This is a genomic window from Allosalinactinospora lopnorensis, from assembly GCF_000981225.1.
Classification (GTDB): Bacteria; Actinomycetota; Actinomycetes; order Streptosporangiales; family Streptosporangiaceae; genus Allosalinactinospora; species Allosalinactinospora lopnorensis.
The window spans coordinates 57,672-101,761 of record NZ_LAJC01000011.1; the positions used below are offsets into that span (position 1 = coordinate 57,672).

The 44,090-nt window shown below is 69.4% G+C and carries 32 protein-coding genes, 1 tRNA gene and 5 pseudogenes (1 of these 38 only partly in view); 16 read left to right on the forward strand and 22 right to left on the reverse strand.

The annotated features are described in order from the left end of the window. A protein-coding gene (locus tag VS93_RS31115; protein ID WP_236700371.1) for a helix-turn-helix domain-containing protein crosses the window boundary here: on the reverse strand, positions 1 to 94 show its start. It extends 203 nt beyond the left edge of the window; the window shows 94 of its 297 coding nt (coding positions 1–94); it begins with the start codon at positions 92 to 94; its stop codon lies off the left edge, out of view. A 477-nt stretch (positions 95 to 571) separates the two neighbouring features. Between VS93_RS31115 and VS93_RS06135 the strand changes: the two genes are divergently transcribed. Beyond that, complete coding sequence (locus VS93_RS06135) at positions 572 to 1,117, forward strand: ATP-binding protein (RefSeq protein ID WP_046469040.1); 546 nt, start codon at positions 572 to 574, stop codon at positions 1,115 to 1,117. Positions 1,118 to 1,320: 203 nt separating this feature from the next. On the opposite strand, the gene VS93_RS06140 is transcribed toward VS93_RS06135, so the two are convergent. Continuing rightward, positions 1,321 to 1,396, reverse strand: a tRNA-Asn gene (locus tag VS93_RS06140). Positions 1,397 to 1,584: 188 nt separating this feature from the next. Between VS93_RS06140 and VS93_RS06145 the strand changes: the two genes are divergently transcribed. Together VS93_RS06145 and VS93_RS06150 are read left to right on the forward strand one after the other, a co-directional pair. Beyond that, positions 1,585 to 1,896 carry a hypothetical protein gene (locus VS93_RS06145; RefSeq protein WP_046469041.1) on the forward strand — a complete coding sequence of 104 codons (312 nt, stop codon included), beginning with the start codon at positions 1,585 to 1,587 and terminating at the stop codon, positions 1,894 to 1,896. Positions 1,897 to 1,922: 26 nt separating this feature from the next. Then, positions 1,923 to 2,444 (forward strand): hypothetical protein, encoded by a 522-nt coding sequence (locus tag VS93_RS06150; protein WP_046469042.1) that lies wholly within the window; start codon positions 1,923 to 1,925, stop codon positions 2,442 to 2,444. Between the two features lies 1 nt (position 2,445). Here VS93_RS06150 and VS93_RS06155 read toward each other — a convergent pair. Next, a pseudogene (locus tag VS93_RS06155) lies at positions 2,446 to 5,339 on the reverse strand (FAD-binding and (Fe-S)-binding domain-containing protein). A gap of 124 nt (positions 5,340 to 5,463) precedes the next feature. Between VS93_RS06155 and VS93_RS06160 the strand changes: the two are divergent. Continuing rightward, complete coding sequence (locus VS93_RS06160; RefSeq protein WP_046469043.1) at positions 5,464 to 5,928, forward strand: pyridoxamine 5'-phosphate oxidase family protein; 465 nt, start codon at positions 5,464 to 5,466, stop codon at positions 5,926 to 5,928. 12 nt (positions 5,929 to 5,940) lie between these two features. Here VS93_RS06160 and VS93_RS06165 read toward each other — a convergent pair whose 3' ends face one another. The 4 genes and pseudogenes from VS93_RS06165 to VS93_RS06180 form a co-directional block, all read right to left on the reverse strand. After that, a complete protein-coding gene (locus VS93_RS06165; RefSeq protein WP_173434268.1) occupies positions 5,941 to 7,296 on the reverse strand; it encodes a glycoside hydrolase family 18 protein in 1,356 nt (451 codons plus the stop codon). 161 nt (positions 7,297 to 7,457) lie between these two features. Further along, positions 7,458 to 8,605: pseudogene (gene rpoD, locus VS93_RS06170) on the reverse strand (RNA polymerase sigma factor RpoD). A gap of 69 nt (positions 8,606 to 8,674) precedes the next feature. Then, positions 8,675 to 10,555: a DNA primase gene (gene dnaG / locus VS93_RS06175; RefSeq protein ID WP_046469044.1), complete on the reverse strand. Its 1,881-nt coding sequence runs from the start codon at positions 10,553 to 10,555 to the stop codon at positions 8,675 to 8,677. A gap of 183 nt (positions 10,556 to 10,738) precedes the next feature. Then, positions 10,739 to 11,668 (reverse strand): annotated as a pseudogene (locus tag VS93_RS06180) (LacI family DNA-binding transcriptional regulator). Between the two features lie 334 nt (positions 11,669 to 12,002). Here VS93_RS06180 and VS93_RS06185 point away from each other — a divergent pair. Beyond that, positions 12,003 to 12,542 (forward strand): hypothetical protein, encoded by a 540-nt coding sequence (locus VS93_RS06185; RefSeq protein ID WP_052745564.1) that lies wholly within the window; start codon positions 12,003 to 12,005, stop codon positions 12,540 to 12,542. A 45-nt stretch (positions 12,543 to 12,587) separates the two neighbouring features. Here the strand turns inward: VS93_RS06185 and VS93_RS06190 are convergent, their stop codons facing one another. From VS93_RS06190 to ppdK, 3 genes and pseudogenes are all read right to left on the reverse strand, one after another. After that, positions 12,588 to 13,826 (reverse strand): deoxyguanosinetriphosphate triphosphohydrolase, encoded by a 1,239-nt coding sequence (locus VS93_RS06190; protein WP_046469045.1) that lies wholly within the window; start codon positions 13,824 to 13,826, stop codon positions 12,588 to 12,590. Between the two features lie 99 nt (positions 13,827 to 13,925). Further along, a complete protein-coding gene (locus tag VS93_RS06195) occupies positions 13,926 to 14,834 on the reverse strand; it encodes a YdcF family protein (RefSeq protein ID WP_046469046.1) in 909 nt (302 codons plus the stop codon). Positions 14,835 to 15,099: 265 nt separating this feature from the next. Beyond that, a pseudogene (gene ppdK, locus VS93_RS06200) lies at positions 15,100 to 17,776 on the reverse strand (pyruvate, phosphate dikinase). 521 nt (positions 17,777 to 18,297) lie between these two features. On the opposite strand from ppdK, the gene trhA reads away from it, so the two are divergent. After that, positions 18,298 to 18,975, forward strand: a complete 678-nt coding sequence (trhA, locus tag VS93_RS06205) for a PAQR family membrane homeostasis protein TrhA (RefSeq protein WP_236700375.1) — start codon at positions 18,298 to 18,300, stop codon at positions 18,973 to 18,975. A gap of 335 nt (positions 18,976 to 19,310) precedes the next feature. Here the strand turns inward: trhA and VS93_RS06210 are convergent, their stop codons facing one another. The 3 genes from VS93_RS06210 to VS93_RS06220 all read right to left on the reverse strand — a co-directional run bounded on the left by VS93_RS06210 (position 19,311) and on the right by VS93_RS06220 (position 24,892). Continuing rightward, the gene (locus VS93_RS06210; protein ID WP_173434269.1) at positions 19,311 to 20,702 is read right to left on the reverse strand and encodes a glycine--tRNA ligase; all 1,392 of its coding nucleotides are present in this window, start codon (positions 20,700 to 20,702) and stop codon (positions 19,311 to 19,313) included. Positions 20,703 to 20,865: 163 nt separating this feature from the next. Further along, entirely contained in the window at positions 20,866 to 21,159 is a 294-nt protein-coding gene (locus VS93_RS06215; RefSeq protein WP_046469048.1) for an antibiotic biosynthesis monooxygenase family protein, read from the reverse strand. Positions 21,160 to 21,241: 82 nt separating this feature from the next. Beyond that, positions 21,242 to 24,892, reverse strand: a complete 3,651-nt coding sequence (locus VS93_RS06220) for a bifunctional glycosyltransferase/CDP-glycerol:glycerophosphate glycerophosphotransferase (protein ID WP_046469049.1) — start codon at positions 24,890 to 24,892, stop codon at positions 21,242 to 21,244. Between the two features lie 335 nt (positions 24,893 to 25,227). On the opposite strand from VS93_RS06220, the gene VS93_RS06225 reads away from it, so the two are divergent. From VS93_RS06225 to VS93_RS06240, 4 genes are read left to right on the forward strand one after another with little or no spacing between them, the layout of a single operon-like run. Beyond that, positions 25,228 to 25,623: a DUF6703 family protein gene (locus VS93_RS06225; RefSeq protein ID WP_338022680.1), complete on the forward strand. Its 396-nt coding sequence runs from the start codon at positions 25,228 to 25,230 to the stop codon at positions 25,621 to 25,623. A gap of 31 nt (positions 25,624 to 25,654) precedes the next feature. Next, a complete protein-coding gene (locus tag VS93_RS06230) occupies positions 25,655 to 26,494 on the forward strand; it encodes a metal ABC transporter ATP-binding protein (RefSeq protein WP_046469050.1) in 840 nt (279 codons plus the stop codon). Next, the gene (locus VS93_RS06235) at positions 26,487 to 27,386 is read left to right on the forward strand and encodes a metal ABC transporter permease (protein WP_046469051.1); all 900 of its coding nucleotides are present in this window, start codon (positions 26,487 to 26,489) and stop codon (positions 27,384 to 27,386) included. Before VS93_RS06230 ends, VS93_RS06235 begins: the two co-directional genes overlap by 8 nt. Next, a complete protein-coding gene (locus VS93_RS06240) occupies positions 27,383 to 27,766 on the forward strand; it encodes a Fur family transcriptional regulator (protein ID WP_046469052.1) in 384 nt (127 codons plus the stop codon). Before VS93_RS06235 ends, VS93_RS06240 begins: the two co-directional genes overlap by 4 nt. Positions 27,767 to 27,844: 78 nt before the next feature. On the opposite strand, the gene VS93_RS06245 is transcribed toward VS93_RS06240, so the two are convergent. The 3 genes from VS93_RS06245 to recO form a co-directional block, all read right to left on the reverse strand. Further along, a complete protein-coding gene (locus VS93_RS06245) occupies positions 27,845 to 28,642 on the reverse strand; it encodes an SGNH/GDSL hydrolase family protein (protein WP_046469053.1) in 798 nt (265 codons plus the stop codon). Positions 28,643 to 28,771: 129 nt separating this feature from the next. Further along, positions 28,772 to 29,611, reverse strand: coding sequence for an isoprenyl transferase (locus VS93_RS06250; RefSeq protein WP_394298794.1), 840 nt, complete (start codon positions 29,609 to 29,611; stop codon positions 28,772 to 28,774). Positions 29,612 to 29,613: 2 nt separating this feature from the next. After that, on the reverse strand, positions 29,614 to 30,345 hold the full coding sequence (gene recO / locus VS93_RS06255; RefSeq protein ID WP_046469055.1) for a DNA repair protein RecO: 732 nt from the start codon (positions 30,343 to 30,345) through the stop codon (positions 29,614 to 29,616). 177 nt (positions 30,346 to 30,522) lie between these two features. Between recO and VS93_RS06260 the strand changes: the two genes are divergently transcribed. Next, positions 30,523 to 31,350, forward strand: a complete 828-nt coding sequence (locus VS93_RS06260; RefSeq protein WP_046469056.1) for a CAP domain-containing protein — start codon at positions 30,523 to 30,525, stop codon at positions 31,348 to 31,350. 148 nt (positions 31,351 to 31,498) lie between these two features. Here the strand turns inward: VS93_RS06260 and leuA are convergent, their stop codons facing one another. From leuA to VS93_RS06285, 6 genes and pseudogenes are all read right to left on the reverse strand, one after another. Next, positions 31,499 to 33,205 (reverse strand): 2-isopropylmalate synthase, encoded by a 1,707-nt coding sequence (gene leuA, locus VS93_RS06265; RefSeq protein WP_046469057.1) that lies wholly within the window; start codon positions 33,203 to 33,205, stop codon positions 31,499 to 31,501. A gap of 353 nt (positions 33,206 to 33,558) precedes the next feature. Next, complete coding sequence (locus VS93_RS06270; protein WP_236700373.1) at positions 33,559 to 34,350, reverse strand: hypothetical protein; 792 nt, start codon at positions 34,348 to 34,350, stop codon at positions 33,559 to 33,561. Then, positions 34,266 to 34,706, reverse strand: a pseudogene (locus tag VS93_RS31120) (allantoicase); the annotation flags it as partial. The pseudogene VS93_RS31120 and the gene VS93_RS06270, both read right to left, overlap by 85 nt. Positions 34,707 to 34,776: 70 nt before the next feature. Beyond that, a complete protein-coding gene (gene gcl, locus VS93_RS06275) occupies positions 34,777 to 36,501 on the reverse strand; it encodes a glyoxylate carboligase (protein ID WP_046469058.1) in 1,725 nt (574 codons plus the stop codon). A gap of 150 nt (positions 36,502 to 36,651) precedes the next feature. Then, on the reverse strand, positions 36,652 to 37,545 hold the full coding sequence (locus tag VS93_RS06280) for a 2-hydroxy-3-oxopropionate reductase (protein ID WP_046469059.1): 894 nt from the start codon (positions 37,543 to 37,545) through the stop codon (positions 36,652 to 36,654). A gap of 54 nt (positions 37,546 to 37,599) precedes the next feature. Then, the gene (locus VS93_RS06285) at positions 37,600 to 38,400 is read right to left on the reverse strand and encodes a hydroxypyruvate isomerase family protein (protein ID WP_046469060.1); all 801 of its coding nucleotides are present in this window, start codon (positions 38,398 to 38,400) and stop codon (positions 37,600 to 37,602) included. A 486-nt stretch (positions 38,401 to 38,886) separates the two neighbouring features. On the opposite strand from VS93_RS06285, the gene uraD reads away from it, so the two are divergent. The 5 genes from uraD (at position 38,887) to VS93_RS06310 (ending at position 44,020) form a co-directional block, all read left to right on the forward strand. After that, a complete protein-coding gene (gene uraD, locus VS93_RS06290) occupies positions 38,887 to 39,423 on the forward strand; it encodes a 2-oxo-4-hydroxy-4-carboxy-5-ureidoimidazoline decarboxylase (protein ID WP_046469061.1) in 537 nt (178 codons plus the stop codon). Beyond that, complete coding sequence (gene uraH / locus VS93_RS06295) at positions 39,420 to 39,764, forward strand: hydroxyisourate hydrolase (protein ID WP_046469062.1); 345 nt, start codon at positions 39,420 to 39,422, stop codon at positions 39,762 to 39,764. Before uraD ends, uraH begins: the two co-directional genes overlap by 4 nt. 154 nt (positions 39,765 to 39,918) lie before the next feature. Further along, positions 39,919 to 40,815: a factor-independent urate hydroxylase gene (pucL, locus tag VS93_RS06300; protein WP_046469063.1), complete on the forward strand. Its 897-nt coding sequence runs from the start codon at positions 39,919 to 39,921 to the stop codon at positions 40,813 to 40,815. A gap of 144 nt (positions 40,816 to 40,959) precedes the next feature. After that, entirely contained in the window at positions 40,960 to 42,456 is a 1,497-nt protein-coding gene (locus VS93_RS06305; protein WP_082126659.1) for a nucleobase:cation symporter-2 family protein, read from the forward strand. A gap of 274 nt (positions 42,457 to 42,730) precedes the next feature. Continuing rightward, entirely contained in the window at positions 42,731 to 44,020 is a 1,290-nt protein-coding gene (locus tag VS93_RS06310) for a M14 family metallopeptidase (RefSeq protein ID WP_052745565.1), read from the forward strand. Positions 44,021 to 44,090: the final 70 nt, after the last annotated feature.

Sequence of the window (44,090 nt, forward strand, 5' to 3'; positions counted from 1 at the left end):
GGGAGATATTGAGCAGGTCAGCGGCTTCCTGCGTGGTCAGCATGGTGTTGTGCGGAGCGATCGACACCGCCATGCCCTGGGATAGGGCTGCCACGGCATCGCAGAGGACACCATAGAGCTCATCGGGAACCTCGATCTCTGAACCATCCGGACCGACCAGCCTGGCCCGCCCTGGGCGATCCGACTCACCCAGTTCACGAGCAAGCCTGGTCAGCGCCGATCGATCCTCAGGCGGCAGAACCGTACGTTCATGCAGCGTGCTCGACATACCGCCATGATAGCAATATTCGAAAAAAACGAAAACCCTGTCGTTGAGAACCCAAGTACGGCTGCAGCTTCCAGTTCAGGGCGTCTTTGAACTCGGCGCCAGTCGGGGTGCGGATGCAACAAAACCCTGAGCGCTGCCGGGGCTTGTGATGTGTGCACCCCCAAAGTGGGAGCGCCATCTCGTGTCCCTGGAGTCGCTGCTGGTGCCCGCGCCCGCCCACTTCACCCGCTTCCCGTGCTTGCGAGCCGGGACGCTACGGACACCTGGGCGACCTCGGCGTCACGGTATGAGCGGTGGGCGAGAATGCACACCGACCTTACCCTCGTCGGCCTGCCCAACGCGGTGGGCTTTGCCCACCAGTTCACCCGTACCACCCTGCGGCATTTTCCGGTGCGGGAAGTCGTCGATAACGCCGAACTGATCGTCTCCGAACTTCCTACCAACGCCGTCGAGACCACTGGTTTGGCGATGAGTGCACCCATCTCCGCGATCTCACCGCGTCACCTGGTCAACCTGACTCTGAGCATTACCGGGGACCTGCTCCACATCGAGATATGGGACGGCCAAGGCGGCCAGCCCTTCCGCCGTGGCGCCACCAGCCAGGTCGAAAACGAAGGCTGCCGAAGCTTGCTCCTGGTGGAGGCGTTGAGCAGGCAGTGGGGAACGGCGCCGAGCCCGTACGGAGGCAAGATCGTGTGGTGCACGCTCGCCCTGGAGGCTCGGACGGTGAACGGCTCCCCGAAGACCGAAGCGCCGCAGCCGGGGCGGCTTCCCCGTCGCCCGCCGGGCCGCACGCTGGAAGGGCACCACTCCCCTACCGGCCGCATCCGGGGCGGTTCGACGACCTGACCCACCTGTGACCGGACAACCTCGCCCTTCCCGAATGAGCACACTCACACGGCCGTGCTGTTGTGACCACTTTCCAGCGGCGAAAGTGGTCACAACAGCACGGCCGAGACAGAAGCCGGGGCGCCCTCCCGGCAACAGGAACAGCGCCGGGAACACCACCCACCCGGACAGCAAAAAGCCAGACCGTATTGGCCTGGCTTCTGTGGCTCCCGCGACTGGACTCGAACCAGTAACCTGCCGGTTAACAGCCGGCTGCTCTGCCGATTGAGCTACGCGGGATCGGGGTCCCGGCCGCCCGGGAGGAGGTCCCTCGGCGGCACCAGGAAACAGACTAGCGCACCTGGCAGGGTGCTCGTGACAGTTTTCGCTCCCGTGTCCCGCCGCGGCGCCCGGGTGTCTCTCCGCTTTGGGCGCTTGCAGGCGGTAGCGTCGGGATCGTCAGCACCCGTCGAGGTCGAGAGGGAACCATGCGCTACCGGATCACGTTCGCCGCTGGACTCGCCGTCGGGTATGTGCTCGGGGCCAAGGCCGGCAAGGCACGCTACGAGCAGATCGCGCGCGCGGCCCGCCGCATCGGGGAGAGCCCGGCCGTCCAGGAGACCGCGGGGCTTGTCGGTGCGCAGGTCAGTACTGCGAGCAAGGCCATCCGCGTCAAGGTCGGCGAGAAGATCCCGGTGGCCTCGGTCCGGGACTTCCTGGCCCGGCCCACCGAGGAGGAGAGGGCCGAGATGCGAGACAGCGGCCTCAACGGCGCCGGCCCCGGTGAGCCGACCCGCTGATATCCCGCGGACACTAGGGTGAGGGCATGCGATTGTTGCGCTCTCTCACCCTGCCCCGCGAGATCCGCAAACATCTGCGGCTGGCGCGCGGTGAGCGGGTCCTCGCCCACGCGTTGTCCGTGGAGGGCGCCCTCGTGGCGACCACGGACGCGCTGCACCTCCCCGACGGCCACGCCGTGCCGTGGCAGCACATCGACCGCGCCCGCTGGTCCGACGAGGGCCTGCATTTCACCGAGGAGGGCGCCGGCGAACGGTTCTTCGCCGTCGACGAGCCCGGGCGGCTGGCCGAGACCATCCACGAACGGGTGACCGCCACCATTGTGGTGAGCCGGCACGTCCCCTTCGCCGAAGGGAGCACCGCCGCCCAGGGCGCCTCCGTCGAGGGCGGAGACGCCGTCGGCTTCCGGCTGGTCGCCCGCCGCCCGCCGGGCGGAAGCGACATCACCTGGCAGGTCCACATCGACGAGGGGGTCGATCCCGGGGACCCGCGCCTTGAGGAGCAGGTCCCCACCGCCCTTGCCGCCCTCCGCGAACAGATGGGCGTCTGAGCTACCGCCGCCGGTCCAGCCCGCGCGCCAGCGCCTCTGCGAGGTGGCGGGCGGGCCTGCCCGTCTCCTGGGTGATCTGGGTGCGGCAGCTGAAGCCGTCCGCGAGGACCAGCGTCGAAGGGTCGGCACCGCGAACGGCCGGCAGCAGGACGCGCTCCCCCACCGCTTTGGCGATGTCGTAGTGGCCGTCTTCGAACCCGAAGTTGCCGGCCAGCCCGCAGCAGCCGGATTCCAGGACCGTGCCGTCGATCCCGGCGCGTTCCATCAGTTCCCGGTCGGCGTCGAAACCGATGACGGCGTGCTGGTGGCAGTGCACCTGGCTGATCGCCGAGGCGTCCACCTTAGGCGGGCGCCAGTCGGGCGCGTGCTCGGCGAGGAAGGCCGCCAGGGTGTGCACCGACGACGCGACCTGCTCACTCGGCTCCCCCGGCAGCAGCTCCACGAGGTCGGTGCGCAGCGCGGCGGTGCAGCTCGGCTCTAGGCCGACAATGGGGGTGCCCACCGCGACGTGCGGCGCGAGCGCGCGCAGCGCGTGGTGCATGACGCGCCGGGCCACGTTGAGCTGCCCGGTGGACACCCAGGTCAGCCCGCAGCACACCGGGGCATTGGGCAGGACGACGCGGAACCCCGCGTCCTCCAGGACACGCACGGCCGCGATCGGAACCTGCGGGGTGAGGTAGTTGCCGAACGTGTCCGGCCACAGCAGCACGGTTCCCCGCTCTCCCTCGGGGGACCGGTGCCGGCGGAACCAGCGGGTGAAGGTCGTACGGGCGAACCGCGGGATCGCGCGTTCCGGTGCGATCCCGCCCGCCCGCTTGAGCAGCCCGCTGAGGCCGCGGGCGGACGCCGCCCGGTTCACCTCGGCCGGGGCCAGCGCCGCCAGCCGCGCCCAGAGCGGCAGCCACCCCATGGAGTAGTGCGAGGCGGGGCGCAGCCGGCCCTGGTAGTGGTGGTGCAGGAACTCGGCCTTGTAGGTGGCCATGTCCACATTGACCGGGCAGTCGCTGCGGCAGCCCTTGCAGGACAGGCAGAGGTCGAGGCTGTCGCGGACCTCCTCGGAGCGCCAGCCGTCGGTGATGACCTCGCCGTTGACCATCTCGAACAGCATCCGGGCCCGGCCGCGCGTGGAGTGCTTCTCCTCCTGGGTGACCATGTAGCTGGGGCACATCACGCCCGGCCCCTCGTTGCGGCGGCATTTGCCCACACCCACGCAGCGGCGCATGGCCCGGGCGAACTCCCCCCGGTCCTCGGGGTAGGAGAACACGGTCGGCGCCGCGCTGGTGACGGTGGCGACACGCAGGTCGGCGTCGAGGGGCCTCGGATCGACGATGACGCCGGGGTTCATCCGGTTGCGCGGGTCCCAGACGGCCTTGAACGCGGAGAACGCTTCATCAGCTCCTCGCCGTACATCCGGGGCAGCAGCTCGGAGCGGGCCTGGCCGTCGCCGTGCTCCCCGGAGAGTGACCCGCCGTGCTCCACGACCAGGTCGGCGGCGTCCTCCATGAACGTGCGGAAGTCGCGCTGACCCGCGCGCCCGGCCAGGTCGAAGTCGATGCGGATATGGATGCAGCCCTCGCCGAAGTGCCCGTAGGCCACTCCGTTGCGACCGTGCCGCTCCATGAGCCGGTCGAAACCGCGGAGGTAGGATCCCAACCGCTCCGGCGGAACGGCGGCGTCCTCCCAGCCGGGCCAGGCCTCGGTCCCGCCCGGGCCGCGCGTGGCCAGGCCGGAGCCTTCCTCGCGGACCCGCCACAGGGCCTGTGCGCGCGCGGGGTCGGTCACCACGGCCCCGTCCTGCGGGCGCGCCGCTCCCGTCAGATCGCGCAGCAGGGCGTGCCCGGCGGCCACCGCCGCTGCGGCGTCCTCGCCGCCCATCTCCACCATCAGCCAGGCGCGGCCGTCGGGCAGCCGCACCCGGGAGCGCGCCCCCGGGCGGTCCAGCCCGACCACCAGCCGGTCGTTCAGCCCCTCGACCGTCAGCGGGGCGTGGTTGAGCAGCTCGGGAACGGCGTCGGCCGCGGAGGGGGTGTCCGGGTAGCCGAGGACCACGAGCACGCGGGCGGGCGGCGCCTCCACCAACCGCACAGTGGCGCCCAGGACGGTGACGCAGCTGCCCTCGGTCCCGGTGAGCGCGCGGGCGAGGTTCCCCCCGTTCTCCGGCAGCAAATGGTCGAGGCCGTAGCCGGAGACCCGGCGGGAGAACTGCGGCATGCCGGTGCGCAACTCACCCATGTAGGTGTCGGTGAGGTCGCGCAGCGCCGCGTGGATGCGCCCCTCGGGCGTGGGCCGGGCCGCCAGGTCGTCGCGCTGCTCGCGGGACGTGGCGCCCGCGGTCATCCGGACGCCGTCATAGGTCAGCACGTCGAGGGACTCCACGTTGTCGGCGGTGGTGCCCCACGCCACGGAGTGCGACCCGCAGGAGTTGTTCCCGATCATCCCGCCCAGCGTGCACCTGCTGTGCGTGGAGGGGTCGGGGCCGAAGGTCAGGCCGTGCGGCCGGGCGGCGCGGCGGAGGTCGTCCAGGATGACGCCGGGCTGGACCCGGGCCGTCCGGGCAGCGGGATCGAGATCCTCGATCGCGCTGAGGTGGCGGGAGGTGTCGATGACGAGCCCCGCGCCGATGGAGTTCCCGGCGATGCTGGTACCACCGCCGCGCGGGGTCAGGGGGACCCCGTAGGCGTTGCAGGCGGCCACGGCCGCGATCATGTCGTCGACGGTGCGGGGGACGACCACGCCCATCGGGACGTGGCGGTAGTTGGAGGCATCGGCGGTATAGAGGGCGCGGGCCCCTGGTCCGAACGACACCGTTCCGGAGATCTCGGCGCGCAGGGCGCGCTGGAACCCCTCGATGTCGATGTCGTCGTCCATTGCCCCGGAATGCTGCGGATCGGCCATGCCCTAAGCCTGTCGCCCCGCCACCGGGAGTGACAAGCGCCTCGCGTTCCCCACCGGCACATCTTGCGCACCCGGCCGAAAAACCTGACAGAGGATGTCAGTCGGGCGCGGGAGACTGGTTCCCATGACGACGACGTGGCGACAGTTCGCCGACGAAGCGCCCGATCTGGCGGCCGCGGTCCGCGCCCGGTTCGAAGCGGCGAAGCACCATGTTCTGGCCACTCTGCGCAAGGACGGCGCGCCCCGGGTCAGCGGCACAGAGGTCTCCTACCACGGCCCCGACCTCGCCATCGGTTCCATGCCGGGTGCGCTCAAAGCGCGCGACCTGCAGCGCGACGGCAGGTTCGGGCTGCACGCCAACCCCGGCGACGGCTCGATGGAGGGCGGGGACGCCAAGATCTCCGGTATCGCGGTGGAGGTGACGGATCCCGCGGAGCTCGCGGAGTACGCGATGGACGCCCCGCCGGGCCCCTTCCACCTGTTCCGGCTGCTGCTCACCGATGCCGTGGTCACCTCGGTGGAGGAGGACCGGCTCGTCATCCGCGCCTGGCGCCCGGGCAGGGGCGTCACCGAGTTCCGGCGGACATGAGACACCGCGGAGCTACTCCCCGTCCTCCAGCGACTCGTCCATCGCCTCGACCAGCTCGGCGTCGGGGTCCATGTCCAGGTTCCAGAGCATCAGCCCGCCGAGCCCCTCCTTTCGAACGTAGTACCCCTTCTGCGCGACGGTCTCGGGCGTGTCGTAGGACCACCATTCGCCGTCGCTGTAGAGCCAATAGGCGCCGTTCAACGGGTCGTGGAACCGGTGCCCTCCGAGTTCCTCCAGGTCCGCGTAGGCCATGGTGCCCGCACCGTAGTCGCCTTCGGCCGCGTCCTCCGCCGGCGCGAAGCGGCCGAAGTCCTCGCGGGCCACCCCCTCCCAGCCGCGACCGAACCCGGGGAAGCCGAGGATCAGCTTCTCGGGCGGCAGGCCGTAGTCGAGGTACTGTTGCACGGTCTGGTGGACGCTGGCGTCGCTGGGCGCTTCCTCAGGCGAGTAGAGCTGGGAGTGGTGGTCGGTGACGTCGCTCCACGTACCGGTGAAGTCGTAGCCCTGCACCGTGGCGAAGTCGATGGAGTCGAACACTTCGGGCTCGTAGCTCGACTCCATGAGATCCCGGGAGTTGGCCAGCGATACCGTAAGCGTGTAGTCCTCGCCGGTCTCGGATTCCAGATCGTCGAGTTGGCGGCGGAACTCCTCCACGAGGAGGGTGAAGTTGCGCTTGTCCTCCGGTCGTTCGACGTTGCCCTCTTTACCGTTTCCTCCGGGCCACTCCCAATCGAGGTCGATACCGTCGAAGATCCCCTCGGCGACCCCGGCACCGCCTTGGGGTTCGTTGTCGAGAGTCGGGAGGTCGCCGCGCAGCCACAGGTCGATGCAGGAGGAGACGAACTCCTCGCGGGACTCCTCGGTCTGCGCGGCGTTGGAGAAGTAGGTCGACCAGTTCCAGCCGGCCAGGGAGATGCTGGCCCCGAGCCCCGGCTCCTGCTCCTGGAGTTTGCGCAGCTGGTTCAGGCTGCCCGCGAGCGGCTGGTGGTAGTCGTCGGCCTCGCCGTCGACGCTCTCGTCGGCGTTGTAGCGCCGCTGATACATCTCCCAGGGCTGGTCGGCGTCCTCGGGGATGTGGCACCGGCCCTCCTCGCTGACGTCCCCGAACGCCCACATGAGGCGGTTCATCCGCTCGGCTGCCCCGCTCTCGGCCACATCCTTGATCGTGTAGCCCCGGTTCGCCACGTTCCAGTCGGCGAAGTAACCGACCCGTTGCCGTTCGCCGGGCTCGTCGACACCGGTATCGGTGAGCGCGGTGAACGCGCTGAAGAAAAGGGCGCCGAGGACCACGGCCACCACGACCCCGAGCACCATGCTCTTCCTGCTGGCCGCAGGCCGACCCCCCGGCTGCCGCTGCTGAGCTGACATCACCTTTGAAAGTAGCCTTACCCCCGCTGGCGGCGCACGTAGTCGGGTGGAGACGGCCACATCAGGCCGCGATCACCCTGCGAGGAACTCCCATGCGCCCCGGGACGTTGATGAATGTCGGACAACACGCCGCCGTACGGCCCGCCGCCCTTCCCCCGTTTCTATTCCAAGAAGTCCCGCAGTGCCTCCGCACACGACGGGTGGCGCAGCTTGGCCAGCGTCTTCGACTCGATCTGGCGGATGCGCTCCCGTGTCACGCCGAACTCTTGGCCTACCTCCTCCAGGGTACGCGGACGACCGTCGGCCAGCCCGAATCTGAGCCGGAGGATCCGCTGCTCACGTTCGGAAAGTCCGTTGAGGAGGATCGCCAGCTGCTCCTGGAGCAGGATGAACGACGCGGCCTCGACCGGGGTGACGGCATCGGAGTCCTCGATGAAGTCGCCGAAGTCGGAGTCCTCCTCCCTATCGGGGTCTGCAGCGACACCGGCTCCTGGGCGATCTGCTGGATCTCCTGGACGCGCTCGTCCTTGAACCCCAGTTCCCTGGAGAGTTCGTCGGGTGTCGGTTCCCGGCCGAGCTCCTGGTGGAGCTGGCGTTGCACCCGCAGCAGCCGGTTGATGGTCTCGACCATGTGCACCGGAATGCGGATCGTGCGCGCCTGGTCGGCGATGGCGCGGGTGATGGCCTGGCGGATCCACCAGGTCGCGTACGTGGAGAACTTGAATCCTCTGGCGTAGTCGAACTTCTCGACGGCGCGGATCAGACCGAGGTTGCCCTCCTGGACCAGGTCCAGGAAGAGCAGCCCGCGGCCGACATACCGCTTGGCGATGGAGACGACGAGCCGAAGGTTCGCCTCGATCAGGCGGTGTTTGGCCTGCTCGCCCTCTGCGACCAGGAATTCCAGGTCGTCGATGCGCTGCGGGGACACCTGTGCCGGGACGGCCGCGTTGCGCGCGTCGTGAAGTTTCTTGTCGGCGAACAGGCCGACCTCGATCGTCTTGGCGAGTTCCACTTCTTCTTCTGCCGTGAGGAGCGGAACACGACCGATCTCGCGCAGATAGGTGCGAACAAGGTCGCTGGCGGCGGTTTTCCGACCGGGCTCGGGGACGGGGGCCGGCCGGTCGTTCGCGGCGGGGTCGACGACGTCCACCCCCTGCCGGACGAGACCGCGGAGTACCTGGTCCAAGGACTCGGGCGGGGCGTTCAGGTGCTCCAGGGCGGAGGCGACGTCGGCCACGGTCACCACGCCCCCGGAATCCCCGACCAGGTGCGCCACCTGACGGATCGGTGGTATTTCGCTGGGCAGCACCGATAGAGCCACCCTCAGTGTGCCCGCTCATGGGGCGCGATAGAGAGAGTCAATTTTGTCACCGCTGTGTTACGTGGTGCCGCCAACCCCGTCGCGCATGAGTCGTCGCTGCTGCTCAACCGCCATCAGCTCAGCGAATACCCGTTGGTATTCCTCTGGGTCGGCGGACGGATCCAGCCGCCCCAGGCGGGATTTCAGGTTTGCCACCTGGCGATTGATGGAATGAGATTTGATCGTGCCGAATATCTCCCGGGCATAGTGCTCATCGGGTTCTCCATAGATTTCGAGCTCTTCCACCGCCAATTGAGTGACGAACGCGCGCTGGGTTTCGTTGGGGGCCGCCTCGCGCAGCCGGACCGCCCACTGGGCGACGGCCTCCACCGCCGCCACCCCGCCTTGGGCGCGGATCAGCTCCCGCACCGCGCGGTGCTGCGGCACGGTGAACGCCTCGGGGCCGATCGTGTCGAACTCACCGGCCAGGTACGGGTACTGCAGGGCCATCTTCAGCACCTGCCGTTCCAGCTGCACCAACGGGTCGCGCAGGTCGTAAGGGGCGTAGTCGGCGGCGCCGGGCGGCTCGGCAGGGGCCCTGCGGTGCCCGGTGCCGCGGCTCCGGCGGCTGCTGCGCATGTGCTGCGCCACCCGCCGCTGCACGAACTCCTCGTCCATGATGCCCAGCCAGTGGTCCAGGTTCACCCCGTAGAGCTTGCGCACGCCCTCGTTCCGGATGCTCGCCACGATCTCTGCCGCGGCGTCCAGGCCGGCCATGCGGCCTTCCGGGGTGTCGAGGTCGTACTGCTCGATCACGTTGCGGATCATGAACTCGTACAGCGGCTTCTTGGCCTCGACGAGGTCGACGACCGCGCCGTCGCCGTGCCGCAGGCGGAGGTCGCAGGGGTCCAGACCGTCGGGCTGGACCGCGACGAACGTCTCGGAGGCGAACCCGTGCTCCTCGGCGAAGGCGCGTACCGCGGCCTTCTGCCCGGCCACATCGCCGTCGAAGGTGAACACCACCTTCCCCCCCTGGTTGGACCGGCCGAGAAGCATCCTGCGCAGGATCTTCAGGTGTTCCTCGCCGAACGAGGTGCCGCAGGTGGCCACGGCGGTGCGCACACCGGCCAGGTGGCAGGCCATGACATCGGTGTAGCCCTCGACGATGACGGCCTGGCGCTCGCGTGAGATGTCGCGCTTGGCGAGATCCAGCCCGTAGAGCAGGTGTCCCTTCTTGAAGACGGGGGTCTCGGGTGTGTTGAGGTACTTGGGTCCGTCGTCGTCGGAGGCGAGCTTGCGCGCACCGAACCCGACGACCTCGCCGGTGACCTCGCGTACCGGCCACAGCAGCCGGTTGCGGAACTTGTCGTAGGCGCCGCGGCGCCCCTGGCCGGCCAGGCCGGCGGTGATGATCTCCTTGTCGGTGAACCCCTTCTGCCGCAGGTGGGAGGTGAGTGCCTCCCAACCGGACGGAGCGAAGCCCAGGCCGAAGTGGTCGGCATCGGCACGGGTGAAACCGCGCTCGCTGAGGAAACGCCGCGCCGCGAGCGCCTCGGAGGAGAGCAGTCGTCCGGCGTAGAACCCGGCCGCGGCCTTGTTCGCTTCGAGCAGCCGCTGCCGCTGCCCCTGGTCGCCGGGCGAGGTGTAGCCGCCCTGCTCGTAGCGGAGCCGCACGCCCGCATGCTGGGCCAGGCTCTCGACGGCCTCGGTGAAGCTCAGGTGCTCGATCCGCTGGATGAAGGTGATGACATCGCCGCCCTCGCCGCATCCGAAGCAGTACCAGAGGTTCCGCGACGGGGTGACGTTGAACGAGGGCGACTTCTCGTCGTGGAACGGGCAGAGGCCCTTGAAAGAGCCGCCCCCCGCGCTGCGAAGCTGCAGGTACTCCTCCACCACCTCGGCGATGGGCGAACGTTCGCGCACGAGCGCGACATCTTCGTCTCTGATCCGACCGGCCACAGTAAATCAGGGTAGTGATCCCCTGCGACCGTCCGGCAACGGGAAACCCCTCCGGTGGACAACCGTCCCGGAACCGCAACCCGCGAACGGCGGCGGTAATCGAAGCGCGGACGCTGAACGTCCTATCCGGTGAGGCGGGCGGGCGCTTTTCGATTCTAGGGGCACAGAGCACCCGTCCGCCGTTCACGGGCCGGCCCCGCCGGGCGCATCGATCAGCCCGACCAGCAGGCGTATGCTGCGCTGGCCCACTTCCCCGAAGTCCTGGGAGACCGTGGTCAGCGGCGGCGTGAAGAACTCCGCCTCGGGGATGTCGTCGAACCCGACGACGCTCACATCGCGGGGAACCCGCACCCCCGAATCACCGAGGGCGCGCAGCGCTCCCAGCGCCATCTGGTCGTTGGCCACGAAGATCGCCGTGACATCGCCGTCGTCGGTCAACCGCCGGGCCAGCTCGTATCCGGCTTTCGGGTGCCGGTCCCCGTACAGGGGCTCCGGGACGCGCACACCGGCCTCCTGCAGGGCGTGGCACCATCCGTGCACACGGTCCTCGGCCTCCAGCCAGTCGCGCGGCCCCGCGATGTGGTGAACGGTACGGTGGCCGAGGTCGAGCAGGTGACGCGTCGCAAGGTAGGCGCCACCGTACTGGTCGACGCAGACGACCGGCAGGTCCGGCGCCTCGCCGCCCTCGACGGCGACGACCGGGCGCCCGTACGGCAGGTCCGCCGGCCCGTCCACCACGGCGCGCTGCGGCGCGATCACGATGTAGCCCTCGACCGGCTGCTGGGCGAGGTAGTCCATCGCCTCCCGCACCGCCTGGCGGGTCACGGTCTGCAGGGTGACGACGCTGAGGAAGTACCCGGCGGCCCTGGCGGCGCGCTCAATGCCCCCCAGGGTGCCGGCCGGACCGTGGAGCGTGGGATCGAAGGCGACGACCCCGATGACGCCGATGCGCCGGGGGACCAGCGCCCGCGCCGAGGAGTTGCGGCGGTACCCCAGCTCCTCGATCTCCGTCTGAACCCGAGCCCGGGTCTCGGCCCTGACGTTCGGATGCCCGTTCAGCACGCGGGAGACGGTCTGGTGCGAGACCTAGGCAAGCCGGGCGACGTCCGCCATGACGGGGGCCGCCCATTCGATACCGGCATCCGGCGCCCTCAGGAACGTCGGGGAAACGTCGACGTGACGTAGCCGACATTGTTAGCGCTAACACAAAAGAGCGCCAAGGGATGCTCCGCGCCGCTTGCCCGCGGTGCGCAGAACGGGAATCGGCCTCCACCACGCACGACAGGAGCGCCTGGGCCGGTGTTCCGATGAACCGCAGCCGGTGAATCGACGTTTCCTACTGAAAGGGCTAGGCGTGTGCCACGACCGACCGTGGAATGTGACACCTGCGCCTCGGGGGAGTGCTGCGCAGGTACAGCCCGAGGAAGAGTTCACGAGAGGAAGCCCGATGCCCAAGGTGATGAGCGGTGCCCGCTCTGTCCGCACTTACCCCGTTCTCATGGCGCTGGCCCTCGCGGTCACGACATCCGGTTGCGCGGGCGGCTCCCAGGCGAGCACGAGCGAGCAGGACGAAGGCGCCCCTTCCGACAACAACGCCCCCGAGGACAGCCTGGAAGAGCACCCCCTCCTTGAGACGTCGGCCGACGAGGCGCCGTCCGTGGAGCTCAAAGCCGAACCCGACACCTACAACGGCTGGAACCTCCGCCTGCTGACGGAGAACTTCGAGTTCACACCCGAGGATATCGGCGACGAGGCGCGCGACGGCGCGGGGCACGGCCACCTCTACATCAACGGCGAGAAGTACATGCGGGTGTACAGCGAGTGGGCCCACCTGCCCGCCGCCGCCGTGCCCGAGGGAGAGCACGTCCTGGTCATGACACTGAACGCCAACGACCACTCCACCTGGGCGGTCGACGGCCAGCCCATACAGGCCGAGACACAGGTCACCGGAACCGGAGTCAGCGAGGGGCAGAACCACGACCACTAGGGCCGGGGGCGCTCCCCTTCCGCGGCACGGGACCACGCCCCGGGGCTACCCCACCAATCGGGCGTGCCAGGCCGTCGCGGAGGTGTCGGTCAGGGAGGCCACCTGGTCGATGACCACCCGCAGGGCGGCCGCGTCGTCGGCGGCTCGTTCGTAGTCGGCGCGGAAGGGGCTCTCGAGGGTCTCAGGAGCGCCGAGCCGGACGGCCGCCACCAGTTCGGCGACCATCTCGCGCTCGCGGGCCTGGTACTCGCGGGCCTCCGATCGCGCCATCACGTAGTGCACAGCGAGTGCCTTGAGCAGTGAGCATTCGAGCAGGGTGCGGCGCGGGACCACCAGGTTCGCGGCGTAGCGGGTGAGCCGCGCCGCACCCGACGCCTCGCGGGTGGCCTGCTCGGCCGCCCGGCAGAAACGGCCGATCAGCTCACTGGTCAGGTTCTTCAGCGCCGCGAGTGAGCGCATGTCCCCACTGAACTCGCGCGGCCAGAACGGCGCGGCCACGAGATCGGTGAACGCCTCCTCCAGCTCGCCGGCCCCGGCGTCGGTGGACTCGCGGGCGGCGAGCGCGCACACCTCCGCGCGTTCGGCCGGGTCGCGCAGTGCGGTCAGCCGGATCAGCCCGGCGTAGAGCCCGTCCTCCAGGTCGTGCACCGAGTAGGCGACGTCGTCGGCCCAGTCCATGACCTGGGCCTCGAAACAGGTGCGGTGCTCCTCGACGCCGTCGCGGATCCAGTCGAAGACCTCGGAGTCGTCGGGATAGCAGTTGAACTTGCGGGTCGCTCCCCCGTGCCCGCGCCGCCAGGGGTACTTGAGGGTGGCGTCCAGGGTCGCCCGGGTGAGGTTCAGCCCCGCGCTGTGCCCGTTCTCGCCGAGGACCTTGCCCTCCAGCCGGGTGAGCAGCCGCAGGCTCTGCGCGTTGCCCTCGAACCCGCCGCACGCCGCGGCGGCGGTGTCCAGGGCCTTCTCCCCGTTGTGTCCGAACGGGGGGTGGCCCAGGTCGTGGGCCAGGCACGCGGCCTCCACCAGGTCGGGGTCGCATCCCAGGGCCGCGCCGAGTTCCCGGCCGATCTGGGCGCACTCCAGCGAATGGGTGAGGCGGGTGCGCGGGAAATCGCTCGCGCCGGGCTGCACCACCTGGGTCTTGGCCGCCAGCCGGCGCAGGGCGAAACTGTGCAGCACTCGGGCGCGGTCGCGTTCGAACGGGCCGCGGTCCCTGCTCTTGGGCGGCTCGGCGGCCCAGCGTTCGCGTGCGTGGGCCCCGTATCCGGGCAGTGGTGGCGATGACATGATCACCTATGACTGTACGCACGGGGACCGACAGGAACAGAGCGGGACGGCGCGATGGCGGCGGCACTCCGCGCCGGCGGGCCCGGGGCCGGTCCGCGCTCAGGCCGCCTCGACGGTGATATCGCTGCTGTCGCCGAAGATCCAGTAGTACCAGAGCGAGGCGGTCTCCCGGGTGATGTACCAGAGCTGGGTCTCGCGCTCCTGTACCGCGGGCCCCGACCTCGCCGGCGAGGTCGCCGCCTCGATCCCGAGGTCGCCGGCGATCTGGCGCGACCTCAGGCTGTGCCAGGGATCGGAGACGATCACCGCGCTCTCCCACTCCCGCTGCTGGAACACGTGCGCCACGGCCTCGAAGCTCCGCAGGGTGTCGCTACCCTCGCCGATGGCGACGAGCTGTTCGGCGGGCACACCCACCTGGATCAGCCAGTCGCGGCCGGAACCCCCCTCGGTGTAGTTGTCGCCGGGCTGGTTTCCGCCCACGGTGACGATCACCGGTGCGACCCCGGCCTGGTACAGCTCGGCCGCGTGTTGCAGCCGGGCCTCGAAGATGGGAGACGGCCTGCCGTTGTACTGGCTGGCGCCGAGTACCACGATCGCGTCGGAGCTGGGGCGCTCGTCCTGGCGCGCGGTGTGCCACACCCACCCCCAACTGGCGGCGGGGACGAGAAAGGCGATCAGCGCGATCAGCGCGACAAGCCGGCGGATCCGGAACCGCCTGCGGCGCGGGTGTGTCAGAACGGGCCTCCGGGGAGGGGCGGAGGGCGGCTCGTCGTCGGCCGCCCCGAGGTCCGGGTAGTCCGCGCGGGAGAACGCACGGGTGCGGGCGGCGGCATCCGGTTCCGGCCACCCGCCGTCCACAGGGGCGCCCTCGGAGACGGGGCGGACGAATCGCCGTGTCCGGTGCCGGTCAGAATTCCCACGGGCGAAAGAGAGCGTCGCATCCGCCGAAGAGCCGAGAGAATGGTCTTCCGGTGGCTCCTCGCCACGTTCTTCCCCCGCTGTCCGCACCTCTCACCCCCTGTACTGATGACTGGATCCGACCGACGATAACCGACCTCGCGGGAGATGACGTCTCAGCACCGCACAAGGTTCCGCGTCCTTGGCCGGCACTTTCCGACGGGAACAGGGTACGTTCTGCCGCCCATCATGTGCAGGTCAAGCATACATCACGAAAGAGTTACGGAATCTTCGTGTTTCGGTCAGTGCCATCGCCTGTCAGGGCAAAGGAGTGCCCGGCGCCGCGAACCGGCGCCGGGCACTCCGCGCGAGGTGCTCACTCCTCGACCGCGGCCCGCCCCGCCTCAAGCCGGGCCACCGGTACCCGGAACGGCGAGCAGGACACGTAGTCCAGCCCCGCCGAATGGAAGAAGTGCACCGACGCCGGGTCGCCGCCGTGCTCTCCGCAGATGCCGAGCTTGATGTCCGGCCGGGCGGCGCGTCCCTCCTCGACCGCTATGTTGATCAACCGTCCCACGCCGCCGGTGTCGAGGGTCTCGAACGGGGAGATCCCGAACACCCCCTTCTCCAGGTAGGCGGAGAAGAACGACGCCTCCACGTCGTCGCGTGAGAAGCCCCACACGGTCTGGGTGAGGTCGTTGGTGCCGAAGGAGAAGAACTCCGCGCTCTCCGCGATCTGCCCGGCCGTCAGCGCGGCACGCGGCAGCTCGATCATCGTGCCGACCGGGAAGTCCAACTCGACGCCGTACTCCTGGCCGACCTCGCGCAGCACCCGCAGCGACTCCTCGCGGATGATCTCCAGCTCCTGCACGGTCCCCACGAGCGGGATCATCACCTCGGGGCGGGGGTTGCCGCCCTGCCTGATCCGCTCGGCCGCGGCCTGCGCGATCGCACGCACCTGCATGGTGAACAGGCCGGGCACCACAAGGCCGAGGCGCACACCGCGCAGCCCCAGCATCGGGTTCTGTTCGTGCAGCTTGTGCACGGCCTGCAGCAGCCGCAGGTCGTTCTCGTGCTTCTCGCCCCGGGCCTCGGCCACCGCCACGCGCACCGACAGCTCGGTGATGTCGGGCAGGAACTCGTGCAGCGGCGGGTCGAGCAGTCGGACGGTCACGGGCAGCCCCTCCATCGAACCGAGGATGCCGACGAAGTCCTCGCGCTGCAGCGGCAGCAGCGCGGAAAGGGACTCCTCCTGCTCCTTCTCGGTATCGGCGAGGATGAGGCGCTCGACGAGCTGCCGGCGGTCGCCGAGGAACATGTGCTCGGTACGGCACAGCCCGACCCCCTGGGCTCCCATCCGGCGGGCGCGCGCGGCGTCGTCGGCGGTGTCGGCGTTGGCCCGCACCTCCAGCCGGCGGGCGGCGTCGACGAAGCGCATGATGCGGTGCACCGCGCGTACCAGGTCGTCGGCCTGGGCGGAGGTGGGGTCGATCTCGCCTTCGAAGTAGCGCACGACCGGCGAGGCGACGACCGGCACCTCGCCGAGGAAGATCTGCCACTGGTGCCGTCGATGGAGACGACGTCGCCCTCGTTGATCACCTCGCCGCCCGGAGCGGCCAGCCGACGGTTCTTGGTGTCGATGTCGAACTCCTCGGCGCCGCAGACACAGGTCTTGCCCATGCCGCGGGCGACCACGGCGGCGTGCGAGGTCTTACCGCCCCGGCTGGTGAGGATGCCCTGCGCGGCGATCATCCCTTCGAGGTCGTCGGGGTTGGTCTCGCGGCGGCACAGGATGACGCTCTCTCCGCTGCGCGACCACTTGATCGCGGTGTAGGAGTCGAAGACGGCCCTGCCGACGGCGGCGCCCGGCGAGGCGTTCATGCCGCGGCCGAGGAAGTGGCGCTCGGCCCGCTCGTCGAACCGCGGGAACATCAACTGGGCGAGCTGGTCGCCGGTGACCCGGCCGACGGCTTCGCTGAGCGTGATCATGCCCTGGTCGACGAGCTGATCGGCGATCCGGAACGCCGCGGCGGCGGTGCGCTTGCCGACGCGGGTCTGCAGCATCCACAGCTTGCCGCGCTCGATGGTGAACTCGATGTCGCACAGGTCGCGGTAGTGGTTCTCCAGCTTCTCCATGATCGACTGGAGCTCACCGTAGCTCTTCTTGTCGATCTGCTCCAGATCGCCGAGCGGAACCGTGTTCCGGATGCCGGCGACGACATCCTCTCCCTGCGCGTTCTGCAGGTAGTCGCCGTAGACCCCCTGCTGGCCGGACGCGGGGTCACGGGTGAAGGCGACCCCGGTGCCGGAGTCCATGCCCATGTTGCCGAAGACCATCGAGCAGACGTTGACCGCGGTGCCGGCCTCGGGGGGGATGCGCTCCTGGCGGCGGTAGAGAACGGCGCGCGGGGCGTTCCAGGACTCGAAGACCGCCTTGATCGCCAGGTCCATCTGCCCGCGCGGGTCGGTCGGGAACGGATGGCCGGTCTGCTCGGCCACGATGTCCTTGAAGACCTCCACGAGGCTCCGGAAGTCCGCGGCGTCGAGCTCAAGGTCGTTGGTGATGCCCTTGGCGCGTTTCGCCTCCTCGATGGCGTCCTCGAAGAGCTCGCCGTCGATGTCCTGCACGGTCTTGCCGAACATCTGGATAAGGCGGCGGTAGGAGTCCCACGCGAAGCGGTCGTCGCCGGCCTGCTCAGCCAGGCCGTGCACGGACTCGTCGTTGAGACCGATGTTGAGGACGGTCTCCATCATCCCGGGCATCGAGAATCTGGCGCCGGAACGCACACTGACCAGCAGCGGGTCGTCGGCCTGACCGAGTTTCTTGCCCATCTGGGCTTCGAGGGCGCTCAGCTTCCGCTCGATCTCGGCGTCCAGCCTTCGGGCAGCCGACCGTGTTCAAGGTAGTGCTGGCAGGCCTCGGTGGTGATGGTGAACCCCGGCGGAACCGGGAGACCCAGGTTGGTCATCTCCGCGAGGTTCGCGCCCTTACCGCCGAGGAGATCTTTGAGATCCTTGTTGCCCTCGGTGAACTCGTATACGTACTTGGGCACGGGAAGCTCCTTTTCACGGCCGTCTGACCTTGAATGGGCGCGACTCTATCCATCTTGCCTCGCACGAGCTTGCCACCACATCGATGTACCGATATTTCAGCAGCTCACAGACATCAAACTGGTGTAGACCAATGGTCCACCCAGAGGTATCGAGAGGCCTTGGTCACAACGGTGCCCCGAAAGCAACCGAAAAGCCAACAGACCAGGCCAGAGGCACTTAACTGAACCGTAACAGGCAAAGGGGCGATCTCTGGTCCACTCCAGCGGGCGACAGCGTTCAGGGCTGTGCAAAGAACCACATAACTACTCTTTAGTAACCTACGGATGCGTAGGTAAGGTGGCTCTGGGGGCAGCGCCCCGACGCGATCAACGGCCATCCCAGGCGCCGACGTGACGGAGGAACAGCCGTGGCCGCAAAGCGGTACGACGACACGCAGCACGACGCTCCGGCGCGCTCCGCACCGCAGGCCACGGTACAGCGCACCGGACCGCAGTCCGGCGGAACGAGACCGAAGGCCTCGCTGGCCGAGGAGGGCCTGGACCGGGCCGCCGACCTGCTGCAGGCCGTCAAACCGCGGCTGCGCGGCTGGCTGCACCTGGGGACCGCCCCATTGGCGCTGGCGGCCGGGATCGTCCTCGTCAGCCTCGCACCCACCGGCTCCGCCCGCCTCGCCAGCGCGATCTACGCGATCAGCGCCGTCCTCCTCTTCGGCACGTCGGCGATCTACCACGTGGGCCGCTGGTCCAGACGGAGCATGGCCGTGCTCCGCAGGCTGGATCACTCCAACATCTACCTGATCATCGCCGGGACCTATACGCCGTTCGTGCTGCTCGTCCTGGACGGAAGCACCCGTACCGCGATGATCTCGCTCATCTGGATCGGGGCGATCGCCGGCGTGCTGTTCAAGATGTGCTGGCTCAACGCACCCCGATGGCTGTCGACCGCGCTCTACCTCGCCATCGGCTGGGTCGCGGTGTTGTTCATCCCCGAACTGGTCAGCGGCACGCACCCGGCCACCTGGATCCTAGTCCTCGTCGGCGGCGTCCTCTACAGCGCCGGCGCGATCGTCTACGGCGCCAAGTGGCCGGACCCCGCGCCGCGCTGGTTCGGTTTCCACGAGATCTTCCACACGCTGACCATCGGGGCCTACGTGTGCCACTACATCGCGGTCTCGTTCGTGGTCTACACAGCGGCCTGACCACCTCAGACGATATGGAACATGTTCTGGCGACACCCGGGGACACGGCGCCGGCCCTCTGACCGCCTCCGGCCGACTAGTCACGATTCGCTTACAGGATCGGACGAGAAGGGGGAAACCTCCAGACGTCCCGGATTTCCGCCGATAGTTTGAGAACCGGTTCCTCCGGACTTGCCGGAGGAACCCGATGAGGCGGCCGGAAACCACATCCCCCCGGGTCCGGTCGCCTCTTCTCGTATGTGCGCCCGGCAGCGCCGGCGCCCCAACCCGCCGGACATGCTTCGGGGCCCGCGCAGGCGGTGCGCGGGCCCCGATATCTGTCGCGGTGGTCGGGCTCAGCAGCCGGGAAGCCGCTCCAGCAGGTACATCTCGATCTGGTCGAGCGAGATCCGCTCCTGGGACATGCTGTCGCGTTCGCGCACGGTCACAGCGTTGTCCTCCAAGGTGTCGAAATCGACCGTGACGCAGAAGGGCGTGCCGATCTCGTCCTGGCGGCGGTAGCGGCGGCCGATCGCGCCGGCGTCGTCGAACTCCACGTTCCAGCGCTTGCGCAGGGCGGCGGCGAGGTCGCGGGCCTTCGGCGAGAGGTCGGTGTTCCGGGACAGCGGGAGAACCGCGACCTTGACCGGGGAGAGCCGCGGGTCGAGGCGCATGACGGCCCGCTTCTCCATCTTGCCCTTGGCGTTGGGCGCCTCGTCCTCGCTGTAGGCGTCCAGCATGAAGGTCAGCATCGCGCGGTCCACACCGGCCGCGGGCTCGATGACGTACGGGATGTAGCGCTCGTCGCTCTCCTGGTCGAAGAACGACAGGTCGGCTCCTGAGGCCTCGCCGTGCGTCTTCAGGTCGAAGTCGGTGCGGTTGGCGACGCCCTCCAGTTCACCCCATTCGCTGCCGACGAAGTTGAACCGGTACTCGATGTCGACGGTGCGCTTCGAGTAGTGCGAGAGCTTCTCCTGCGGATGCTCGTACATCCGCAGGTTCTCCTTGGAGATCCCCAGGTCGACATACCACTGCATCCGGGTGTCGATCCAGTACTGGTGCCACTCCTCGTCCTCGCCCGGCCGGACGAAGAACTCCATCTCCATCTGCTCGAACTCGCGGGTGCGGAAGATGAAGTTCCCCGGCGTGATCTCGTTCCGGAACGACTTGCCGACCTGGCCGATGCCGAATGGGATCTTCTTGCGCGCACTCTGCTGCACGTTCAGGTAGTTGATGAAGATCCCCTGCGCGGTCTCGGGCCGCAGGAAGGCCAGGCCCGACTCGTCCTCCTGCACAGCACCGAGGTAGGTACGCAGCAGTCCGCTGAACATGCGCGGTTCGGTGAAGGAGGACTTCGCGCCGCAGTTCGGGCACGTGATGTCGGCCAGGCCGCCCGCCGGCTCCCTGCCGTGCTTGGCCTCGTAGGCCTCGGTGAGGTGATCGGCGCGAAAGCGCTTGTGGCAGGACTGGCACTCGGTAAGCGGATCGACGAACGCCTTGACGTGGCCTGAGGCCTCCCATACCTCGCGGGCCAGGATCACGCTGGAATCAAGGCCCACTATGTCGTCGCGCTCCTGGACCACGGAGCGCCACCACTGGCGCTTGATGTTACTCTTCAGCTCCACGCCCAGCGGGCCGTAGTCCCAAGAGGCGCGCAGACCCCCGTAGATCTCACTCGACGGGTAGACCAGCCCTCGGCGCTTTGCGAGGTTGACGAGGGTGTCCATAGCCTCTGACTTGACGGCCATTATCTTTCGACTCTCCATCCGGCTGGCGGTCGGTGGATCGCACAACGCGATGCTCGGAAAATGTTGGTAGTGAGTGACCACAGCCTAAGCGACCCGGTGGTCCCCGCATGTTCCACCGACGATACGCGCTGAACACCCTTGGATTCGACCGACTCGCAGGTGGTCACGCACCTTTGTGGGCCGAAATCACCTCGAACGCGCTCGGCTCGTCGTGGGCGAGCGAGAGCAGCGGTACCGCCGCCATGCGGACCTCGAAATCCGAGAGAGCACGGCGGTAGGAGCCGGGGCCGTCCCATTCGGTCACCACGGTCCACAGGGTGGGCTCGTCGGCGGCCCGCCCGATCCAGGACTCCCGGAACCCCGGGCGGTTCCCGAGCGCTTCCAGCGCCGCCGACGCGCGGGCCACGAAGTCGTCGGCGTCCTCAACGGACACGGTGAAGCGGGTGATGACGATCACCCGACCATCCTCTCACCGCCGCGGCCTCCCCCGGAACGGCCGCCCCTCGCGGCACCGGACGGCGCCGTGGACCCGCACACGATCAGTCCCGCCCGAAGACCCGGTCCACGACGCGGGCCGCGGCGTTGCCGTCGTCCAGCGGGCAGAACCGGTCGGTGAACGTCCGGTACTTGTCCCGGTAGGCGGCGGCGACGCCGTCGATGTCGGTGATCGCCCCGATCACGTCGTCGGACTCCAGCAGCAGCGGCCCCGGGGCCGTCTCCTCGAAGTCGAAGTAGAACCCGCGGAGGTTGTCGCGGTAGCTCTCGATGTCGTAGGTGAAGAACAGCATCGGCCGGCCGGTGTTCGCGAAGTCGAACATCATCGACGAGTAGTCGGTGACCAGGATGTCGGTGACCAGGAACAGCTCCATGATCTCCGGGTACAGCGACACGTCGTAGACGAAGTCCGTGCCGACGATCGGCACACTGTCGACGACACGGGGGTGCCTGCGCACCAGCAGCACATGGTCGTCGCCCAGTTTCGCGTACATCCGGCGCAGGTCCAGATGCAGGTCGAGCTTGTGCTTGCCGCGCGTGTAGTACTTGTCGTCGCGCCAGGTGGGCGCGTACAGGATCACCTTCTTGCCTTCGGGAAGGCCCAGGCGGCGCCGGGTGCGGGCGGCGATCGCGTCGCGCTCGGGGGAGAAGAAGATGTCGTTGCGCGGGTAGCCGGTCTCCAGGATCTCCCCGTCGAACCGGAACGCCCGCCGCAGGATCGGGGTGGCCCACGGGCTGGGCGAGACGAGGTAGTCCCACTGCCGGGTCTCCCAGGCCAGCTTCTCGTGGTAGTCGCGGGACTTGCCGCGGATGTTCTCGATATCGAAGCCGATCCGCTTGAGCATCGAGCCGTGCCAGGTCTGCACCACGGTCTGGTCGGGGCGGTGGGTGAACCACGCGGGCTGGCGGGAGTTCGTGACCAGATACCGGGAGCGGGCCAGTGCCTCGTAGAACTCGCGGCCGTTGTGCCGCACCGGCGTGAGGTCCGGGGGCAGGTTCACCTGCCCGTCCTTGACCAGCCAGGACATCGGGTACTCCGCCCAGTCGCCGCGCGCCCGCAGCTCGGCGTAGATGCTGTGCGGGCTGTCGGAGAACTGCCGGCCGGTGTAGCTGTCGAAGAGGATCTCCTCCCGCAGGCTCTCCTGGCGCATCGCGGGATGGGCGGCCTCGCGGAGCTGCTGCTGCGCGAACGACCCCCGCTCCTCGGGGCGCAGGTCGCTGCCGACCCTGAGCACCGGCGTGTCGAATCCGGAGTCGGCGAAGGCGTACTCTCGCTCCGATGTGGCCATCCCCAGCGGAAGGCTGCGCACGAAGTCGGCGTCGAGCTCGGCGCTGATATCGGTGCTTCCCCCATCGGCGAGGTGCACGCGCGCCCACAGTTGGTAGGTGCCCGATGACAGGGGCAGCGTGCCGGAGAGCGTAGGAATGCCGGCCGGGGTGAACGTCGCGCGGAAGACGTTCCCTTCGCGCACCAGGGACACGGTGTGCTCCTCCTCGCGCCCGCGCGCCTTGAACACCAGATCGACATCGGAGTCGGCCGCGTAGTGGCCGGCCAGCACCAGCTCGCGGTCCGACCAGTGGGCCCCCCGGACGACCGGGTGCGCCCAGCCGGCACGCACCCGCAGGTGGCCGGTACTGGTGCGCTGCACGGCGATCTCGTGATGGCCGTCCCCCGCGGGATGCGCCGCGGGGTCCACCTCGTCGGGGAGGACCAGCGGGACGGACGTGCCGTCGGGTGTGCGCAGCGTGGCCTCCCACTGTTCCTGGCTCAGCTGGCCGCGCCCTTCGTCCACCGCGTTGGCGAGCAGCTCCGATGCCGGGACCCGGACCGTGAAGGAGCCGCCCTCGACCTGCAGCGGATACTCCAGCTCCGCCGTCCCGGGCAGCCGGCACAGCCGCAGGCGGTGCGACTCCGCGGCCGGAGGTGCGACGAACTCCCCGGTGATCTCCAGTGCGGGGCGGTCCGCGTGGTCGATCCGGTGCCCGGTGACCCGTGCGCGGACCGGGGCGACCGCGATGCTGAGCTCCCGCCCCCTGTCCCACGAGGGCCTGATCCACACCTCACCGGAGACGCGGTGGTACGGCGGGCGCTCCGGCGGCCCGGCCACCGGGTTGGAGACCATCCGGCGGCGCACCAGGCCGCGGTTGATGACGACAAGCTCCAGCTTCCACTCGGTGGCCTGCCATTGGCCGGACAGCCGCAGCCGGGAGGGGTCGAGCGCGATCTCGAACCCGCCGTAGTCGTGCCGTGCGGCGTCGGGGATGTCCGACAGCCGGTATTCGGCCGCGCGCCGGACCTTGACCGGAACCGGGATGCGCCGCCCGGTGCCGGTGTTCACAGCGAACGCCACGAGGTGCTGCTGCCAGCGGCGCCTCGCTCGCAGGTGTTGGACCCCCACGCGCCCGCGGACGAGCAGCTTGCCGTCGCGCCATTCCACACGCTCGGTCTTCTGCCGCACCTTGAGTTCGGAGCCGAGCCGGTAGACCTCGCGCGGGATTCCGGCGGACTCGTCCTCGAAGAACGGGTAGCTGATGTAGTAGTGCAGCCCGCGCCGGACCACCGGCGCCTTCTTCAGCTCCACGCTCTTCTGGAACGTTATGGTCTCCAGAAGCCGTTCGCCCTGGCGCTTGCGCACCAGGTAGTAGTTCAGCCGGTGCAGCGCGGAGATCCCGTCGAGGACGTCCCGCCCGATCCGGTCGAGGTAGGTGTTGGCCAGGTCGAAGAACCGCTCCCAGGCGACGTCGGAGGCGTCGTCGAGGCGCAGGAGCACCGAGCGCAGATCGCTCTTGAGCGCCGTTGCGTCCCACAGGTCGCGGTCGGCGCCGCTGAGGGAGCCGGAGAGCGCGGTGACAGCGGAGAGGCGGCGGGTCAGTGTCTGGATCTCGCTCAGGTCCGCGCCGCTCTCCTTGTCGCGCAACAGCAGGACGGGGGCCGGGAGCACGTCGATGGAGCGCGCGGCGAACAGCGCGCGCACGACGGCCAGGTCGGTGTCGGCGTCGGCGAGTCCGAGGTCGTCCAGGGCTTCCCAGAAGGAGCGCCGCCACACCTTGTTGCCGTAGAGCCGGTCGCCGAGCAGAGATGTGCTGGCGTGCACGTCGGTGCCGGTGCGCACCGCGCCGAAGATCTTGCGGTGGGCGCCGGACTGGCGGGCTCCGAGTTCGTTGAACCGGTAGACGTTGCCCGTGGCGACATCCGCTCCGGAGGCGTTGATGGAGGCCGCCAGGTAGGAGAGGGCGTAGCCGGTGAGCGCGTCGGCGCCGTCGAGGAACATCAGGTACCCGCCGCTGGAGGCGCGGACCCCGCGCGAACGCGCCTCGGCGCGGGTGGCGGCCGGCTCGCCCAGCAGGGTGAGGCCGGGAGGCGAATCGGCGACGGCTTCGCGGGCCACGGCCATCCCTTCGGCCCGCGCCGTGTCGATGGCCTCGCTGCCCTCCTCGTCAGCGGCGTCGGCGTTCTGGTCCTCGTCCGAGGCTTCGGCCTCCCCTGTGTCCGCGGCGTCCGCGGCGTCGCCGTCGTCCGCGACACCGGCGGAGGGATCGGCAGAGGACGGTTGCACCGGGGCGGTCCGCGTCTCCACGGGGGCGAGAACGATCTCGGCGCCCTCGACTCTGCTCTGCCTGTTCAGCGAATCCAGGCAGTACTGCAGGTGGGGCTCGGTGACGTCGAACGTGACGATAACGCTGAGCTTCGGCACGGAAAAACTACTCTCCCCGGATGTCTTCTGCGGAGCGGGACACAGAGGCCGGACCAGGCTGACCGCGAATCCGGCTAGCACTATAAGCAACCCTAGGTCACTGTTAGTAAGTGACCGATAAGCAGCGCGGTAAGGACCGCACCGTAAACGGCGATTCACCGCTCCTACAAAATAGCGGCAGCGGCAGAGTGCATCAGCGCGGACCCGCACAGCGACCTGGTGGCCCCGCAGCAGGGCGGATTAGGCTTTGTAACCGGGTCCCCGCGGGAGGCGGCCCGATCAGGTGCACAGTAGCCGGGTATCAGGTACACAGCGCAGCAGGCCGGAGGAGCCGCGTGTCGTCCGAGCGCAACGAGCCAGAGCAGAACCGATCGACACCGCGGAACGGCGGCGATCCGCCGCGTTCGCGGCCGCTGCCGCAAGGCGACACGTTCTACACGCCCGACGCCGGCCCACTGCGGCGGGAGATCGAGCGGCGCAGCGCGGTTCCGCTGGTCTGGCTGCACAACGCCCCGCGGTGGATCCTGCCGGTGAGCATGGCGGCGGTGTTCGTCGGCGGCCTGCTGCTGGCCGGAATCGCCGGCGCGGTGCTGCTTACTCTGCTCGCGGCCTTCTTCGGCTGGCTGGCGTTCCTCGCCTGGCCGAACCTGCGCACCGGTGAGCGCGCGATGCGGGTGATCGTGATCGTCACCCTGGTCACGCTGGGACTGCTGCAGAGCGGGGCATTTTGACAACCGTTTTCGTTTTCGACACACTTAGAAGGTGTCCGCCGAATTAACGCGTCATGAGCGTCCCAGCGTCGCACCCGGCACCGCCTCCACCGCGTCGGCTTTCCGTGTCAGCGACGCCGTGGTCGCCTACGACGGCATTCCCGTGGTGCGCGGCGTGAGCTTCGAGGTCGCCGTCGGCGAGACCCTCGCGATCCTCGGCTCCAACGGCTCCGGAAAGTCCACGATGATGCGCGCGCTGCTGGGGATCCTTCCGCTCGCCCGCGGCCGGATCGATGTGCACGGGATTCCGCTGCGCAGGTTCCGCGACTGGGAACGGATCGGCTACGTGCCGCAGCGGCTCTCCGCGGGCGGTGGTGTCCCGGCCACGGTGCGCGAGGTCGTCGCCTCCGGGCAGGTCTCCCGGCGCAGGCGGCTTCGGCGGGGCAGCAAAGCCGACGACTCCGCCGTCGACGACGCCCTGGCCTCGGTGGGGCTGACCGACCGCGCCCGCGACTCCGTCCACGAACTCTCCGGCGGCCAGCAGCAGCGCGTCCTCATCGCCCGCGCCCTCGCCGGCAAGGCCGACACGTTCATCATGGACGAGCCCATGGCCGGGGTCGATACCGAGAGCCAGCACGCCCTCGCCGGCACCATCTCCCGGCTCAGCGAGAACGGCGCCACCGTCATCCTGGTACTGCACGAGCCCGGCCCCCTGGAACCGCTGATCCGGCGCGGACTCTCGCTGTCAGGAGGCCTGATCGTCCGGGACGGACCGCCGCAGGCTCCCACCGGCGACTGCGCCCGGCCCGGCCACGACCATGTGCACCCGCACGCCGGCGCCGGCACGGTCATCGGCACCGTCCCCACCATCGAGGTACCCCGTCGTGACTGAGCTGGTCCAGTACGACTTCATGCAACGGGCGCTCATCGCCGCGGCGCTGGTCGGTCTGGTCGCACCGGTCATCGGCACGTTCCTGGTGCAGCGGCGGCTGGCGCTGCTGGGTGACGGCATCGGGCATGTCGCGCTCACCGGTGTGGCCCTGGGTTTCCTCACGACGACGTCGCCGGTTCTCACCGCACTGATCGTCTCGGCCGCGGGCGCGATCGTGATCGAACTCGTACGGGTGCGCGCCCGCACGAGCGGCGACGTCGCGCTGGCACTGCTGTTCTACGGCGGGATCGCCGGCGGCGTGCTGCTGATCGGGCTGGCCCCGGATGCGAACAGCGCCACGCTGACGGGTTTCCTGTTCGGTTCGGTGAGCAGCGTGAGCCAGGAGGACGTCTATGTGGTCGCGGCACTGGCGGTGCTCGTACTGGCCGTGATCGGCTTCTTCGGCCGCGAACTGTTCGTGCTCTGCCAGGACGAGGAGGTCGCGCGCGCCCACGGGCTGCCGGTGCGGCTGCTCAGCCTGGTCATCGCGGTCACAGCGGCCCTTACCGTGGTCATTGCCATGCGTGTCGTCGGTGTGCTGATGGTGAGCGCGCTCATGGTGGTCCCGGTGGCCGCCGCGCAGCAGTTGACCCGCAGCTTCCGGGTGACCATGGCCCTGGCGACGGCCATCGGCGTCATCGCGGCGCTGGGCGGACTGTCCACCGCCTTCTACGCTGATGTCGCGCCGGGCGCGACCATCGTGCTGCTCGCACTCGCCGTGTTCAGCGCGGCGGTCGGCACCGGCTATCTGGTGCGGCACCGGCGCGGAAGATCGCCCAGCACCCGCTTCAGCGACGAACCGCCTAGTGTCGGTACGATGCCCCAGACTGATCGGGGGAGCGTATCCACATGAGTACACGACGCGAGGCCGTGCGGCAGGCCCTGAACGAGAGCAGCGGCTTTCGCAGCGCCCAGGACCTCTATGCCAACCTGCGTGCCGAGGGATCCAAGATCGGGCTTACCACGGTCTACCGAGCCCTACAGGCCCTCAGCAACTCAGGTGAGGTCGACGTGCTCCGCACCGACGAAGGCGAAGCCGTCTACCGTGCCTGCGTCACCGACGCCCACCATCACCACCTGGTCTGCCGGGGGTGCGGGAAGGCCGTGGAGGTCGAAGGCCCCGCGGTGGAGGACTGGGCCGCGTCCCTCGGGGCGCAGCACGGGTTCACCGACATCACCCACACGGTCGAGGTATTCGGCACCTGCGCGGCCTGCGCGGCCGCCGATCCGTAAGCGGCGGATCCCCGCGCCTCCGGGCGGGACCCGCCGCTGTTTCGCCGCCGGAACAGCCGTGCCGTGGAGCGGCCCGGCTCAGCGCAGCCGTTCCAGATTGGGGCGCTTGGGCGGCACGCCGTCGCCCGAGGAGCGCCCGGTGAGACGGCGTCCGATCCACGGCACCAGGAACTCCCGCGCCCAGTGCAGGTCCTCCCGGCGGGCGGCTCGCCAGCGCTTCGGCTCTTCGGGCGGCCAGGGCCGCTTCCAGTCGTCGGTGACCGGCAGTTCCAGCACCTCGCAGACCCGCAGCGCGAGCCGGCGGTGGCCCTCGGACGACAGGTGCAGCCGGTCCCAGCTCCAGGCCCGTTGGTGCTGCAGCGCTTTCATGCTCCACAGGTCCACGACCCGGCACCCGTAGTCGTCGGCGATGGCCCGCAGGTGCATGTTGTACGTCGCGATCTTGCCGCGCAGGTGCCGCATGACCGGCTGGAACTCGGTGTCCATACCGGTGAAGACCACGATGGTCGCCCCGGTCTCGCTGAGCCGCCGGACGGTGTCCTCGAAGATCCTCGCGACGAGGTCGGGATCACCGCCCGGGCGGATGATGTCGTTGCCGCCGGCGCAGACGGTGATCAGGTCGGGGCGCAGTTCCACGGCGCGCGGGAGCTGGTCCCCCACAACCTGGCGGATCAGTTTGCCCCGTACCGCGAGGTTCGCGTAGCGGACTTCTCCCACGTGGTCGGCCAGGTGCTCGGCCAACCGGTCGGCCCAGCCGCGGAACCGGCCGTGCGGCGTGCCGCCGCTGTCCGGATAGGGATCGTCCAAGCCTTCCGTGAAGCTGTCCCCGAGAGCCACGTAAGAGAGGATGTCCTGCCGCATGTCGAAGCCGCTCATAGTGGACGATGATGCCCCGCGAATGCCGGGTTACGCGACAGTAGGTTTGGGCCACTCGGTCACCCACCGAGAGCGTAACCGGCCATTGAACAGCGAAAACGAGGAGTTTCCGGTTTTCTTATCCCCGGGTCACTCTCTTGTCGCCGGCTCGCTCGGCGGCGGCTCCACGGGGTTGGGAACGGCCCCTCCGTAGCGGCGGTCGCGGCTCGCGTAGATCTCGCAGGCGTGCCAGAGGTGCCGGCGGTCGAAGTCGGGCCAGAGGGTGTCGAGGAAGACGAACTCGGCGTACGCCGCCTGCCAGAGCAGGAAGTTGGAGAAGCGCTGCTCCCCCGAAGAGCGCAGGAACAGGTCGACATCGGGGATGTCCGGCTCATCGAGGTACTTCGCGAGCGTGGACTCGGTGATCCTGTTCGGGTTGACCCTGCCTTCGGCGGCCGCCCGCGCGAGGGCGGAGGCGGCCGCGGTGATCTCGGCACGACCGCCGTAGTTCACGCAGAACTGCAGAGTGAGGGCGGTGTTGTCCTTGGTCATCTCCTCGGCCTCCTCCAGCTCGGAGATGACGCTCTTCCACAGCCGCCCTCTGTGGCCCGCCCACCGGACCCGCACCCCCATGGCGTGCAGCTCGTCGCGGCGGCGCCGGATCACATCGCGGTTGAACCCCATCAGGAAGCGGACCTCTTCGGGGGAGCGCTTCCAGTTCTCGGTGGAGAAGGCGTAGGCCGAGAGGTTCTCCACCCCCAGCTCCAGGGCGCCCTCGATGACGTCGAAGAGGGAGCTCTCGCCCGCCTTGTGCCCCTCGGTGCGCGGCAGCCCCCGCTGCTTGGCCCAGCGTCCGTTGCCGTCCATGACGATGGCGACGTGCCGCGGCAGCAGCTCCTTGGGCAGCTCCGGCGGGCGCGCGCCGCTGGGATGCGGCCGGGGCGACCGGTAGCCCTGGGCAGCGGTCTTGAACGAAAGGCGGTCGTACAGGCTCACGAACGCTCCACTAGGCGCAGGGATCGGATTCCGTTTTCCAGGTGCCACTGCAGGTAGGCCGCGACCAGCCCGCTGCACTCGTTGCGGTGCCGCTCCTCGCTGGCGTCGGCCGCCCGCCAGTCGCCGCGCAGCAGCGCCGCCATCAGCCGCACCGACTCGGGCGCGGGACTGGCCGCACCGTGCGGACGGCACACCGTGCACACCATGCCGCCGGTGTGCACCGCGAACGCCCGGTGCTCCCCGCGGGCCCCGCAACGAGCGCACTCCTCCAGGGCGGGAGCATATCCGGCGACCGAAAGCGAGCGCACCAGGTAGGCGTCGAGAACCAGCCGGGGGTCGTGGGTATCCTCCCCCAACGTCCTGAGCGCCCCGATGAGCAGCAGGAACTGCCGCAGAACGGGGTCTTTCTCCACCGCGACGATCTTCTCGGCGGTCTCCAGCATCGCGGTGGCGGCAGTGTAGCGCGGGTAGTCGGCGACGATGGACTCGCCGTAGGCGCGCACCGTCACGGCCTGGGTGATCACATCCAGCGTGCGCCCGGTGTGCAGCTGCAGGTCGACGTGGCTGAAGGGCTCCAGTCGGGCACCGAAGCGCGACTTGGTGCGCCGCACCCCCTTACCGACCGCCCGGACCAGACCGGTCCTCCTGGTCAGCAGGGTCACGATGCGGTCGGCCTCCCCCAGTTTCTGGGTGCGGAGGACGACCCCCTCGTCACGGTAAAGGCTCACTCCTCCATTGTCGCGGATACGGCGGTGCGCGCGAACCTGCGGGCCGCTCCTCCGCTCCCTCACTCCCCGTCGCACCGTAGCCTGCGGCTTTTGAGACGGATCTCCCCTTCCGCTGCGTTTTGCCATACCATCTCGCGCGAACTGACCGGCGTTGTCTACCGAACGGGGGAACTCTCTATGTCGGACAGGCGCCACAAACACCGAAGTCCCGAGGGCGCGAGACGCGGGCGACGCCGCGCGGCCGCTCCCGAGCCCCTGAAGCCGAAGCGGTGGCGCGGCCCGCTCGTCGGAGGGCTGGCCGCCGTACCCGTCGGACTCGGCCTGGCCGCCGCGCTCGTCGTACTCTCCGGTCCGGACACCAACGGCTTCGCGGGTACGGAGGCCGACGCCGGCTCCACCCTTCCGGACGACTCCGGGTTCCCCGATGACGACTTCTTCGCGGCACCGGACGATCCCTCCCCCGACACCCCGTCCCCCGGTTCCCCCGATGCCGAGGAGCGCGGTGCCCCTGCCACCGGGAGTGACAGCGTCCTTCCCCCGTCCTCGTCCTCTTCGGACGACTCCGGCGACTCCGACAGCGACTCCGACAGCGGCTCCGGCGAGGTTCCGGAAGGGGCCGGCGGGTCGGACGGGTCCGCCGAGACCACGGCCGAGGCCGTTGTCGAACTGGTCAACGAGGAGCGCGCCGACGCCGGCTGCGACCCGGTCCGGATCGACGCCGACCTCACCGCGGCGGCGGAGAAGCACAGCGCGGACATGGCAGCCCGGGACTACATGGCGCACGAGAGCCCTGAGGGCACGACACCCGCCGAACGCGCGGCACGCGAAGGCTACGACGTGTTGACGGCCGAGAACGTCGCCGCCGGACAGGCCTCCCCCGAGGCCGTCATGGAAAGCTGGATGAACAGCGACGGGCACCGGGCGAACATCCTGGACTGCGACAACAAGGCCATCGGCGTCGGCGAACAGGACAACCGGTGGACCCAGAAGTTCGGGGCCGATTGACCCCGCGCGCCTTTCGGCGGCGGCGCGGGGCCGGCTCCCGCCGGCGCGTGCCGTGCACGGCCGACAGAACACGGCGGGTGTGTTCCGGAGGATCCTCCGGAACACACCCGCCGCGGATGGTCGCGCCGCTTGGGTCGCTGGGCCGTCCCTAGCGCCGGGCCTGGCTGACCGCGCTGCAGACGGCTTTCAGCGAGGCGGTGGTGATGTTGTGGTTGATGCCCACCCCCCACACCGTGCGGCCGTCGATCTCGGCCTCGACATAGGCGGCGGCGCGGGCGTCGCTTCCCGCGCTCAGCGAGTGCTCGACGTAGTCGAGTACCCGTACCTTGACGTCGATGTCGGTCAGCGCCTCGCAGAACGCCGAGAGCGGACCCTGGCCGGTGGCCACGATCTCGCGGATCTCACCGTGGGCGCGCACATCGGCGCTGATCCGGTAGCTTCCCTCGACCGTGGGCTCGGAGCGGTGCGCCAGCACGGCCACAGGGCCGTCCTCGGCCAGGTAGCTCGCCGAGAAGATCTCCCAGATCCGCTCGGCGGTGAACTCGCCGCCCTCGGCGTCGGTGAACTCCTGGACCTTGTGCGAGAAGTCGATCTGTAGCCGGCGCGGCAGGTCCAGCGCATGGTCGCGGTGCAGGATGTAGGAGACCCCGCCCTTGCCGGACTGGCTGTTCACCCGAATGACGGCCTCGTAGTTGCGGCCCACGTCCTTGGGGTCGATCGGCAGGTAGGGCACCTTCCACGGGTACTGCGCCACCGGCACGCCCGCGGCCTCGGCGTCGGCCTCCAGCACGAGCAGCCCCTTCTTGATGGCGTCCTGGTGAGAGCCGGAGAACGCCGTGTAGACCAGGTCCCCGGCGTAGGGGTGGCGCTGGGCCACCGGAAGCTGCGTGCAGTGCTCGACCGTGCGGCGGATCTCGTCGATGTCGGAGAAGTCGACCTGGGGGTCCACCCCCTGGCTGAACAGGTTCAGGCCCAGGGTGACCAGGTCGACGTTGCCGGTACGCTCGCCGTGGCCGAACAGGCAGCCCTCGACCCGGTCGGCGCCGGCCATCACCCCCAGCTCCGCCGAGGCCACAGCGGTACCGCGGTCATTGTGCGGATGCACCGACAGGCATACGTGCTCGCGCCGGCTCAGGTTGCGGCTCATCCACTCGATCTGGTCGGCGTAGGTGTTGGGGGTGGCGCGCTCCACAGTGGCGGGCAGGTTCAGGATGATCTCGCGCCCCGGGCCGGGCTGCCAGACGTCCATGACCGCCTCGCACACCTCCAGCGCGAAGTCCAGCTCGGTGTCGATGAAGATCTCCGGCGAGTACTGGTAGCCGAAGTACTCGGTCTCGCCCAGGTACTGCTCGGCGAACTTCACGACGTGGCGGGTGCCGTCCACCGCGATGGCCTTGCAGGCATCCCGGTCGACGCCGAAGACCACCCGGCGGAACTCCGGCGCGGTGGCGTTGTACAGGTGCACCGTGGCGCGCCTGGCGCCGATGATGCTCTGCACGCTGCGCTCGATCAGGTCCTCGCGCGCCTGGGTGAGCACCGAGATCTGCACGTCCTCGGGGATCCGGCCCTCCTCGACCAGGCTGCGCACGAAGTCGAAGTCGGTCTGGCTGGCCGCGGGGAACCCGACCTCGATCTCCTTGTATCCCATCCGCACGAGCAGGTCGAAGATCTCCCGCTTGCGTTGGGGGTCCATCGGCTCGATCAGCGCCTGGTTGCCATCACGCAGGTCCGTGGACAGCCAGCGCGGGGCCTGGGTGATGGTCGCGGCCGGCCACGTGCGATCCGGCAGATCGACGGCCGGGAAGGATTGGTAACGGTGGAAAGGCATTCCACTGGGCTGCTGCTGGGGCACCATGAAAGAGGCTCCTCGGAGAAAAATGCTCGCGGTGTCGTGGCCGACAAGACCATGTCGAACTCCCGCGGCGAGGGAGCCGACCGTCTACCGACCCCCGCCGCGGCCACTAAGGAGGAGCAGCTCGCGCAGCATATCGTTCATCACCGTAGCAGACGTGCGGGGACGGGGCGGCGCCCCCCGGTCCCCGCACGCGCGCCTGTCCCCGACGTGCGAAGACGGAGTCAACACGGGAACGGAAAGGCGCCGCGGTGGCCCGGCCAAGTGGCCACCGCGGCGCCCGCTCCCCTCTCAGGGAGCTCTCCCCTCCCCCTGGGGAGGTTTCGACCGCCGTCGCAGGCGCGTCCCGAGCGCTGTCAGCGCACGAGATCGGCCAGCTCGGCGGGAAGCTCGTCCGCCTTCTCCACCGGGCGCCCGGCGAGCACCGCGTCCACCCGGCCGCCGGGCATGCCGAGGCCCTCCAGGACGGCGCGCAGATGCGGCCGGGGCAGCGTGTTGAACCATCGCACCCAGAGCGCCTCGTGACCGTCGGCCGTGAGGCGGCCGTGGGCGCGCAGCCGCGCCAGGCCGCCGTCGGGGAACACGTCCACCCGCAGCCGGGTGGCCGGGCGCGGGGCGGCGACCACGAAACGGTGCCGGGTGTCGGGGCGCAGGTCGACGCGCTCCAGCAGGGTGAACCAGGATGCCGGGACCGCGGGGTCGGACGTCGTTTCGTCGCACCCGCTCACCTCGGCCGCCCCCGGAGCGTTGTACAGGAAGTAGCTGGTGTCCAGCTCCAGCAGCCGGACCTCGCCGCAGCCGGCCAGCCCCAGCTCCACCCAGTCGTTGCCGTCATCGCGGCGGCGGGCGTTCTCCCAGCCCTCCCCCATGGTGCGGGGCAGGCCGGGCGCGATGATGTTGCTCGGCGAGGAGTAGAACTCGTTGCTGCACCCGGTGATGCGGCCGCCGTTCTCCAGTGCGGCGAGGTCGAGGCCGCCGGTGACCAGGAGGCGCGGTCGGTGATCGCCTCGCCGTGCACCCGGAACCGGGCGACGCCTCCGTCGGGGTGGATGGTGAGCCGCACGTGGGTGTACCGGTGAGTGTCCTCCACGGTGAAGCCGTTGGCGGCGTGCCCTTCCACCGGCGACCTGGGCACGAGCGTGCTCCACTCGGCCGCGGCGAGCTCAGCGGGCCCGGGGTGGCCCTCGACCCCCGTCGCCTCGACGGAGACCTCCGGCGGGTAGTTGCCCTTGAACCACGAGGTGTCGACGATCACACCGCGGACGACGCCCGGCACCCCCAGCCGGACGATCGCGTAGTCGTGACCAGGGGTCCGCCGGCGCCGGGTCTCCCAGCCGTCGTACACCTTGCCCTTGTGTCCGAAATCCGACTCGTCGAACTCGGCCGCCGTCGGCTTGATGAGATTCTCCCGCTGGGCGAAGGACTCATCGTTGGCCTCGACGACGGCTCCGCCGTGGCTGCGGCCGGCGAGGTCGGGGAACCGGAGGAACTCCTGGTCACTCACGCTTACTTCTCTCCTTACAGGGAAGACGGGCCGGGCGGGGTCTCCGCCCGGCGCTTCCGCCTCCGCCGGGTCAGTCGGTGGTGTCGGCGTCCGGGAACGGCTCGAACTCCTTCACGGCGTCGATGGACGGGCCGTGCGGGGTGTTCGCCTCCCGCTCGATCATGATCTCCACCAGGGCCGGGCGCGAGGTCCGCTGGGCCTCCTTGCGCGCCCACTCCAGCGCCCCACGGATCTCGCCGGGATCGAAGACCCGGCGCCCGGAGCACCCGTAGGCCTCCATGATCTTGACGTTGTCCGATCCGCACTCGTCGTAGTGGATGTCCACCTGGAAGTTCATGTCGAACGGGATCTCCGCCTGGCGGATGAGCCCCAGGTACTCATTGTTAAGCATGATCAGCACGTAGGGCACGTCGTACTGCGCCGCGACCGCGAGCTCCTCCACCATGTACTGGAAGCTGTAGTCGCCCACGATCCCCACGACCTCGGCGTCCGGATCGCTCTCCTTCAGCGCCTTCTTGACGCCGATGGCCGCCGGGACCTCCCAGCCGAGCGGGCCCGCCTGGCCGCAGATCTGGTAGCGGCGCGGCTTGAACGCCTTCTGGTGCTGGCCGCCCCAGATCTGGTAAAGGCCGATCGCCGTGACGAAGTAGGTGTCCGCGTCGAAGACCTCGTTGATCTCCTTGTACACCCGCGGCGCCTTGATCGGCGTGCTGTCGAAGTCCTCGCGCCGGGTGAGTGAGGTGCGCAGCTCGGCGACGCGGGCGACCCACGCGCCGGCCCGGCGGCCGGCGTTCCGCCGCTTGGCGGCGTCGAGCAGCGCCCGCAGGAACAGCCTGGTGTCGGAGACGACCCCGAGGTCCGGCTGGAAGACCTTGCCGATCTGGGTGGGCTCGATGTCCACGTGGATGAACTTGCGGTCGCCCCGGTAGACGTCGAGCGTTCCGGTGTGCCGATCGCCGAAGCGCGCGCCCAGCGCCAGCACCAGGTCCGACTCCAGGAAGGAGGCGTTGCCGTAGCGCTGCGAGGTCTGGATCCCGGTCATGCCGGAGTACAACGGGTGGTCCTCGTCGATGCTGCCCTTGCCCATCAGCGTGACCTGCACCGGGATCTGCAGGTACTCGGCCACCTCGACGACTTCCTCGTGCGCCTCGCCGAGGATCACCCCGCCGCCGGCCAGCAGCAGCGGGCGCTCGGCGGCGAGCAGCATGTCCAGGGCCCGCTCCACGCGCGGCGGGTGCGGCTCGACCGTGCTCACCGGCAGCGGAGCGTCGATCGTCGAGTCCCACTCGATGACCTGCTTCTGCACGTCCAGCGGCAGGTCGATGAGGACCGGACCGGGGCGTCCTGAGCGAGCCACGCGGAACGCCTCGCGGAAGATCCATGGAGCCTGCGCGGCCTCCTTGACCTGGACCGCCCACTTGGTGACCGGTTTGGCGATCTCGACGATGTCGACCGCCTGGAACGCCTCCTGGTGCAGCTTGGAGCTGACCGCCTGGCCGGTGATGCAGACGATCGGGACGGAGTCGGCGTGCGCGGTGTAGAGGCCGGTGATCATGTTGGTCCCGGCCGGGCCGGATGTGCCGACGGCGACACCGACCTGGCCCGTGGTCCGGGACCAGCCGTCGGCCATGTGGGTGGCGCCCTCTTCGTGCCGGACGATCAGGTGCTCGATCCCGCTGTCCTGCAACGCCGCGTAGAACGGCAGGATGGCGGCACCGGGGCAACCGAAGACCGTGTCGACACCCTCCGAACGCAGGACGCCGACTACGGCCTCCATCGCAGGTGTCTGTACCATTTGCTGAGAACCCTTCAGTGCTAGGGGTTTGGGGCCCGCCGGCGGGATCCTGGGTGCGGCCAACACCCGGGCCACCGTTCCTCGCGCGGAACACACGTAAGACGCGAGGCCGACTGGCCAGTCCCGCGGGCGGGACCCGTTTTCTTCCTGCTATTTCCTCTCTTCGCCGGAGAGCTGCTCCACGATCTTCAGCAGCGCGGAGTGGTCCAGGCCACCGTGCCCCTGCGCCTTGAGCGCGCCCACGTACTGCGCGACATGCGCTCCCAGTGGGATCGCGACGCCCGCCTCGCGGGCCGCCGTCGTCACGATCTTCATGTCCTTGTCGTGCAGGGCGATGCGGAAGCCCGGCTGGAACTGGCGGGCGCGCATCGCGTCGCCCTTGCGGGTCATGACGGTGCTTCCGGCGAGGCCGCCGTTGAGGACCTCCAGGCCAGCTTCCGTGTCGACGCCGTGGGCCTCCAGGAAGACCAGGGCCTCGGCCACGAGCTGGATGTTGCCGGCCACGATGAGCTGGTTGGCGGCCTTGACGGTCTGTCCGGCACCCGAAGGACCGACCAGGACCGGGGTCGTGCCCAGAACCTCGAATACCGGCTTGGCCTCCTCGAAGTCCGCGGTGTTCCCGCCGACCATGATGGAGAGCTTGGCCTCGATGGCGCCGGCCTCGCCTCCGCTGACAGGGGCGTCGAGGACCCGGAGGCCGCGCTTGGCGCCCTCCTCGGACACCAGCCGGGCGATATCGGGCCGGATGGTGCTCATGTCGACGATGAGGGCCCCGGACGCCGCGTTGGCGAACACGCCGTCCTCGCCGAGGAGGACGGCCTCGACGTCCGGGGAGTCGGGAACCATGGTGATGACGATGCCGGCGCCCTTGACCGCCTCCGCGATGGAATCGGCGGCCTTACCCCCCTGGGCGGCCAGCTTCTCGACGGATTCCGGCGAGAGGTCGTATGCGGTGACCGTGTACCCCGCCTTGACGAGGTTGGCGGCCATGGGCAGCCCCATGATGCCGAGTCCGATGAAGGCGATGCTGGGTGTCCGAGACATGCGTGTCTCCTTCCGGGAGGGGTCGTGCGTGGCCGGCGGGGCCCCGGTTCGGGCTCAGCGCTTGAGCCAGCCGAAGCTGTCGGCGCTCGGAACGGTCGGCTTGTACTCCAGGCCCACGTATCCGCTGTATCCGCGGACCTGGGCGTCGGTCAGGAGGTCGTCCAGTGGGAGCCGGCCGGTGCCCGGCTCGCCGCGGCCGGGGGCGTCGGCGATCTGGATGTGCCCGAACTCGGCCGCGTGGTCGCGGACGACCGCGGCGACGTCATCGCCGTTGACCGCGAGGTGGAAGAAATCGGCGAGCAGGGCGACGTTGCCCGCGCCGGCGGCCCTGGCCTCGGCGACGAACTCCAGGCCATCGGCGGCGGTCTTGAGCGGGTAGTCCTCGGCGCCGCTGATCGGCTCGATGAGGACGGTGCCGCCGATCGCCTCGACGGCCGTCGCGGCGTCGAGGACGCTCTCCATCGCCACCCGGTCCTGTTCGGCGGGGTCGACCCCGGGCTGGCGCAGACCGTAGAGGGCGTTGAACGCCGTCGTCCCCGTGCGCTTGGCGATCCCGACGACGACGTCGATGTTGTCGTGAAACTCCCGAACGCGGGACGGCTGGGAGAGCACACCGCGGTCCGGGCCGGGCAGCGCCCCCGCGAAGAAGTTCAGGCCGGTGAGCCGGACTCCTGCGTCGGCGATGGCGGAGACGAAGGCGTCGACCTCGGCGTCGGCGGGCACCGCCTCCTCGAACGGCCACCAGAACTCGACCGCGTCGAAGCCGGCCTTGCGCGCGGCGGCGGGGCGCTCGTTCAGGGGCAGCTCGGTGAACAGCAGTGAGCAGTTCACTGTGTAGCGCAGCGAGTGGCTCATAGCTCGCCTCCAGGAGGATCAGTACTTTCGCGATGTGGAATCTAGTTTTCGCATGAAGGTATGATTTGAGTCTGCGCCCCCGCACCAGGCTTGTCAACCGCTCGGCCTCCTCGTTTACGGAGGGCCGCCGCCGGTCGCACACCCCGCCCCCGGACCCCGCACTCCCACCCCGCGACGACAAGGGAGAGTCGGCGGAGAACCGGAGGGAAGGACGAATTCAGGGCGTATTTCATCCCGGCTTTTTGTGGTCGCAAACAAAACGCGCCGGGCCGGCGGTCCGCGCTTCCCAACGTGTTGACAGCTCCACACCCAGCGGGTTTATCGTCCGAGATACAAAACAAGGATTCTGCGGTGCGAAATCCCATCGCCTCTTTCGGGAAACGCCGCCGCGATACCTGATGCCGCGACAGCGCACAGCGCGGTCATCGACACAGTTCAGCGGGGATGTTCCTAATTCCCGTGGGACGACGGAAGACGGAGAGTGCCATGCCCGACAGCGTCGCCGGCGACGCGGTATCCGACCCCGGCCTGAAGCGCGTGAACACGCTCGCGCCGGAGGAATTCCGCGCGGAATTCGCCCGGTGCCTCGACATCGACCGCTGGGTGGAGGCACTGCTGAATAAGCGCCCTTTCGCCTCCCGGGCCGCACTGCTCGATTCCGCCGACGCCCATGCCCGCCTCATCACCGATGACGAGGTCGCCTCGGCCCTGGCCCGGCACCCCCGCATCGGAGAGCGCGCCTCCGGCCGGAGCGCCGAGGCGAAGTGGTCGCGCGGCGAGCAGTCCGCGTTCGCCGAGGGGGAGGCTGGCGTCCAGCAGGCGTTCCGGACCAGGCAGGCCGAGTACGAGAGGCGTTTCGGGCAGATCTACCTGGTATGCGCCAGTGGCCGCTCCAGCGAGGAACTGCTGGCCGACATCGAGGCTCGGATGGACAACGACCCGGCCGCCGAGGCGCGCGTCGCCGCCACCGAGCTCCGCAAGATCTCGCAACTGCGCATCGGAAAGGTCCTCGATACAGCATGAGCCACGTGACGACACACGTCCTCGACGCCGCTCTGGGCCGTCCGGCGGCGGGAGTGCCCGCGCGGCTGGAACAGCAGGCCGACGAAGCCCGCACCGCATGGAAGCCGGTGGCAGCCGGGACCACCAACAGCGACGGCCGCATCCCCGACCTCGGCCCGGACCGGCTGAGCGCCGGGGTCTACCGGATCACCTTCGACACCGGCAGCTACTTCGAGCGCTCCGGCCAGCGAGGCTTCTACCCGGAGGTCGCGGTGGTCTTCGAGTTGAGCGACGAGACCGCCCACTACCACGTGCCCCTGCTGCTCAGCCCGTTCGCGTTCTCCACCTACCGGGGCAGCTAACGGTACACGGCGGCACCCGCCGGCCACCCGCGCAGCGCGTGACAGGTCCTTCCGCGACAAGCGGTCCTCCCACGGGCGCACCCTCGCGATCCGGCCCCGCCCGGCTCGCGCGAAACCGAAACGCGGCTCACCCAGTTCCCAGAGGAGTTGACCCATGGGCATCCGGCTCGGAGACAACCAGTACGGCAAGGCCGAGGTCCGCCTGGTCCGCGTCAACCGCGACACCAGGGTCCACCGGATCAAGGACGTCAGCGTCACCTCCCAGCTGCGCGGTGACTTCACCGCCGTGCACACCGAGGGCGACAACACGAACTGCATCGCGACCGACACCCAGAAGAACACCGTCTACGCGCTGGCCAAGGAGAACGGGGATGTCGGCGCCATCGAGGACTTCGCCCTCCTGCTGGCCCGGCACTTCGTCAACGGGTTCGACTGCGTCCGCGGCGCCCGCCAGGAGATCCGGGAGTACGCGTGGGACCGCATCGAGACCTCCGACGGCCCGCACGACCATTCCTTCGTCCGCCGGGGCGGCGAGACCCGCACCACCGTTGTCACCAAGGACGGCGCCGAGGAGTGGGTCGTCTCCGGCTTCGAAGGGCTGACCGTCCTCAAGTCCACGGGCTCGGAGTTCCACGGCTACCCGAAGACCGCCTACACCACCCTTCCGGAGACCACCGACCGCGTCCTGGCCACCGACGTCACCGCCCGCTGGCGCTACATCGGCGCCGATCTCGACTGGGACAAGAGCTACGCGTCGGTCAAGGCGATCATGCTGGAGGCGTTCGCGACCACGCACAGCCTCGCGCTCCAGCAGACGCTGTACCGCATGGGGGAGGCCGTGCTGCGGGCGCACCCGGAGATCGCCGAGATCAGGTTCTCCATGCCGAACAACCACCACTTCCTGGTGGACCTCTCACCGTTCGGACTGGACAACCCGAACGAGGTCTTCTACGCCGCCGACCGCCCCTACGGCAAGATCGAGGCCGCCGTCGAGCGTGACGACGCCCCCGCAGCCGGCCGGGCCTGGGAGACGGTCCCCGGATTCGTCTAGAACTCCGCAGCGGGTCCGGACCCGCTCGGCGCAGACACCCCGCGCCGGACCCGGCCCGGGGAGCACCACCGCACCCACCTCGCGCACCCGGCGGTCCGGGGCACCCGGCATCGTCGGCGACCACCACCTAAGGGACTGAAGGCTATGAGATTCCGCAGACCCGCACCGCGCAGCTCGGCCGCGACGGACACCGCCGACGGCGCTCCCCCTGAGCGCCCCGAAGACGAGAGACCCCCCGCACGGCTGCTGGTCACCTACGGCCTGCAGCACATCCTCGCCATGTACGCCGGAGTGGTCACCCCGCCCCTGATCGTCGGCGCCGCCGTCGGTCTCTCCACCGCCGAACTCGGCATCCTCGTCAGCGCCGCGCTGCTGGTCAGCGGTTTGGCGACACTCCTGCAGACCATGGGCATCTGGCGGTTCGGCGCCCGGTTGCCGGTCGTCATCGGCATCTCCTTCGTACCGGTCGGCGCCATGACCACCATCGCCGAGGACAGCGGCCTGCCCGTGGTCTTCGGCGCCGCCTTCGCGTCGGGCGTCTTCGGGCTCCTCGTGATCCCGTTCTTCGGCAGCCTGGTGCGCTTCTTCCCGCCCGTGGTCACCGGCAGCGTCATCACCGTCATCGGACTGTCACTGCTCCCGGTCGCGGCCGGCTGGATCGTCAACGAGGCCGAGGACAACACCCCCGCCCTGGGTGACCTCGCACTCGCGGGGGTCACCCTGCTCATCGTGGTGGTCCTGGCGCGGGTGCTGCCGGGCGTGTGGAGCCGCCTGGCCATTCTCGCCGGCCTGGTGCTGGGCACCCTGGTCGCCGCGGTGTTCGGCCGGGTCGACTTCGGGGCGATCACCGAAGGCCCCGTCTTCTCCCTGGGCCAACCGCTGTACTTCGGGGCGCCGGAGTTCCAGATCGCCGCCATCGTGACCATGTGCATCGTCATGCTGGTCATCCTGACCGAGGGCGTCGCCGACATCCTCGCCGTCGGTGAGATCGTGGGCACCAGGGTCGACGGCCGCCGGCTCGCCGACGGGCTGCGCGCCGATGTCAGCGCCGCGCTGTTCGGTCCGCTGCTCAATTCATTCCCCGGCAGCACCTTCTCGCAGAACGTCGGGCTGATCGCGCTCACCCGGGTGAAGAGCCGCTACGTGGTGGCGGTCGGCGGGCTGATCCTGATCACCCTGGGCCTGTTCCCCATCCTCGGGCGCGTCGTGGCCACCATCCCGATGCCCGTCCTCGGCGGTGCCGGTCTGGTGCTGTTCGGCTCGGTGGCGGCGGCCGGGATCCGGGCGCTGGCCAAGGTCGACTACGAGAACAACCTCAACCTGGTGATCGTCGCCGTTTCGCTCGGCTTCGGCATCGTCCCTATCGCGGTCCCGGAGTTCTACGACAACTTCCCCGACTGGCTGGCGACCGTGCTGCACTCGGGCATCGTCGGCGCCGCGATCGCCGCACTGCTGCTGAACCTGGTCTTCAACGTCCTCGGCGGCAGCGGGACGGCGAGGGCGCCGGCCGGCACGGACACGTCTCCGGAGGGCGGGCGCTCCGGCTCCGCCGGCACGGGAGCGGACGAGCAGGGCGCTGCCCCGGTCCCGGTCCAGGACGACGGCGCGGCGGGGGGCACCGTCCCACCGCACCGGGACTGACCGTCCCGCCCACCATCCGCCCCGGAGGCGGCGTCCATGCCGCCCCGGATCGGGCCTCTGCCCACGCCGGGTCTGGGAGCGGCCGCCTTTCCGGCTGACCACAACCGGCCACCCCTTCTTCGCGGGAGCACCCTTCGCCTGCGATATGCCGGAAAAATCCGGTTCGGTGGTGAAAATCCACCTCAATAACACGTATTGACGCAACTCCGCACGGTCACTCCAATGAATGCGGACACCCCAGCGCCTCACCCCCACCCCACCCCCTGGAGGCACTGTGCGCGCCCGCACGTTACTCACCCCGCTCGCACTCGTCCCCCTGTTCCTCGCCACCGCCGTGAGCAGCGGCAGTGCCGCGGAATCCGGAACCCCCGAAGGCCCCGACCGCCAGTACCTCGTCGAAGGCCCCGAAACCCCGCAGGAGCGGACGCAGGTAGCCCGGACCGGGGCGTCCGTGGACGCGGTCGGCGAAGACGCCGCATCGGTCACCGTCACCGCGACGCCGGGCGAGGCCGAGGCGATCGAGGACCTCGGCCACGAGGTGACCGAGGTACCGGTACCGAACGACCTGCTCCACCAGCCGGTGGACCCCGCTTACCACACCTACGACGAACTGACCGGGGTCGTGGACAAGGTGGTCGCCGACTTCCCCTCACTCGCCGAGAAGACCAGCGTGGGCTCCTCGCACGAGGGTCGCGACATCATGGCCGTCAGGATCAGCGGAGAGGAGGAGGCCGGCGAGGACAAGCCCGAAGTGCTGTTCACCCACCAGCAGCACGCCCGCGAGGTCCTCACGGTCGAGATGGCGATCTACCTGCTCACCATGTTCACCGAGGAGTACGGTTCCGATGAGCGGATCACCGAACTCCTGGACAGCCGGACCATCTGGATCCTGCCGAGCGTCAACCCCGACGGCGCCGTCTACGACACCGAGTCCGGCAGCTACCGGAACTGGCGGAAGAACCGGCAGCCCAACTCCGGCAGCAACGCGATGGGCACCGACCTGAACCGGAACTGGGACTACAACTGGGGATGCTGCGGCGGCTCGTCGGGCAGCCCCTACAGCCAGACCTACCGGGGTGCCTCCCCGGAGTCGGCCCCCGAGGTGAACGTGGTCGCCGACTTCGTGCGGAGCCGGGTGGTCGACGGCGAACAGCGGATCACCGCGCACATCGACTTCCACACCTACGGCGAGCTCGTCCTGTGGCCCTACGGCTACACCTACGACGAGACCGGTCCGGGGATGTCGCGCGACGACTACGACGCGCACGCCGAACTGGGCGAACTCATGGCCGAGACCAACGGCTACACGCCGCAGCAGTCCAGCGACCTCTACGTCACCGACGGGTCGATCAACGACTGGATGTGGGGCGACCAGGGCATCTTCTCCTTCACCTTCGAGATGCACCCCGGAAGCTTCACCGGTGGCGGTTTCTACCCGCCGGGCGGCGTGATCGAGGAGGAGACCGCACGCAACCGCGACGCAGTACTCGACCTCACCGCCTACGCCGACTGCCCGTACCGGGTCATCGGCAAGGAGGCCGAGTACTGCGGCTCGGCCGCGTAGCGACCGGGGCACGCGCACGAGGCCGGCCTGACACGGCGCCCCGGGAACACCGCGCTCGGGGCGCCGCCCG

Excerpts from the sequence above, each read along its gene's own strand:
- VS93_RS06135 (WP_046469040.1), top strand. The coding sequence starts at position 572 with ATGCACACCGACCTTACCCTCGTCGGCCTGCCCAACGCGGTGGGCTTT.
- VS93_RS06145 (WP_046469041.1), top strand. The coding sequence starts at position 1,585 with ATGCGCTACCGGATCACGTTCGCCGCTGGACTCGCCGTCGGGTATGTG.
- VS93_RS06150 (WP_046469042.1), top strand. The coding sequence starts at position 1,923 with ATGCGATTGTTGCGCTCTCTCACCCTGCCCCGCGAGATCCGCAAACAT.
- VS93_RS06160 (WP_046469043.1), top strand. The coding sequence starts at position 5,464 with ATGACGACGACGTGGCGACAGTTCGCCGACGAAGCGCCCGATCTGGCG.
- VS93_RS06165 (WP_173434268.1), bottom strand. The coding sequence starts at position 7,296 with ATGTCAGCTCAGCAGCGGCAGCCGGGGGGTCGGCCTGCGGCCAGCAGG.
- VS93_RS06185 (WP_052745564.1), top strand. The coding sequence starts at position 12,003 with ATGCCCAAGGTGATGAGCGGTGCCCGCTCTGTCCGCACTTACCCCGTT.
- VS93_RS06190 (WP_046469045.1), bottom strand. The coding sequence starts at position 13,826 with ATGTCATCGCCACCACTGCCCGGATACGGGGCCCACGCACGCGAACGC.
- VS93_RS06210 (WP_173434269.1), bottom strand. The coding sequence starts at position 20,702 with ATGGCCGTCAAGTCAGAGGCTATGGACACCCTCGTCAACCTCGCAAAG.
- VS93_RS06240 (WP_046469052.1), top strand. The coding sequence starts at position 27,383 with ATGAGTACACGACGCGAGGCCGTGCGGCAGGCCCTGAACGAGAGCAGC.
- VS93_RS06245 (WP_046469053.1), bottom strand. The coding sequence starts at position 28,642 with ATGAGCGGCTTCGACATGCGGCAGGACATCCTCTCTTACGTGGCTCTC.
- VS93_RS06260 (WP_046469056.1), top strand. The coding sequence starts at position 30,523 with ATGTCGGACAGGCGCCACAAACACCGAAGTCCCGAGGGCGCGAGACGC.
- leuA (WP_046469057.1), bottom strand. The coding sequence starts at position 33,205 with ATGGTGCCCCAGCAGCAGCCCAGTGGAATGCCTTTCCACCGTTACCAA.
- gcl (WP_046469058.1), bottom strand. The coding sequence starts at position 36,501 with ATGGTACAGACACCTGCGATGGAGGCCGTAGTCGGCGTCCTGCGTTCG.
- VS93_RS06280 (WP_046469059.1), bottom strand. The coding sequence starts at position 37,545 with ATGTCTCGGACACCCAGCATCGCCTTCATCGGACTCGGCATCATGGGG.
- VS93_RS06285 (WP_046469060.1), bottom strand. The coding sequence starts at position 38,400 with ATGAGCCACTCGCTGCGCTACACAGTGAACTGCTCACTGCTGTTCACC.
- uraD (WP_046469061.1), top strand. The coding sequence starts at position 38,887 with ATGCCCGACAGCGTCGCCGGCGACGCGGTATCCGACCCCGGCCTGAAG.
- uraH (WP_046469062.1), top strand. The coding sequence starts at position 39,420 with ATGAGCCACGTGACGACACACGTCCTCGACGCCGCTCTGGGCCGTCCG.
- pucL (WP_046469063.1), top strand. The coding sequence starts at position 39,919 with ATGGGCATCCGGCTCGGAGACAACCAGTACGGCAAGGCCGAGGTCCGC.
- VS93_RS06305 (WP_082126659.1), top strand. The coding sequence starts at position 40,960 with ATGAGATTCCGCAGACCCGCACCGCGCAGCTCGGCCGCGACGGACACC.